Origin of the sequence: Peribacillus sp. NPDC097197 (assembly GCF_050278025.1) — a bacterium.
GTDB lineage: Bacteria > Bacillota > Bacilli > Bacillales > DSM-1321 > Peribacillus.
Genome location: NZ_JBNNST010000019.1, coordinates 1 through 57,671, shown reverse-complemented (window position 1 = coordinate 57,671; position 57,671 = coordinate 1). Strand labels below are relative to the sequence as shown.

Annotated in this window: 59 protein-coding genes and 2 pseudogenes (1 of these 61 running past the window's edge); 55 read left to right on the top strand and 6 right to left on the bottom strand. The window is 34.1% G+C overall.

The window, feature by feature from the left end:
- The 18 genes from ACQKL6_RS18545 to ACQKL6_RS18460 all read left to right on the top strand — a co-directional run.
- Nucleotides 1–554, top strand: partial view of a nitrite/sulfite reductase gene (locus ACQKL6_RS18545; RefSeq protein ID WP_427651725.1) — the final stretch only. Its footprint begins 1,075 nt before the window's first position; 554 of the gene's 1,629 nt are visible here — the last part of the coding sequence; its start codon lies off the left edge, out of view; it ends in the stop codon at nucleotides 552–554.
- A 14-nt stretch (nucleotides 555–568) separates the two neighbouring features.
- A complete protein-coding gene (locus tag ACQKL6_RS18540; protein WP_427591252.1) occupies nucleotides 569–787 on the top strand; it encodes a DUF3906 family protein in 219 nt (72 codons plus the stop codon).
- Nucleotides 788–805: 18 nt separating this feature from the next.
- On the top strand, nucleotides 806–1,582 hold the full coding sequence (gene cobA, locus ACQKL6_RS18535; protein ID WP_402873141.1) for a uroporphyrinogen-III C-methyltransferase: 777 nt from the start codon (nucleotides 806–808) through the stop codon (nucleotides 1,580–1,582).
- Nucleotides 1,582–2,343, top strand: a complete 762-nt coding sequence (locus tag ACQKL6_RS18530) for a sirohydrochlorin chelatase (protein WP_427651724.1) — start codon at nucleotides 1,582–1,584, stop codon at nucleotides 2,341–2,343. The genes cobA and ACQKL6_RS18530 overlap by 1 nt, the downstream gene beginning before the upstream one ends.
- A complete protein-coding gene (locus tag ACQKL6_RS18525) occupies nucleotides 2,324–2,938 on the top strand; it encodes an NAD(P)-binding protein (protein WP_427651723.1) in 615 nt (204 codons plus the stop codon). Before ACQKL6_RS18530 ends, ACQKL6_RS18525 begins: the two co-directional genes overlap by 20 nt.
- Nucleotides 2,939–3,591: 653 nt before the next feature.
- Nucleotides 3,592–3,813 (top strand): hypothetical protein, encoded by a 222-nt coding sequence (locus ACQKL6_RS18520; RefSeq protein ID WP_427591254.1) that lies wholly within the window; start codon nucleotides 3,592–3,594, stop codon nucleotides 3,811–3,813.
- 227 nt (nucleotides 3,814–4,040) lie between these two features.
- Nucleotides 4,041–4,547 (top strand): mismatch-specific DNA-glycosylase, encoded by a 507-nt coding sequence (locus ACQKL6_RS18515; RefSeq protein WP_427591255.1) that lies wholly within the window; start codon nucleotides 4,041–4,043, stop codon nucleotides 4,545–4,547.
- Nucleotides 4,548–4,572: 25 nt separating this feature from the next.
- Complete coding sequence (locus ACQKL6_RS18510) at nucleotides 4,573–5,310, top strand: AzlC family ABC transporter permease (RefSeq protein WP_427651722.1); 738 nt, start codon at nucleotides 4,573–4,575, stop codon at nucleotides 5,308–5,310.
- Nucleotides 5,301–5,627 carry an AzlD domain-containing protein gene (locus ACQKL6_RS18505; protein WP_427591256.1) on the top strand — a complete coding sequence of 109 codons (327 nt, stop codon included), beginning with the start codon at nucleotides 5,301–5,303 and terminating at the stop codon, nucleotides 5,625–5,627. The genes ACQKL6_RS18510 and ACQKL6_RS18505 overlap by 10 nt, the downstream gene beginning before the upstream one ends.
- Before the next feature lie 270 nt (nucleotides 5,628–5,897).
- Nucleotides 5,898–6,911, top strand: coding sequence for a glycoside hydrolase family 15 protein (locus ACQKL6_RS18500; protein WP_402873121.1), 1,014 nt, complete (start codon nucleotides 5,898–5,900; stop codon nucleotides 6,909–6,911).
- 257 nt (nucleotides 6,912–7,168) lie between these two features.
- Complete coding sequence (gene glgB / locus ACQKL6_RS18495) at nucleotides 7,169–9,109, top strand: 1,4-alpha-glucan branching protein GlgB (protein ID WP_427651721.1); 1,941 nt, start codon at nucleotides 7,169–7,171, stop codon at nucleotides 9,107–9,109.
- Entirely contained in the window at nucleotides 9,109–10,275 is a 1,167-nt protein-coding gene (locus ACQKL6_RS18490; protein WP_402873115.1) for a glucose-1-phosphate adenylyltransferase, read from the top strand. The genes glgB and ACQKL6_RS18490 overlap by 1 nt, the downstream gene beginning before the upstream one ends.
- A 16-nt stretch (nucleotides 10,276–10,291) precedes the next feature.
- Complete coding sequence (gene glgD, locus ACQKL6_RS18485; RefSeq protein WP_402873112.1) at nucleotides 10,292–11,398, top strand: glucose-1-phosphate adenylyltransferase subunit GlgD; 1,107 nt, start codon at nucleotides 10,292–10,294, stop codon at nucleotides 11,396–11,398.
- A 13-nt stretch (nucleotides 11,399–11,411) separates the two neighbouring features.
- Nucleotides 11,412–12,848, top strand: coding sequence for a glycogen synthase GlgA (gene glgA, locus ACQKL6_RS18480; RefSeq protein ID WP_427591258.1), 1,437 nt, complete (start codon nucleotides 11,412–11,414; stop codon nucleotides 12,846–12,848).
- Between the two features lie 103 nt (nucleotides 12,849–12,951).
- Nucleotides 12,952–14,457 carry a cardiolipin synthase gene (gene cls, locus ACQKL6_RS18475; RefSeq protein WP_402873106.1) on the top strand — a complete coding sequence of 502 codons (1,506 nt, stop codon included), beginning with the start codon at nucleotides 12,952–12,954 and terminating at the stop codon, nucleotides 14,455–14,457.
- A gap of 77 nt (nucleotides 14,458–14,534) precedes the next feature.
- Nucleotides 14,535–15,290, top strand: a complete 756-nt coding sequence (locus ACQKL6_RS18470) for an exodeoxyribonuclease III (RefSeq protein WP_402873103.1) — start codon at nucleotides 14,535–14,537, stop codon at nucleotides 15,288–15,290.
- Between the two features lie 64 nt (nucleotides 15,291–15,354).
- Nucleotides 15,355–15,558 (top strand): hypothetical protein, encoded by a 204-nt coding sequence (locus tag ACQKL6_RS18465; RefSeq protein WP_427651719.1) that lies wholly within the window; start codon nucleotides 15,355–15,357, stop codon nucleotides 15,556–15,558.
- 189 nt (nucleotides 15,559–15,747) lie between these two features.
- Nucleotides 15,748–16,026, top strand: coding sequence for an HNH endonuclease (locus ACQKL6_RS18460; protein WP_402958839.1), 279 nt, complete (start codon nucleotides 15,748–15,750; stop codon nucleotides 16,024–16,026).
- 40 nt (nucleotides 16,027–16,066) lie between these two features.
- Here the strand turns inward: ACQKL6_RS18460 and ACQKL6_RS18455 are convergent, their stop codons facing one another.
- Entirely contained in the window at nucleotides 16,067–16,597 is a 531-nt protein-coding gene (locus tag ACQKL6_RS18455) for a DUF2179 domain-containing protein (protein WP_402958845.1), read from the bottom strand.
- A gap of 314 nt (nucleotides 16,598–16,911) precedes the next feature.
- Here ACQKL6_RS18455 and ACQKL6_RS18450 point away from each other — a divergent pair, with 314 nt between their 5' ends.
- The 4 genes from ACQKL6_RS18450 (at nucleotide 16,912) to speD (ending at nucleotide 20,863) form a co-directional block, all read left to right on the top strand.
- Nucleotides 16,912–17,490 (top strand): histidine phosphatase family protein, encoded by a 579-nt coding sequence (locus ACQKL6_RS18450; protein ID WP_402958848.1) that lies wholly within the window; start codon nucleotides 16,912–16,914, stop codon nucleotides 17,488–17,490.
- A 60-nt stretch (nucleotides 17,491–17,550) separates the two neighbouring features.
- The gene (locus ACQKL6_RS18445; RefSeq protein WP_427651718.1) at nucleotides 17,551–18,228 is read left to right on the top strand and encodes an oxidoreductase; all 678 of its coding nucleotides are present in this window, start codon (nucleotides 17,551–17,553) and stop codon (nucleotides 18,226–18,228) included.
- A 136-nt stretch (nucleotides 18,229–18,364) separates the two neighbouring features.
- The gene (locus ACQKL6_RS18440) at nucleotides 18,365–19,690 is read left to right on the top strand and encodes a trypsin-like peptidase domain-containing protein (protein WP_427651717.1); all 1,326 of its coding nucleotides are present in this window, start codon (nucleotides 18,365–18,367) and stop codon (nucleotides 19,688–19,690) included.
- Nucleotides 19,691–20,047: 357 nt separating this feature from the next.
- Nucleotides 20,048–20,863 carry an adenosylmethionine decarboxylase gene (speD, locus tag ACQKL6_RS18435; protein ID WP_402959345.1) on the top strand — a complete coding sequence of 272 codons (816 nt, stop codon included), beginning with the start codon at nucleotides 20,048–20,050 and terminating at the stop codon, nucleotides 20,861–20,863.
- A 74-nt stretch (nucleotides 20,864–20,937) separates the two neighbouring features.
- Here the strand turns inward: speD and ACQKL6_RS18430 are convergent, their stop codons facing one another.
- On the bottom strand, nucleotides 20,938–21,606 hold the full coding sequence (locus ACQKL6_RS18430) for a VTT domain-containing protein (RefSeq protein ID WP_427651716.1): 669 nt from the start codon (nucleotides 21,604–21,606) through the stop codon (nucleotides 20,938–20,940).
- 694 nt (nucleotides 21,607–22,300) lie between these two features.
- Between ACQKL6_RS18430 and ACQKL6_RS18425 the strand changes: the two genes are divergently transcribed.
- The 30 genes from ACQKL6_RS18425 to ACQKL6_RS18280 all read left to right on the top strand — a co-directional run bounded on the left by ACQKL6_RS18425 (nucleotide 22,301) and on the right by ACQKL6_RS18280 (nucleotide 53,138).
- Complete coding sequence (locus tag ACQKL6_RS18425; protein ID WP_427651715.1) at nucleotides 22,301–24,259, top strand: lasso peptide isopeptide bond-forming cyclase; 1,959 nt, start codon at nucleotides 22,301–22,303, stop codon at nucleotides 24,257–24,259.
- A gap of 4 nt (nucleotides 24,260–24,263) precedes the next feature.
- Complete coding sequence (locus ACQKL6_RS18420) at nucleotides 24,264–24,395, top strand: paeninodin family lasso peptide (protein ID WP_427591263.1); 132 nt, start codon at nucleotides 24,264–24,266, stop codon at nucleotides 24,393–24,395.
- A gap of 114 nt (nucleotides 24,396–24,509) precedes the next feature.
- Nucleotides 24,510–25,445: an HPr kinase/phosphorylase gene (locus ACQKL6_RS18415; RefSeq protein ID WP_427651714.1), complete on the top strand. Its 936-nt coding sequence runs from the start codon at nucleotides 24,510–24,512 to the stop codon at nucleotides 25,443–25,445.
- Nucleotides 25,438–25,734 carry a lasso peptide biosynthesis PqqD family chaperone gene (locus ACQKL6_RS18410; protein ID WP_427651713.1) on the top strand — a complete coding sequence of 99 codons (297 nt, stop codon included), beginning with the start codon at nucleotides 25,438–25,440 and terminating at the stop codon, nucleotides 25,732–25,734. The genes ACQKL6_RS18415 and ACQKL6_RS18410 overlap by 8 nt, the downstream gene beginning before the upstream one ends.
- Before the next feature lie 30 nt (nucleotides 25,735–25,764).
- Nucleotides 25,765–26,238 carry a lasso peptide biosynthesis B2 protein gene (locus ACQKL6_RS18405; RefSeq protein WP_427651712.1) on the top strand — a complete coding sequence of 158 codons (474 nt, stop codon included), beginning with the start codon at nucleotides 25,765–25,767 and terminating at the stop codon, nucleotides 26,236–26,238.
- 1 nt (nucleotide 26,239) lies between these two features.
- Complete coding sequence (locus ACQKL6_RS18400) at nucleotides 26,240–27,427, top strand: nucleotidyltransferase domain-containing protein (RefSeq protein WP_427651711.1); 1,188 nt, start codon at nucleotides 26,240–26,242, stop codon at nucleotides 27,425–27,427.
- The gene (locus ACQKL6_RS18395; protein WP_427651710.1) at nucleotides 27,424–29,214 is read left to right on the top strand and encodes an ABC transporter ATP-binding protein; all 1,791 of its coding nucleotides are present in this window, start codon (nucleotides 27,424–27,426) and stop codon (nucleotides 29,212–29,214) included. Before ACQKL6_RS18400 ends, ACQKL6_RS18395 begins: the two co-directional genes overlap by 4 nt.
- A gap of 118 nt (nucleotides 29,215–29,332) precedes the next feature.
- Nucleotides 29,333–30,052: a YveK family protein gene (locus tag ACQKL6_RS18390; protein ID WP_427651709.1), complete on the top strand. Its 720-nt coding sequence runs from the start codon at nucleotides 29,333–29,335 to the stop codon at nucleotides 30,050–30,052.
- Between the two features lie 39 nt (nucleotides 30,053–30,091).
- On the top strand, nucleotides 30,092–30,796 hold the full coding sequence (locus ACQKL6_RS18385; protein ID WP_427651708.1) for a CpsD/CapB family tyrosine-protein kinase: 705 nt from the start codon (nucleotides 30,092–30,094) through the stop codon (nucleotides 30,794–30,796).
- A gap of 279 nt (nucleotides 30,797–31,075) precedes the next feature.
- Nucleotides 31,076–32,902, top strand: a complete 1,827-nt coding sequence (locus ACQKL6_RS18380) for a polysaccharide biosynthesis protein (RefSeq protein ID WP_427651707.1) — start codon at nucleotides 31,076–31,078, stop codon at nucleotides 32,900–32,902.
- A 12-nt stretch (nucleotides 32,903–32,914) separates the two neighbouring features.
- Nucleotides 32,915–33,793, top strand: a complete 879-nt coding sequence (gene galU / locus ACQKL6_RS18375; protein WP_402988671.1) for a UTP--glucose-1-phosphate uridylyltransferase GalU — start codon at nucleotides 32,915–32,917, stop codon at nucleotides 33,791–33,793.
- Nucleotides 33,794–33,828: 35 nt separating this feature from the next.
- Entirely contained in the window at nucleotides 33,829–34,983 is a 1,155-nt protein-coding gene (locus tag ACQKL6_RS18370) for a glycosyltransferase family 4 protein (protein WP_427651706.1), read from the top strand.
- Complete coding sequence (locus ACQKL6_RS18365; protein ID WP_402988677.1) at nucleotides 34,968–36,074, top strand: glycosyltransferase family 1 protein; 1,107 nt, start codon at nucleotides 34,968–34,970, stop codon at nucleotides 36,072–36,074. Before ACQKL6_RS18370 ends, ACQKL6_RS18365 begins: the two co-directional genes overlap by 16 nt.
- 7 nt (nucleotides 36,075–36,081) lie before the next feature.
- On the top strand, nucleotides 36,082–36,963 hold the full coding sequence (locus ACQKL6_RS18360) for a glycosyltransferase family 2 protein (RefSeq protein ID WP_427651705.1): 882 nt from the start codon (nucleotides 36,082–36,084) through the stop codon (nucleotides 36,961–36,963).
- Nucleotides 36,964–36,985: 22 nt separating this feature from the next.
- Nucleotides 36,986–38,068: an EpsG family protein gene (locus ACQKL6_RS18355; RefSeq protein ID WP_427651704.1), complete on the top strand. Its 1,083-nt coding sequence runs from the start codon at nucleotides 36,986–36,988 to the stop codon at nucleotides 38,066–38,068.
- Nucleotides 38,069–38,578: 510 nt separating this feature from the next.
- A complete protein-coding gene (locus tag ACQKL6_RS18350; RefSeq protein ID WP_427651702.1) occupies nucleotides 38,579–39,778 on the top strand; it encodes a glycosyltransferase in 1,200 nt (399 codons plus the stop codon).
- Between the two features lie 25 nt (nucleotides 39,779–39,803).
- Nucleotides 39,804–40,877 (top strand): UDP-glucose 4-epimerase GalE, encoded by a 1,074-nt coding sequence (gene galE / locus ACQKL6_RS18345; RefSeq protein ID WP_427651701.1) that lies wholly within the window; start codon nucleotides 39,804–39,806, stop codon nucleotides 40,875–40,877.
- Between the two features lie 14 nt (nucleotides 40,878–40,891).
- Entirely contained in the window at nucleotides 40,892–41,035 is a 144-nt protein-coding gene (locus ACQKL6_RS18340) for a hypothetical protein (RefSeq protein ID WP_427651700.1), read from the top strand.
- 19 nt (nucleotides 41,036–41,054) lie between these two features.
- Entirely contained in the window at nucleotides 41,055–41,669 is a 615-nt protein-coding gene (locus ACQKL6_RS18335) for a sugar transferase (RefSeq protein ID WP_427651699.1), read from the top strand.
- Nucleotides 41,666–42,310, top strand: a complete 645-nt coding sequence (locus ACQKL6_RS18330) for an acetyltransferase (protein ID WP_427651698.1) — start codon at nucleotides 41,666–41,668, stop codon at nucleotides 42,308–42,310. The genes ACQKL6_RS18335 and ACQKL6_RS18330 overlap by 4 nt, the downstream gene beginning before the upstream one ends.
- Before the next feature lie 49 nt (nucleotides 42,311–42,359).
- Nucleotides 42,360–43,466: a DegT/DnrJ/EryC1/StrS family aminotransferase gene (locus ACQKL6_RS18325; protein ID WP_427651727.1), complete on the top strand. Its 1,107-nt coding sequence runs from the start codon at nucleotides 42,360–42,362 to the stop codon at nucleotides 43,464–43,466.
- Nucleotides 43,467–43,535: 69 nt separating this feature from the next.
- The gene (locus tag ACQKL6_RS18320) at nucleotides 43,536–43,874 is read left to right on the top strand and encodes a helix-turn-helix domain-containing protein (RefSeq protein ID WP_402988698.1); all 339 of its coding nucleotides are present in this window, start codon (nucleotides 43,536–43,538) and stop codon (nucleotides 43,872–43,874) included.
- A 3-nt stretch (nucleotides 43,875–43,877) separates the two neighbouring features.
- Nucleotides 43,878–44,618 (top strand): glycosyltransferase family 32 protein, encoded by a 741-nt coding sequence (locus ACQKL6_RS18315; protein WP_427651697.1) that lies wholly within the window; start codon nucleotides 43,878–43,880, stop codon nucleotides 44,616–44,618.
- Nucleotides 44,619–44,630: 12 nt separating this feature from the next.
- A complete protein-coding gene (locus tag ACQKL6_RS18310) occupies nucleotides 44,631–45,668 on the top strand; it encodes a glycosyltransferase family 2 protein (protein WP_427651696.1) in 1,038 nt (345 codons plus the stop codon).
- A complete protein-coding gene (locus tag ACQKL6_RS18305; RefSeq protein ID WP_427651694.1) occupies nucleotides 45,649–46,785 on the top strand; it encodes a polysaccharide pyruvyl transferase family protein in 1,137 nt (378 codons plus the stop codon). Before ACQKL6_RS18310 ends, ACQKL6_RS18305 begins: the two co-directional genes overlap by 20 nt.
- Nucleotides 46,786–46,793: 8 nt before the next feature.
- Nucleotides 46,794–47,984, top strand: a complete 1,191-nt coding sequence (locus tag ACQKL6_RS18300) for a glycosyltransferase (RefSeq protein ID WP_427651693.1) — start codon at nucleotides 46,794–46,796, stop codon at nucleotides 47,982–47,984.
- 27 nt (nucleotides 47,985–48,011) lie between these two features.
- Entirely contained in the window at nucleotides 48,012–49,196 is a 1,185-nt protein-coding gene (locus ACQKL6_RS18295; RefSeq protein WP_427651692.1) for a glycosyltransferase, read from the top strand.
- A 52-nt stretch (nucleotides 49,197–49,248) separates the two neighbouring features.
- Nucleotides 49,249–50,436, top strand: coding sequence for a glycosyltransferase (locus ACQKL6_RS18290; RefSeq protein ID WP_427651691.1), 1,188 nt, complete (start codon nucleotides 49,249–49,251; stop codon nucleotides 50,434–50,436).
- A complete protein-coding gene (locus ACQKL6_RS18285; RefSeq protein ID WP_427651690.1) occupies nucleotides 50,402–51,412 on the top strand; it encodes a glycosyltransferase in 1,011 nt (336 codons plus the stop codon). Before ACQKL6_RS18290 ends, ACQKL6_RS18285 begins: the two co-directional genes overlap by 35 nt.
- Nucleotides 51,413–51,575: 163 nt before the next feature.
- Nucleotides 51,576–53,138: a lipopolysaccharide biosynthesis protein gene (locus ACQKL6_RS18280; protein WP_427651688.1), complete on the top strand. Its 1,563-nt coding sequence runs from the start codon at nucleotides 51,576–51,578 to the stop codon at nucleotides 53,136–53,138.
- On the opposite strand, the pseudogene ACQKL6_RS18275 reads toward ACQKL6_RS18280, so the two are convergent.
- Nucleotides 53,135–54,241: pseudogene (locus ACQKL6_RS18275) on the bottom strand (IS3 family transposase). The gene ACQKL6_RS18280 and the pseudogene ACQKL6_RS18275 overlap by 4 nt on opposite strands.
- A gap of 46 nt (nucleotides 54,242–54,287) precedes the next feature.
- Here ACQKL6_RS18275 and ACQKL6_RS18270 point away from each other — a divergent pair.
- Together ACQKL6_RS18270 and ACQKL6_RS18265 are read left to right on the top strand one after the other, a co-directional pair.
- Nucleotides 54,288–55,190 carry an SP_1767 family glycosyltransferase gene (locus tag ACQKL6_RS18270; protein ID WP_427651687.1) on the top strand — a complete coding sequence of 301 codons (903 nt, stop codon included), beginning with the start codon at nucleotides 54,288–54,290 and terminating at the stop codon, nucleotides 55,188–55,190.
- 151 nt (nucleotides 55,191–55,341) lie between these two features.
- On the top strand, nucleotides 55,342–56,052 hold the full coding sequence (locus ACQKL6_RS18265) for an acyltransferase family protein (RefSeq protein ID WP_427651686.1): 711 nt from the start codon (nucleotides 55,342–55,344) through the stop codon (nucleotides 56,050–56,052).
- Between the two features lie 329 nt (nucleotides 56,053–56,381).
- Here ACQKL6_RS18265 and ACQKL6_RS18260 read toward each other — a convergent pair whose 3' ends face one another.
- A complete protein-coding gene (locus ACQKL6_RS18260) occupies nucleotides 56,382–56,609 on the bottom strand; it encodes a hypothetical protein (RefSeq protein ID WP_427651685.1) in 228 nt (75 codons plus the stop codon).
- Nucleotides 56,610–56,641: 32 nt separating this feature from the next.
- On the opposite strand from ACQKL6_RS18260, the pseudogene ACQKL6_RS18255 reads away from it, so the two are divergent.
- Nucleotides 56,642–56,800 (top strand): annotated as a pseudogene (locus tag ACQKL6_RS18255) (ATP-binding protein); the annotation flags it as partial.
- Nucleotides 56,801–57,006: 206 nt separating this feature from the next.
- Here ACQKL6_RS18255 and ACQKL6_RS18250 read toward each other — a convergent pair.
- Nucleotides 57,007–57,192, bottom strand: coding sequence for a hypothetical protein (locus ACQKL6_RS18250; protein WP_427651683.1), 186 nt, complete (start codon nucleotides 57,190–57,192; stop codon nucleotides 57,007–57,009).
- 285 nt (nucleotides 57,193–57,477) lie between these two features.
- A partial coding sequence (locus ACQKL6_RS18245) for a hypothetical protein (protein WP_427651681.1) occupies nucleotides 57,478–57,671 on the bottom strand: 194 nt, incomplete at its 5' end.

The window sequence follows — 57,671 nt, the reverse complement described above, 5'->3', positions numbered from 1 at the left end:
AAAACCTGATTATTCCGAATGTATCGGATGGAAATCTGGAAGCCTTAAAACAGGAAACAATCTTTGAAAGATTTCCATACGAGCCCAAGAAATTTCTCGGTTACTCCGTTTCCTGTACAGGTATAGAATATTGTAACCTAGCACTTGTTGAAACGAAAAACAGGATGAAAACCATTGCCGAAACATTGGATAAGGAAATTGATCTAGATGTACCGGTAAGGCTGCATATGGTTGGCTGCCCTAATAACTGTGGCCAGCGAGCGATTGCTGATATAGGATTACAAGGGATAAAAATGAAAAACCAAGATAAAAAGATGGTTGAGGCTTTCGAAATATACGTGGGCGGAACATTAAATGCTGGCGGAAAATTCAATGAAAAACTAAAAGGAAAAGTGGAAGCGGGACAACTTTATCATGTCTTGAAAGAGCTAATTCTTTATTTTAAAGACAAAAAACTTCCCTCGGAAAGTTTTCTTGAATTTGTTGAACGGGTTGGAACGTCGGAATTACAGAATAAACTGGATAATGTCTTAGCGAGCATGATTGCTGTTTAAAAAGAGGTAAAAAAATGATGAATCTTTATCGCTTTGAAGTTACAATTAAGAATGAATTATGTCATGTCGTCATTGTTGCAGATTCAGATGAAATGGCTTTCCAGCTTGTCGATATCGAGCTGGAAAAACGGTTTTTGAAAATGCCGATGGTTAATGACGTATCATTATATGAAAAGAAACAAATTAAAAATGGAGCAGGTTTCGTTTTATCGAATTTCGAAACAGTACTCTGAGGAAAGGCGGATTGCAAAATGGGGAAAGTATATCTAGTAGGAGCCGGTCCCGGAGATCCAGATTTAATTACAGTAAAAGGGTTAAGATGTATTCAGGAAGCTGATGTTATTTTATATGACCGCCTTGTAAACAAAGAGTTGTTGACTCATGCCAAAGATGGCGTAGAATTGATTAATTGTGGAAAACTGCCGGATTACCATCTCTTGCAACAAGAAACAATCAATCGTTTTCTCGTCAAATATGCAAAAAAGGGTAAGGTGGTCACCCGATTAAAGGGCGGAGATCCCTTTGTGTTCGGTAGAGGCGGAGAGGAAGCAGAGGCTCTTGTCGAAAATGGAATACGCTTTGAAATAGTACCGGGCATTACAGCTGGCATAGCCGCATCGGCCTATGCAGGTATTCCGGTTACCCATAGAGACCATGCATCATCATTTGCCATTGTAACCGGTCATCGTAAAAAGGGTGAAGACGATAACATCAAATGGGAATCGCTTGCTAAAGGCATCGATACATTGGCGATATACATGGGTATTAAGAACCTTCCGTATATTCAAGGAAAACTCTTGGAACATGGGAAAAGCCCAGACACACCTGTAGCATTAATCCATTGGGGGACATTGGATACACAAAAGACGGCTATCGGTACATTAGGCACTATACTAAAAACTGTCCAAAACGAAGGAATCTCAAATCCCTGTATGATCGTCGTTGGAGAAGTAGTTAACTTAAGTGGGAAAATTAATTGGTTCGAACCAAGGGAAGTCGAAAAGTTATTGGCTAACGAGGCCTTTTAATGGAAGCGATTCTTTACATATGCCATGGTAGTCGCGTTAAAGAGGCTTCCGCGCAAGCTATCGATTTTATTCGAATTTGTATGAAACGACACCCCAATGTTATTCAAGAGTATTGCTTTCTGGAATTGGAAAGCCCGACCATAGAAGAAGCATATGCAGCTTGTGTATACAGGGGAGCAACAAAAATTAAAGCAATCCCGATTCTCTTATTAACTGCTGCGCACGCTAAACATGATATTCCACAGGTTTTACGTAAAATGAAAAACCAATTTCCTGATGTGGAAATGAAATATGGTAGGCCAATAGGGGTCAGTGAGAGAATGGTGGATATCTTAGAGGAACGGTTGGTAGAAACAAAAGAAAAGATAACGGAAAATTCACTTGTTTTATTGGTTGGGCGGGGAAGCAGTGATCCTGATGTAAAAAGAGACTTAGGCCATATAGCCAATTCACTTCAAAACAGGATACCAAACACTAGAGTGAAGGACTGTTATTTGACAGCGGCGTCACCAAGCTTTGGAGAAGCACTGTTAAAAGCGAAGTCGACTCCCGTAAACCAAATTTTCGTAATCCCTTATCTATTGTTTACTGGTCTTTTAATGCAATCGATGGAAAGGGCAATATCGGAAGTCCAGAGAAACAGCGACAAGAAATTTGTCCTTTGTCCTTATCTTGGCTATCATCCTAAGATTGAACAAGCAATATCAGATAGAATTCAGGAATTATCTGGGGAGAGTGCTTATGTATCCGATTACGCTTAATCTCGAAAATAAAAAGTGCGTCATTATCGGCGGCGGTAAAATAGCCTTTTTTAAAGCTAACCCTTTAATAAAGGCAGGAGCTATTGTCACTGTGATAAGTCCTGAGATTTGTGAAGGGTTCCAGCAACTTCAAGAACAAGGAGCCGTTCATGTTGTTCGTAAAGAGGTGGAAGCATCGGATTATCAAGAAGCCTTTTTAATCATTGCCGCAACCAACTCATCCAAGGTTAATGAAGAAATCTACAAAAATGCTCATGAAAATCAACTCGTCAATGTCATCAGTAATCACGAGATGGCAAACTTCCACATTCCGGCAACTTTACATAGAGGAAAGCTTACAATCAGTGTTTCCACAAATGGGGCAAGCCCTCAGCTAGCTAAACAGATCCGTAATGATTTACAGGAAGTATATGATGAATCGTATGAGGATTATCTCGAATTCCTATTCGAAGCAAGACAGCATATAAAAAGCAGTTCATTTTCAAAAACAGAAAAATCCAGGTTGTTAAAAAATTCAATCGACGTGTTGTATAAGCATTCCGTTAAGGAAAGATATCGTTTTTTAGTGAGTCTTATGCCAGTGGAAATTGATTAATAGAATGCGCTCATCAGAGAAAAGGAAGGCACCTTGCAATGATAATTTATCATTGCAAGGTGCCTCTTTTGACTATACATGAATGGTGTATGTAAGGTCAGTGTATTAATCTAGGAAAATGGGGAGGAAGTCATGGGAAAGTTCATCGTGTTAGCTTTCATCAGTTTTTCAAGAATGAATAGATGGTTCACTTGGAACGGTAATGGGAAAGTTCATCTTCACTCCAATTGATGTTTTGAATTACTCCAGCAGTTGCTTCAGTTTAGCATGTTATCCGTCCCTTATCAGAATTGGAACCACCGCTGTTTCAGTGGCCTCGTCTATCAACCTTGGTATTGTAGACAAGAATATGGTCTATTGCATGGTTTCCAGGGGAAATGAAATACATGCCTTTTTAGGCTGGAATCTATCACAAAACTGTCTTTAGCAAAAAAGCTAGGAACTTATTCAGCCTAAGCGAATTGGCTCTTAAACAACCATAGGGTTGTATTTTGCATTCCATGAAAATCTCATTCTAAAATTTAATCAGTTCATTTATACGAGGAATTTAGTTTCTTCCCTTTTAAGAAGTTTTCTTACTATAATAAGTCCAATCGGATGAGACAAGGTATCCATATACTATTGTTGAGGCTAAATAAGAAAGGGGTACATCAATGTCCATTTTTTCAAAAGACTCAACAGGCTCAAGTCTAGGCAAAGTTCTAGCACGGTTTCGGGCTGGCGATTCATTTTCATTAGAGATCATTCCCGGGTATATCTTCACAGTCAATAACAAGTTCAACGCTACACTCAAGAAAAAAAAGGAGAAAGAGTGTAAGCAAGATGAGACGTGTCAGGAACGAAAAAACAAACACGACAATAAAGAAAATGATTAAACCATTCCATGATTTATGTGTCAAGATTGACCAGTAATCTTCTTAAAGAATCAGTCATCTGAATGGATGGCTGTTTTTTTATAGGTCGATCTATAAAGAGTTTTGCCTTTTTAAGTCATCATGGATTTATTATCGAGATAAAAACATCTGAAAAGGTAGTTAAATATTTTACAGTTTTGTACAATAATATAAAAGAGATAACTTAACGTTATAAAAGGAGTTTTAAAATGTACAGCATACCCGATCACCTAGCGGAAAATTTGGATATCCTGTTTGTTGGCTTCAATCCTAGTATCCGTTCAGGACAGACAGGACATCATTATGCCAATCCAAATAATCGCTTCTGGAAGATTCTCTTCGAAGCTGGATTAACCGAAAGAAAATACGATCCTTCTGAAGACTTCGCTTTATTAGGGTTGGGTTTTGGATTTACTAATATTGTTTCTAGACCGACAAAAGGGGCTGCCGATATCACTAAAGAAGAATACAAAGAGGGAAGAAAACAACTACTTGCAAAGATAAAGCTTTTCAAGCCTAGGCTTGTTTGTTTCGTCGGTAAGGGAGTATATCAAGAGTATCGGCAGAAACGAGACGTACCATGGGGCTTACAGAAAGATCCTTTGTCGAAGGAAACGATGGAATTTGTAGCCCCATCTTCAAGCGGTTTGGTTAGGATGAGGATAGAGGATATTATTGAAATCTATCGAGAATTGCCGGAGCTTTTGAAGAAGTGAAAATACATAATAAGGGCGGAGACTTATGAGGCAGGATAGTTTGGGAGAAGAGCGTATCTATACAGATGTCAATGAAGGGCAAAGTTTCTGGGAAGGGGTGAAGGACTGTATCCCTACTTTACTGGGATATCTAAGTATCGGCTTTGCGGCTGGGGTAGTCGAAAAAACATCGGGCTTAAGCATGGTGGAAATTGCCCTTATTTCCCTCTTATTATATGCAGGATCCGGTCAATTTATAGCGTCAGGCATGATTGCGGCAAGTCATCCGATTTCTGCCATTGTTTTTACGATCTTTTTCATCAACAGCCGCCATCTTTTACTAAGTGCGGCATTGGCACCATATTTCCGTCATCAAACAACGAAGCAAAATATACTAACAGGTGCCTTGTTAACAGATGAGACTTTTGGCGTTGCCATTAATCATGCACAGCTAAATAGAGCCATCAATTTTAAATGGATGTTAGGTCTGAATGTTGCCGCCTACTTTAATTGGTTCGTGGCAAACATGGCAGGGGGCTTTTTAGGGCAATGGATTCCCAATCCCGAGAAATATGGCATGGACTTTGCATTGCCTGCAATGTTTATTGGGCTTCTTGTTTTGCAGATTTTAAGCCATAAAAAGTATTTTCTTGCCTGTTTGGTAGCTCTCAGTGCCATCATAATTGTAGTGGCTTCAAGCTTTGTTTTTTCTGGAAGCACAGGTGTCATCGTTGCAACAATATTAGCATCAACCATAGGGGTGGTGATTGAAAGGTGGAAATAAACGCATATATTTTCTATGTGATCTTAGGGGCCGCCATCGTTACTGTCATCCCTAGAGTCTTACCATTAGTGTTACTTAGCAAAATGCATATTCCTGAGTGGGGCATCAATTGGCTGAAACATGTTCCTGTTGCTGTCATGGCTGCCCTACTTGCTCAGGAACTTTTTTTAGTGGACCAATCGTTTTCTATAAGGGAAAATTTATTGAGCCTAGCTGCTGCACTGCCTACATTTGCAATAGCCATTTTCACACGAAGCTTACTAATTACCGTACTTGGAGGAGTTCTTTCATTAATGGCATTAAGAATATTCTTTTAAAAAAGTTTTAAAAAGTACTAACTTTTTAGTGAATGAGTCGATATAACTAGTGAGGTTCGCCTCACTGGTTTTTTTGGTGCGTGATAATTGGGTGGGGATTTATCTTAACTTATAAGGTTTAGGAAGCTTGATTATCAAAAACGCGCGGGCTTACATATTCTATAATAAAAGAATTCGTATTGTAAGCGCTTTAAAGATTGGATGAATGTTTAATAATTGAATGGCTGTTAATAATGGAAATAAGCAAATTGCTACGGAGGTGTTTAAGTAATGAATATAAATGGAGCCTTAGAAGTCCTTGATCGTATGCGTCTTTCTAATGGGGCATATACAGCAAGTCTTTCTGAAGATTATAATTATGTATGGGTTAGGGATGTAGTTTACACAGTGTTACCTTTTTTAACTGATTCATCCGATCGATATATGAATGCCTATCATGCATTATTTGATATATTTCGTATGTATGAATGGAAAATAGACATTCATACCGAAAAAAAACCTCAATATCTTTTTGAATATATTCATGCTCGGTACTCCACTGATTTAAAAGAACTTCCAGTTGAATGGGGCCATGCCCAGAATGATTCAATTGGTGCTTTTTTATGGGGGGTTGGCGAAGGTTACCGGAATGGACAAAAGGTCATACGAGATGAACATGACTTGGAAATTGTGCAAAAGTTAGTCGATTATCTTGAGTGTCTTCAATATTGGCAGGCCGGAGATAATGGGATGTGGGAAGAGAATATTGAAATACATGCTTCAAGTATTGGAGCTTGTGTAGCCGGTTTAACTTCCGTAAAAATGCTTGTGACAGTTAAGGAAGAATTAATTAAGAAGGGAGAGGAAGCTCTTCGTTTCCTGCTTCCACGAGAAAGCTATACGAAGGAAACCGATCTTGCCCTTTTATCATTAATTTATCCATACCGTCTAGTTGATCGCAATACTGCCCTGAAAATTTTAGAGAATGTTACGAATCGTCTTGAAAGGACTTACGGTTGTATACGTTATGAGAAGGATCTTTATTATAATGAAGGGCAAGAAGCCGAATGGTGCTTCGGGCTCCCTTGGATTGGACTTTGCTACCTTGAACTAGGTATGGTGAACAAGGCGATGGATTATATTGATAAAACAAAAAAAATCATTCCGTTAAATTGGGAGGTGCCCGAATTATATATTGGAGGAAGAGACGTCCCTAACGGAAATACCCCGTTAGCTTGGTCAGTTTCTTTATCATATTTATTTTTGGAGAAAACAAATATGATGCAGAATGAAAAAATCAAATAAGTCATTTAGAGCATGAAAATAAGCTCTTCCCATCAAGGGAAGGGCTTACATTTATTTTGGGGGAAGTATTTTATTACATTTATTGGGTATTCTTCCATTAAAATGTTTAAAGGTAGTGCGAAAAGGGCATTTATTACAATATATCGCCTCTGTTTGAAGGATAAATGCCATTTTTAACGAATATATATATTAACTGGTACTTATTGATACGAATATGCTATCGAGTTTATATTGTTCATGTTGATGGAGGCGGATAAATGAAGACAATGATTGGCCAACTAGAAGATAGTTATCCAAGTGACTTTGATTTATATTTATTTCATGAAGGTACGCTTTATGAAAGTTATAAAATGCTTGGGGCGCATATTCTAACATCATCAGGTATAGAAGGTGTAAGATTTGCGGTTTGGGCACCTCATGCCAAGAAAGTTTCAGTAGTGGGAAACTTTAATAATTGGGACGGTACAGATCATTTTATGGAACGTATCGATAATTCCGGTATCTGGGTATTATTTATACCTGGATTAAAAGAAGGTGATTTGTATAAATACGAAATACATTCACCGGGAAATAAGCAATTTCTAAAGGCAGATCCTTATGCTTTTTATTCTGAAAAGAGACCAGATACAGCCTCCATTGTCCATGGTTTGAATAGCTTCGATTGGGCTGACTCGAAATGGCTGAGTGATAGGAAAAAGGGAAATGTTTATCAAAAACCCATGTCCATTTATGAAGTGCACCCTGGTACATGGAGACAGACAGCGATGTCCGAGTTTTATACCTATCGAGAGTTGGCTGATAGCTTAGTAGAGTATGTGGTTGATAATGGATTTACCCATATTGAACTGATGGCCATAATGGAACACCCTTTCGATAAATCATGGGGATATCAGGTGACCGGTTATTATTCAGTAAATAGCCGCTTTGGATCTCCAAATGATTTTAAATACTTGGTGAACCTTTGCCACCAAAAAGGGATAGGTGTCATATTAGACTGGGTTCCTGCACACTTTTGTAAGGATTCCCATGGTCTTAGCTGTTTTGATGGTACTCCACTCTATGAACCAATTGAATTTGATCGAGCTAATCGACCAATATGGGGAACATTTAATTTTGATTTTACGAAACCAGAGGTTATTAGTTTTCTCATATCTAATGTGATGTACTGGATGGATGTATACCATATTGATGGTGTACGTGTGGATGCCGTTTCTTCCATGATTTATTTGAATCATGATAATCCCTTGCCAGTAAAACTTAAAAACCAATATGGCGGGGAAGAGAACCTAGAAGCGATTCGGTTCTTACAAAAATTGAATGAAGTGATTTTTGATAAGTATCCTAATGCCTTAATGATGGCTGAAGAAGCAACAGATAGACCCCTTATTACTTCTCCAACTGATATAGGAGGTCTAGGCTTTAATTATAAATGGAATATGGGATGGTCAAATGATATCCTCCGATATATGCAATTGGAAACAAGTGATAGACCCAGTCATCATAACCTCTTAACCTTCTCATTTCATTATGCATTTTCAGAAAATTTCGTCTTGCCTTTCTCTCATGATGATGTGGTTCATGGAAAGAAGTCTTTATTGAATAAGATGCCGGGAGACTATTGGCAGAAGTTTGCTAATTTGCGCTTGCTCCTCGGGTATTTCATGACGCACCCAGGAAAGAAGCTCCTCTTTATGGGCGGGGAATTTGGACAGTTTATTGAATGGAAAGATGATGAACAGTTGGATTGGTTTCTTTTGGAATATGAGTCCCATACAAAGTTAGCTCTTTATTTTCGAACCCTGCAACAATTTTATCGAGAACATTCATCATTATGGCGACAGGACCACGTACAGGATGGTTTCGAATGGATAGATCCCAATAATCGTTCCCAGAGCATTCTTACATTTATGAGAAAAGGTAAGCGAAAAGGAGATTATTGTATCGTGGTTTGTAATTTTTCAGAACAGACACACTATCAGCATAAAATTGGTGTCCCATCTCTAGGGAAGTATATGGAGGTATTTAACAGTGATGACCTTACCTTTGGAGGGTCTGGACAAATCAATCAAGAACCTCTTCATGTTAAAAAAGAACCTTATCATAACCAAAGATACAGTATGAATATTACAGTTCCTCCATTAGGGGTTTCAATTTTTATGAAGCAAACAAAAAAAAGGGCTGGGAGAGTGAACGAATAATGGGAGCAAAAAAGTGGATTGCGATGTTATTGGCAGGAGGTCAAGGCTCAAGGTTAGGTGAATTAACTATTGGATTGGCAAAACCTGCAGTTCCTTTCGGTGGTAAATATAGAATCATAGATTTTCCATTAAGTAACTGCACTCATTCCGGTATCGATACGGTTGGGGTCCTGACTCAATATCAGCCATTGATACTTAATGATTATGTCGGAAACGGAAAAGCATGGGACTTGGATTTAGATGTGGGTGGCGTTTCTGTCCTTCCCCCTTATCAAGGAAAAGAGGGTGGGGAATGGTATAAGGGTACAGCTAATGCTGTTTATCAAAATATTCAGTATATCGATAACTATGATCCTGAGCATGTGTTAATCCTCTCAGGCGACCATATTTATAAAATGGACTATAGCAAAATGCTGGACTATCATATCGAAAAATCTGCTGAGGCAACTATAGCAGTGATTCAAGTACCTTGGCAGGAAGCAAGCCGCTTCGGCATTATGAATACGAATGAAGGTGATAGGGTCACTCAATTTGATGAAAAGCCAAAATACCCGAAGAGTAATCTGGCGTCAATGGGTGTATACCTTTTCAACTGGAAAACATTAAGAAAATATCTTATAAATGATGAAAAAGATGTGAATTCTTCCAATGATTTTGGCAGCAATATCATTCCAAAGATGCTGGAAGATAGAAAGAAATTGTATGCTTATCGATTTAATGAATATTGGAAGGATGTTGGAACGGTTGAGAGCCTATGGCAAGCCCATATGGACTTATTGGAAGAAAACCCTAATTTCCAGTTAGATGACCCGCAATGGAAAATTTTCGCCCGAAATGCTAATCATCCGCCACAATATATTTCGAGAGAAGCGGAAGTCACACAATCGCTCGTGAATGAAGGCTGCATGATTTATGGGAACATTGACCATTCCGTCTTATCCTATAATGTCAAGGTTGGATTTGGCTCAACCATAAAAGACTCAGTCATAATGCCGAATGTCACCATTGGCAATAATGTCCACATTGAAAGAAGTATCATAGCAAGTAATTGCGTGATTGAAGACGGAGCAGTGGTAGGTAATTCAACCGTGACTTCTGACATTACCTTAATTGGAGAAAATCAGACCATTACTGATTCAAATAAAAAAAAGATAACTCTTAATTGATCAAGGGGGAGCTGCAATGGAAAATGTGTTAGGAATCATCAATTTAATTAATGAAAAACAACATTTAAAAGAATTGACTGCTCACCGTAATGTGGCATCTGTGCCATTTGGCGGACGATACCGTCTAATCGACTTCACAATGTCGAACTTTATCCATGCGGATGTTTCAAAGGTCGCTGTCTTTCCAAAGGAAAAATACCTCTCTGTTATGGACCACTTAGGATCAGGGAAAGAATGGAACTTAGACCGGCGTTCAGGTGGATTATTCATTTTGCCACCTATACATCCTGATGAAACGGTCACTGGAGACATGAAACAATTTTATGACCATCTCAGCTTTTTTGAACGGGCAGATGCCGACACCGTCATCATATCTCCTGGATGCCATGTTTGTAAATTGGACTTTAACGAAGTGCTTGCTTACCATAAAAAAGAGAAAGCGGATATCACTGTCGTCTATAAAGATTATGTGGGAGAGTCCATTGAAAAACCCATCTACCACAAATGTTCAGTGAATTCGGATGGCGCCATCACCGACATTAGCTTTTTTACCATACCTCAACCGGGAGACCATGTTTGTCTAGAAACCTTCATTATCAGTAAAAGCCTTTTGGTCAATTTGATTAAGAGCTGTGTTGCCAATGGGGAATACGATTTCTTGAAAGATGCGGTTAAAGCCAATCTTCATCGTTTTACGGTTAAAGGCTATCATTTCACTGGAGAAATGCCGTTCATACATTCTATTGAAAGTTTTCATTCGAGTAATATGGATTTCTTGAATCCTGCCGTCATTCGGACTTTCTTTGGGGATACATGGGATGTCTATACAAAAATTAAAAACGAGGCTCCGGCTAAATACACACAATCCTCCAAGGTTACTAATTCATTGATTGCCAATGGGTGTAATATTGAAGGTACAGTTGAAAACAGTATTCTATTCAGAGGAGTCAAGGTGAAAAAAGGGGCAGTCGTAAAGAACAGCATCATCATGCAAAAAGGTGAGATAGAAGAAGGGGCAGTCGTAGAAAATATTATAACGGATAAAGAAGTTAGAATTACACGGGATAAAGAAGTAATTGGCCTACAACAACCAACTGTAATAAAGAAAGCAGAAGTTATTTAATGGAGGTACAGCTATGAATGTTCTATTTGCCGCTTCAGAATGCGCTCCTTTCATAAAAACCGGAGGACTTGGAGACGTGATAGGCGCACTTCCAAAAGCACTTAAAAAACAGGGAATCAATGTAAGTGTAATTCTTCCAAAGTTTAAAGACCTTCCTTTTCAAATTAAACAGGAAATGACACACGTGACCAGTATCGAGGTCCCTGTAGGCTGGCGCCAACAATTCTGTGGAATTGAAAAGTTGGTTGCCAATGGGATTACATATTATTTTCTTGATAATGAATATTATTTTAAAAGACACGGAAGTTATGGATATTTTGATGACGGTGAAAGGTTTGCATTTTTTTCCCGTGCCATATTAGAATCCATACCTTTTTTAGACGATCACCCAGAAATCATCCACTGTCATGATTGGCAAACAGGTCTTGTGAGTGTCTTGTTGAAAGCACATTATCAAAAACATCCATTATATGAAAATATTAAAACGGTATTCACCATACATAATTTACTCTATCAAGGTGTCTACCCTAAAACTGTCCTAGCGGAATTGTTGGATTTAAGTGAATTGTATTTCAATATGGATGGTCTTGAATTTCACGGTAATGTGAGTTATCTTAAAGCGGGTCTGGCCTTCTCTAACTATATTACAACCGTAAGTCCAAGTTATGCAGAAGAGATACAGACTCCCTATTATGGAGAGCAACTGGATGGCTATCTGCGTAAACGGAACGGGGATCTTAAAGGCATCATAAATGGGATCGATAATGAATCCTATAATCCTGCTTCAGATGAATATCTACCCGTGCCTTTTTCCACATATGAAGGGAAAATGAAAAACAAGCGCGAATTACAGGAAATATTGAATTTGCCAGTCAATGATGAGGTTCCAGTTATATCAATGGTGACACGATTGGTTGACCAAAAAGGGATAGACCTTATCCTGCATGTCTTCCATGAAATGATGGGTCAAGGCATTCAATTCGTATTACTTGGAACGGGCGAAGAAAAATATGAATGGGCTTTCCGTAATTTGGCTGAGCAATATCCTAATCAAGTATCAACCAACACATATTTTGATGAAGGAATGGCCAGGAGGATTTATGCGGGCTCTGATATTTTCTTGATGCCGTCACAATTCGAACCATGTGGAATCGGTCAGCTCATAGCAATGCGCTATGGTGCTTTGCCGATGGTGAGAGAGACTGGTGGCCTTCGTGATACGGTCATCCCTTACAATCAATTTACAGGCGAAGGTAATGGTTTTAGTTTTACGAACTATAATGCTCATGATATGCTTCATACTATTGAACAAGCGGTAGGAATGTATAAATTCCAACCAAAAAGATGGAAGCAGTTGACTGAAAATGCCATGAATGAAGATTTCAGTTGGGATTCCTCATCTTCCGAATATATAGATTTATATGAAAGCTTATTAACAATCAAAAAATAAGACAGTATAAAACACTTACGATTAATTTTCGTAAGTGTTTTTGTTTCTTTTATCATACTTCATGGGTATGTATAGATATAAATTATTTATAGGAGAATGAAAAATGAAAAGTAGAAGAAGAATGGAAATTGTGTTTTTATTTATTTTAATCGCATCTGTTTATATGGTTTTATTTAGCTATGCTAGCTTCAATGTGAAGCTATTTTTTATGGGATTATATATCTTGGTTATGCTTATTACGATGATCTCACTTATGCTAGAAAATAGATTTGCCCATGATACACTTTTATGGATGTATGTTCTTTTTTGTTTTCCTGTTTTCGGATTTATTTTCTATTTGTTTTCAGGTCAACTTTATCTAAAAGGATATTTATTTCAATCTAAAAGAAGAAAAGATAGAGAAGAATGGAAGAACCTTGTCAATGACATATCAGCTCCTGATTTATCGTTTCTGAATAATCATCAGCAATCTTTTGCGGATTTTGCAAAGAATGCTTCAGAAACAACCATCAGTACATCTTCAGAAACGAAAGTATTGAAAAATGGGAATGAAACATTTACAGAAATCATTCAACAGTTAAAAAAGGCGGAAAAGTTTATACATATAGAATATTATATTTTTCGTTCTGACAGGCTTGGTAAGGAAATCATCGATATCCTCATTGAAAAAGCAAAGGAAGGGGTAGAGGTATTATTTATCTTTGATGCAGCAGGAAGCTTAAGTCTAGCAAATAAAGAAATCAATAGAATGAAAGAGGCAGGTGTGAAGATATTTCCATTTTCACCGTTAAAGCACGGATTTTTTAATCAAAAATTCAATTTTAGAAATCACCGGAAAATAATCATCATAGATGGAGAGATTGGTTTTGTTGGCGGACTGAATGTAGGGGAAGAATATCTTGGAAAAAATAAAAACATTGGATTTTGGCGTGATACACACATGGTTCTTAAAGGGGAAGCTGTTTATATGCTCCATACCGTATTCCTGATGGATTGGGAATATGTAAGTGGAGAAGATGTCTTAGAAGAACGACCAAAAATGAATAAATTTGAAAAGGGAGATGGAGCTGTCCAAGTTGTTGCGAGTGGACCCGATACCCAGCAGGGAATCATGAGCGATTATTATTTTTCCCTCATAACGACTGCAACCAAATCAGTTTGGATAGCAAGTCCATACTTTGTCCCCAATCAAGCAATTAAAGCTGCGATGAAGAATGCTGCTTTAAAAGGGATACAAGTTCGTCTTATGGTTCCTGCTGTAAATGACGGGTTCTTAACCCAGTATGGGAGCCGCTCCTATTTTGGTGAGCTTCTACAATTTGGCGTAGAAATATACTCCTATAAAAAAGGTTTCCTACACCAAAAAATAATCATTGTGGATGGAGACATGGCTTCGATAGGTACGGCAAATATGGACATGCGAAGCTTTCATTTAAACTTTGAGGTAAATGTCTTCTTGATGGGTAATAGTTCCATTGCTGATTTAGCCACTCATTTTCAAGAAGATATAAAAGATTGTGAAAGGATTGATCCATTAACCTATAAAAATAGGACACTATTGGAACGTTCAAAAGAATCATTTGCCCGACTATTTTCCAATATTCTATGATGGGCATGCATTAAGAAATCATAGTATAGTAGGATTGGAAGTCAAAACAGATAGATATAAGGAGAATAGAATAAAAAATGAAATTGGTATCTTGGAACGTAAATGGCATAAGAGCGTGTGTAAAAAAGGGATTTTTAGATTACTTTAAAGATGTGGATGCCGATATTTTTTGTCTGCAGGAAACAAAGCTTCAAGAAGGGCAAATCACACTTGATTTAGAAGGCTATTATCAATATTGGAATTATGCTTTGAAAAAAGGGTATTCAGGAACGGCGATATTCACGAAGGAAAAACCTATTTCGGTTAAATATGGAGTTGGTGACCGAGATGAAGAGCCTGAAGGAAGAATAATAACTCTTGAATTTGAAAAATTTTATATGGTAAACGTGTATACGCCTAATGCCAAACGAGATTTAACGAGACTGGACTATCGTTTGGAATGGGAAGATGAAATGATCGAATATCTAAAAGCCTTGGATATGAATAAACCAGTCATTTATTGTGGGGACCTTAATGTAGCATACTCCGAGATAGACTTAAGAAACCCCAAAACGAATGTTGGAAACTCCGGCTTCACCCTGGAGGAAAGAGGTAAAATGACTAACTTGTTAGAATCGGGTTTCATTGATACTTTTCGTCATTTTTATCCAAACAAAGAAGGTTCATACTCTTGGTGGTCTTATATGAGCAAGGTAAGAGAAAGAAATATTGGCTGGCGGATTGATTATTTTATTGTTTCGGAGCGGTTGGCTGTAGATTTAAAAGATGCTAGCATTCATTCAAATATAATGGGTAGCGATCATTGTCCAATTGTCTTGGAAACGGCCTTTTAAGTAGGATAAATCTGATGGTATGGGAATATACTATCTGTTATCCAGTTTAACGGGGGGGGACGTGATGAGAACGTTTATTGCAAGCTTCCATCAAGAAAATCATATAGATAGCATGCAAGTACAAAAGCTTACAGCCAGTGAATTTATTGAATCAGGGGCAAGTGGTTTCCGAAGGTTATTCGAACTTGAAAAAAATGTAGGTAGCTTTGTCTTTTTTGACCAAAAATGGAGACGGACTCCTTTCCCATCTCATCCTGCTATATCCTGAAGAAAACAATGATCCTAGTGATTGTTATTCATTTTCAAGAAATGATTGTTATGAATTCATGTTTCTTTATTTGCAAGGGATGGAGGAAAGAAGAGCAAGAGTGTGGTCCAATTCATCACATGGAACATTTGAGGTTTCATATTGTGGAAGAGGGTAAAATATTGAACCATTAATGGATGAGGTGGAACCATGCAAGGGACGTGTGAGCTTTGTTCTCGAAGTGAGATAGAACTGACTGTGCACCATCTAACGCCCAGGGAGGAAGGAGGCAGTCAGTTACCAACCGCTTTTCTTTGTAAATCGTGCCACAAGCAAATTCATGCCTTATATTCAAACCGGGAGTTAGCCATAAGATTATATACCGTTATTTTGTTAAAAGATGATGAAGCTTTGAAAAAATATATAAAATGGATCAAGAAGCAACCTGCTAGCAAATCTGTAAAAACAAGAAAGTCCAAAATTAAATAATACGAAGGCCCATCTTGAATTAGATGGGCCTTCGTATTATTTATCTATTCATGCTTCCCCTATTCTTTAAACGATCCAGTAAAAATCCACCTTTAAAATACCTCGGTTCATAAGAAATGATGAAAGCTTTAGGTTCGAATTTTTCAATTGTAGCAATTAATTCTTGTTCTCGGTTACGTTTTGTTAATATTTCCATCCGATAACGGTTACTATCCCTTCCTTCGCCTGTATAGAGAGTAACACCAAAGCCGTTGTTCCTTAATGTGTCCATCAATTGGGTGTTTTTCGTCTGTGTATTAACGGTAACATTGATAAAACCAATAGCAAGTTTTTGCTCAATTTTCGTCCCGAATATGATACCTATTCCAAAACCAACTGCATATACAACCATGGCCAATATGCTTTGGTCTCCACCAAATACAAGGGATAGTCCAAATACATAAACTAACATCTCGGCTATGCCTAAAATAGAGGCCAAAGAGGTTAAGTTTTTGACTAAGAATATGGTACGTAATGTATAGATGGGAACATAAATAAGTTGTAATAATAAGATTAATAATATTTCCTTCAATTGGGCACCTCTCCATTTTAATTAAGTCCATAAACTATTTTATATGAAACATCTTCCATAATCTAAACATATGGGATCCAATAAAGCTATGGAAATATTATGCATGAACATGGGCATGCACATCCTATCACTTTTTTAGGTAGTAGTTCTAGGTACTAAATCGATCTTAAATTTGGTATTATTGTTCTAACTATTTATCACATGTGAAGAAGAGGTGTCTCGCTTTCACTTGTTGTTCGAATTCATGTTCACTTGCAAAAGCATGCAAAGGAAATTTAAAACTGTGAAAAGTTCACCACTCTAAAACGAAAGGGTTGAAGGTTATTACAACGATTTGTATAGTACGCCATGGAGAAACAGATTGGAATGTAGAAGGACGGTTACAGGGACAAACAGACATACCACTTAATGAAAATGGAAAGAGGCAGGCCAGGAAGTGTGGAGAGTTTTTATTCAAAGACAAGTGGGATGTAATTTTTACTAGTCCTCTAAAAAGAGCAAGGGCTACAGCCAATATTATAGGTGAAATAATTGATTCCCCAATTATTATTAAAGAGGAATTCATTGAAAAGAATTTTGGGGACGCTGAAGGAATGACAGCTGATGAGAGGGAATCCACATTTTTTAATAAAGAATACCCTAATCAGGAAGACCAGGAAAGTTTACGAGAACGCCTTATGAAAGGCCTACAGGATATTGAAGCAGAATATCCTGATAAGAAAGTAATTTTAGTTGCACATGGGGCGGTCATTCATATGATTTTACGTATGATGTCGAATGAAAAGATTGTATCAACTGAAACCAGATTATCAAATGCTTGCCTGAGTACAATCAAGTTTGAACTGAATTCATGGGTTATAGCCGATTATAATCAAGTGAATCACTTGTCCTAATCCTTTCTAATTTAACAGTTCGGTTGCTATTGAGCAGCCTATACGAGAAAGAAGGAAATCATGACTAAAAAAACTGCGTTAGTTTTAGGTGCAACTGGGGTTGTAGGCACCCAACTATTGAAAAGGTTATGTACTAGTAAGGATTATCAAACCATACATCTATTTACGAGAAGAGAACTAGAATATAAAGATTCCGTCTGTAAAGTGCATATTGTCGATTTTGATAATATGAAAGATTTTGCAGATTTGTTTCATGTCAATGATGTGTTCATATGTTTAGGCACTACCATTAAAAAAGCGAAATCTAAAGAAGCTTTTCGGAAAGTTGATTATGATTACGTTGTAGAGGCGGGAAAATTGGCAAAAGCGGCAAATGTAGAGAATGTGTTAGTTATAAGTGCTATCGGTGCTGACTCTAAATCAAGTTTCTTTTACAGTCGAGTAAAGGGAGATATGGAAGAAATACTAAAACAATTAAAATTGAATTCTTTACATATTTTCAGACCTTCGTTACTAATCGGAGAACGAAAAGAACTCCGTATCGGTGAAAAGATATCCGGTAAACTGAGTTCGATTTTTAAATTTTTGTTAGTGGGACCTCTTCGCCCATATCGCGCCATACATGTAGAAACGGTGGCTACTGCCATGAGTATTGCGGCAAAATCCTTTACTTCAGGAAACCATGTGTACCAGTCCAATGAAATAGAGGAACTTGCTAATGAGAGAGAACTATATTAGGAGTTTGATTGATAAGATAAAAAAACGAAAGCGGGCCAATTATATGAGGCCCGTTTTTATTTTTATGAATTTTGATATACAAGTTCCTTATTTTTCAATATAATAGGTATAAAGTCTTAGAGAAATAGGTGATATTTTGTTTTGTTCAACATGTGGTAAGAAACTATCAAGCGATGGTCGCTATTGTCCTAGTTGTGGGAATAAGAAAAAGAAATCTAAATTAATACCATTCTTAGTTATATTAAGTATTTTAAGCACATTAACTTTTGTGTTTACCATCAAATATTATTGGGATGAAGCGGACAATAAAAAAACAGCCACTATACCTACTGTAGTAGAAACCAAAAAAGATAAAAATGAAACGGGGAAAAAGAAAGAAGTAACAAGGGTGGTTGCATCAAAGCCAGTTGAGAAGATGAAAGAAGATACAAAACAAAGTGTCACGCAGATCATCGAGGAATCTCAGAAAAAAGTGTATACCATTTTTGCCGGGGACAGCCAAGGTTCTGGATTTTTAATTAATGACAAAGGTGATGTCTTGACAAATGCACATGTTGTGGAAGGGTATCTTGAAGCAAGTATTAAAGATAAAGGTGGCACAGAGTATAATGGAAAGGTTATCGGTTATTCCACCGATACAGATGTAGCCATTATTAGAGTTCCCAAATTAGCCGGGATAAAGCCAATTGATGTTGAAAAAACAGGAGTGGCCAAGATTGGTCAGGAAGTAGTCGCACTTGGCAGTCCATTGGGCCTTGAGAATACAGCAACGCTTGGGACCATAACTGGAGTGGATCGCAGTTTCTTTATTGGAGAGCGTTCATATGATAATATTTATCAAATGTCAGCTCATATTGCTCCAGGTAGTAGCGGTGGACCTCTTGTTTCCATGGAAACAGGAAAGGCTGTGGCCATTAATTCAGCAAGGTTAATAACGGATGAATCCGTAGGGTTCAGCATACCAATAAAGGATATATTCCTGTTAATCGAAGGCTGGATCGCTCAACCACTCTCAGAACAGGAAATTAGCGATTTGTTTTACAATGAATCCGGCAGTTATTATTACGAAGACGAATCAGATGGTGAGTGGTATTTCGAGGGGGGCGATTATAATGATGAAGAAGACAGTTATTATGATATCCCAGATGAATGGTCAGAATCAGAGGAAGACTTTGAAGACTACGATGAGTACGAAGACTTTGAAGAGGAAATTATAGACGAAGAAGATAGTGAAGATAGTGAAGATATGGATGAAGATTATTATTCGGACTATGAAGACGAAGACTTTGCTGAGGATGGCGAAGATTATTCCGACGAAGATGGTTATGAAGACGAAGATGAAGAATATGACTATGAAGACGAAGATGAAGAATATGACTATGAAGATGAGGATGAAGACTACGAGAATTATGAGGATAACGAAGGTAATGAAGATGGCAATGAAGATGATAGTGACTATTAAATGACGGGCTTTGAAACTTATAACTGTAAAGAATCCATTCCGATTAAACAGGGATGGATTTTTTCCTGAAAAAACTATTTTCCAGAAAAAAATTAATAAAACTACCTTTTTTATAGAATATTAAAATATCTTAAATATGTATTCCAAAAACAACCTCGCTAGAATATATCAATTTAAAATCTAAATAGTGGTTAAGATATAAACAACAATCGAAAATACATTTAATTCCAATTACCTATTTTAGTTTAATTTAGAAGTTATATATAGGTAAACTCCTCTACGATAATTAAAAGTTTCTATTCTCAAATAATGGGTAACTATAAATATGGTTGGTAAAAAAATTAAGGGGAATCGTTCATGAAAATTACACCTGAGCAAAGAATTGAACTTCATGGCTTCAACAATCTTACTAAATCATTAAGTTTTAATATGTATGATATTTGTTATACGAAAACAAAAGAGGAACGTGAAGCATACTTAGAATATATTGATGAACAATACAATGCGGAAAGACTCTCTAGCATATTGAAGAATGTATCGGATTTAATTGGAGCTCATGTTTTGAATACAGCCAAACAGGATTACATACCACAGGGAGCAAGCGTGACGATGCTTATTTCTGAGGGGCCCGTCGTAGAAGTACCCACCGATACCTATAAGGAAACGCCTGGACCTTTGCCGAACAATGTTGTCATGCAATTGGATAAGAGCCACATTACGGTTCATACATACCCTGAGTTTCATCCCAATGAGGGAATCAGCACATTCAGGGCTGATATTGACGTATCTACGTGTGGGGAAATTTCTCCATTAAAAGCACTTAATTACCTGATTCATTCTTTTGACACCGATATCATCACGATAGATTATCGGGTTCGAGGATTTACCAGAGATACAAATGGTCGCAAATTGTTCATCGATCATGATATAAATTCCATTCAAAATTATATCCCTGATGAAGTAAAGGGATTATACGATATGATTGATGTGAATGTGTACCAAGAAAATATCTTTCATACTAAATGTAAACTGAAAAGATTCGAACTAAATAATTATCTATTTGGTTATTCAGAAGAAAAACTAAAACCAGCTGAACGTGATGAAATTATCGAAAGGCTTCAAACGGAAATGGATGAAATTTTTTACGGGGCAAATGTTCCGGTACCCAAGTAAGACTAGCACCTTGGGTAAGAATAACTTGTTAACTCTAAATTAGTAATTGAAGCCAAAACGGCTGCAGGCAAAAGTCAGATTTCAAGGACTTTTGCGGCAGCCGTTTTCTTTTTCGCATATTCAATAGCAAACGCGATGAATGGAGGGATAAAACTGATAAGAGTAATGCCGAGCAATGAGAGGAATAAATGACTACCTACCCATGTAAGGTTGCCGAGTAGATAACCTGCACATACCCAAGTGATCGTCCAGACCATCGCTCCGACCATATTGTGCCCGATGAATCGTTTGAACGAATAACGTGTGAACCCACTAATGAAAGGTAAGGTTGTGCTAAGTAAAGGAACGAATCGGGAGAACATAATCGCGTATTTTCCATAACTGGTTAAAAATCGATGGGTCTTTTCAATAGATTTATTTGGGATGTACTTAAATACTGAGTATTTCTTTTCTTTCTTCGTGGATTTCCCAATCAGGTTCCCGATAAAATAATTCTGGGCGTCCCCCGCAACAGTTGCAAGGAAGAAAAGGAACAAAAGTGTAGGGAAACTCAAGTGTCCAATCGCAGCAATGGTACCGCTGGCAAACAAAGTCGCATCCCCAGGCAAGAAAGTCAGAACAATATAAGCCGTCTTCGCGAAAATGATGATGAATAAAATGACATAAATTTGTTTACCGTAAACAGTGATATATTGAGTCATATCCGTATCGATCGATTGAGTAAAATGTAAAAGGTTATGCAAATAAATGCACCCTCCTTTATGAGAATAAAAAATTCTAGAATACAGTTTGATAAAAATAAGTCTAGAGACGGATGAAAGGAAAAAGCCATATTTACACCCTTAGTAATATTACATATTATATTATGCCAAGTAAATGGTTTATAACTGGGAATATGGGGATGAATTGAGTATTAAAATGTAATGGGGGGCGAAAAATGTTTGTATTGGAGTATAGGACTTCAAGGATGGGTCCCACCTTGTTGAGAAGAGTGCGGTAAGACTGCTATTCTGTGATTGTTAGCAAAATCTCAGGTGTGAAGATAACCAAATTAAATATAAATTGTTCAAGTTCAAGAGGAATTCATAAGATGGCCTTTTTCTTTATTCAATGAAAGTAAAGAGAATTTGTAAAAAAATTTAATGTTTTAATTCTTATTATCTCTTGGTGAATTATCTCTGTAAGACTACATATTAAATAATTTTATACCCAAATATATACATGATAAATAAAGTAAATGTCGAAATAGAAGGAAAAATTTAATTATTGTACAAATCAATTTACAAGTTATTGACATTTAATAGAGAGAGATGTTACTTTGTACATATAGAAGTTCTTTATAAAGAACGAAAAAGTAATCTTACATCTTTTTTTATGATAGGTAGTTAATAAAGGACTTTAATAAGCTTTTTTAATCATCGCTGGGAGGAAGAGAACATGAGTGCAATCGCGGGACTCTATCATTTAAATCAAGAACCAATCGATCTCCAGCATGGAGAGCTATTAATGAATTCATTTCGTAAGTTCCCGGCCGATAGCATTCAAGTTTGGAATGATGAAAAAATCTTCCTTGGTTGCCACAATCAGTGGATCACTCCTGAATCGGTGAATGAAACTCTGCCATTCTATGATTATGCTAGACAACTTGCGATAACAGCTGATGCGATCATTGATAATCGAGATGAATTGTTCAATCGCTTACAGGTAGAGAAATCGGATCGACCATATATGACCGATAGCCAGTTAATCCTGCTAGCCTACCATAAATGGGGAGATGAAACACCAAAGTATTTAGTGGGTGATTTCGCTTTTATGATTTGGGATCAAAAACAACGCAAGCTTTTCGGGGCAAGAGACTTTTCAGGAAGTCGGACTCTATATTATTTCAAGAATGAAGATAAATTAGCATTTTCAACGACGATAGAACCGCTGCTTGCATTACCTTATGTCGAGAAGAGGTTGAATGAGGAATGGTTGGCTGAGTATTTGGTAATATCAGGTATGATTGATGCGGTGGATTCTTCCATTACCCCTTATTTAACTATTAACCAAGTACCTCCTTCTCATAGCATTTCAATAGAAAACAATAAAATAACTTTTAAAAGGTATTCGTATTTAACAGAAGTTGAAACTCTTAAACTAAAATCAAATGAAGAGTATATCGAGGCATTTCAAAGTATCTTTCAAGAGGCCGTTACATCACGGTTAAGAACACATAAGAAAGTAGGTTCTCAATTAAGTGGTGGTCTGGATTCAGGAGCCGTTGTTAGTTTTGCTGCTCAACCATTAAGAAAACAGAATAAAGAATTACATACCTTTAGTTACATTCCTCCAGATGATTTTGAAGATTTTACTCCAAGATATTACATGGCAGATGAGAGGCCTTATATTAAATCAACCGTAGAGTTTGTAGGAGGAATTAAAGATCATTATTATAACTTTCAAGGGAAAGATTCATTTTCTGAAATTGATGATTTTCTTGAAATAATGGAAATGCCTTATAAATTTTTCGAAAATTCCTTTTGGTTAAAAGGCATATTTGAAAAAGCCAATGAGGAAGGAGTGGGTGTATTACTAAATGGTGATCGAGGGAATTTTACAATTTCCTGGGGTTCAGCTTTAGATTATTATTCCATTCTATTAAAAAAGGTAAAATGGGTTCGGCTTTTTCAAGAACTAAACCAATATAGCAAAAAAGCAGGTGGAGCTAGATTAAGAAATTTACCTCTAATCGCAAGAATAGGTTTTCCTATGATTGATCGTATATTTCCAGATAAAAGCTCGAATAGTTTTAGTTACCCTCAACTTATTAATCCTGAATTTGCGGAGAATACTGGAATTTATAAAAAATTCGGTGAACAAGGGATCAATCAAAGAGGACAAATGTCTTCCTCAGATAATATATATCAGATGAGAAAAAGACATTTTGATGATGTCTTTAACTGGAATGCTGGAAATACACTTTCTACGAAACTTTCATTACGTTATTCATTATGGAAGAGGGATCCCTCTAATGATATACGTGTAGTTCGGTTTTGTTTGTCTCTACCAGAGCATCAATATGTTCAAAATGGATTAGATAGGGCTCTAATTCGGAGATCAACTGTAAACTACTTACCAGATAATGTGAGACTAAACCAAACTATTCGCGGTGTACAAGGGGTAGATTGGATGCATCGAATGATTCCTCAGTGGGAAACGTATAAAACTGAACTGGAACAATTGAATACAGATAAAAACCTTTTAAAATATGTCGATGCTCAAGTGATTCAAGATGGATTATCAAAGGTTAAGTCAGGGGTTAAACCTGAACAAGCTATTGACCCAAATCTCAAGCTTTTAATGCGTAGTCTAATTATTAATCGATTTCTAAAAAAAATACCCGAGGGGGGGTGAAAATATGAAAAAAGAATGGAAAAAACCAAAACTAGAACTACTTGATGTCAATATGACTATGTTAGGAAAAGATGGGGACTTTACAGACGCAACTTTTCCTTCGGACACACCAAGAGGCAAACTAACATTTAGTTAATGAAGAAGTAAAAGTTAAATTATCATGATATATCGTTATCCCCTATATGTATGATTATATAGGGGTCTCCTTATATCATAATAAAGTTACTTTAACTAATGGGGGAACATTTACATGCAAGATATGAATATATATGAGGCATTCGGATTTACTTTTTCTAGTGAGATTTCATTTCCAGAATTAAATAAAAGTGAACAATTGAATCCGAAAATTGATATTGTAATTGAAAAAGATGAGTTATATAGTCTTTGGTCTGAACAAGAAGATTTAATTAACGACGGATTTATCATTCAAAGAAATTCAGTCATGTTTTTTGTTCCCGGTACGGCAATCTTTTTAATTCAAGGTGGAAATAAGATTATTATTTCACCTCTAGATCCTATTAAAGAAGATGAAATTCGATTATATACACTTGGTACTTGTATGGGTGCAATATTATTGCAAAGGAAAATTCTCCCTTTGCATGGGAGTGCTGTTGTAATAGATGGAAAAGCTTATGCGATTATAGGTGATTCTGGAGCAGGAAAGTCAACCCTTGCATCTGCCTTTATAAGAAGGGGATATCAACTGCTTACTGATGATGTGGTTCCAGTCAGCTTAAATAGTGAAAATGTTCCTGTTGTAACACCAGCTTATCCTCAACAGAAATTATGGCAAGAAAGCTTAGATTATTTTGGAATGGAATCGGATAATTTTCAGCCAATTATTGAAAGGGAAACAAAATTCACTGTTCCTGTCAAATCTCATTTCGCTTCGGAATCTATTCCACTTGCAGGAGTCATTGAATTGGTCAAAATAGAAACTGATGAAATAAATTTACATTCATTACAAGGAAATTTACAGAAACTCAATACATTGTTAACACATACATATCGTAACTTTTTTCTTGCAGATTTGGATTTAATAGAATGGCATTTTAGTATTACGGCCAAAATTATCGATAAGATACAGTTGTATCAATTAGGTAGACCAACTTCTCATTTTACTGTAGAGGATATAACAGATTTACTATTAGAAACATTGAATAGGGAGGAAAAAGTATATGATTAATAGTGCGGCTATTAAGGAAGAATATGTAATACAACAGGTCCCTGGGAATCTAGTGAGTGACATGGCTGGAGAAAAGGTAATGCTGAGTATTAAAAATGGAAAGTATTATAATCTAGGAGAAACTGGAGGAGAAATTTGGGAATTATTGAGCAAACCTATTTCCATTCAAAAACTAATTTTAACCCTTCAATCTCAATATGAAATAGATAAATCTGAATGTGAGCAACAAGTAACCATTTTTTTAAATCAATTATTAAAAGAAGGATTAGTTCAAGTGGAAGCTCCATAGATTTATGATGTAGAGTCATAGGAGGGAAATATGATTTTATTCAATAAATTCAGAACGTTCTTTAAGTTAGGTGGTCAAATGCAAGTTATGCTTATAGAGGCTTACTGTTACTTAGCGTGGGGAAGATATTTAAAAATGTTGAATTTTTCAAGAGTTGCTCCTACTCTAGGAAAAAGTATGTCTGAAACATCGTGTTCGACTAAGACATCTGATAAACAAACTTTACAAAATGTATCAGCAGCGATTCATCTTATGAGTAGGTATACATTTTGGGAAAGTGAATGTCTTGTAAAAGCAATTGCTGGAATGAAAATGCTTGAAAAAAGAAGGATTGAAAGTACTCTGTATTTAGGGACAGCTAAAGAAAAAACAGGGAATTTAGTTGCTCATGCATGGTTGCGTAGTGGTCCATATTATATATCAGGATCGGAAACGATGAATAAATTTACGGTTGTAGCTTCTTTTGCAAAGGAAAACAGGAATAAAAAGGCTGAAGGTGAATAAAATGGGTAATGCTCTTAATGTAGCCAATATACCTGAAGAATTAAGCTTGTTACTGGAACTTGTGAAAATAGAAAATAATAAAGACATTTTAAAAAGGTTTAATAAAAAAGAGATTGATTGGGATCTTTTTTTAGATCTTACATGGCATCATCGCCTTTTTCCTGTACTATATCCTAAGTTGAAAAAGATAGAAGAACAAGTTCCACCATTCGTTTTAAAAACCTTACAGGCAAAATATCAAGAAAATACTATTCATATGTTGCAATTAACTGCCACCATGATAAATATAAGTCATGCTTTAAGGAACAATCAGATTCGCACCCTCTTTTTAAAGGGACCACTGTTAGGTTTAGAGCTATATGGTGATATTTCGCTTCGGACATCAAGTGATTTAGATTTTCTAGTTCCGCTTGAAGACCTTGGTAAAGTAGAGAATTTACTTATTAGCATGGGATATGTAAAAGATGACTATTTTCAATCTGTATTAGGTGACTGGAAATGGAGACATCATCATATAGCCTTTTTTCATCAAGAAACTAATACGAAAATTGAAGTACATTGGAGATTAAATCCAGGACCAGGAATGGAACCATGTTTTAATGAATTATGGGAAAGGAAAAGGACTAACCTAATCACAAATTCTCCAATTAATTTGTTAGGGAAAGAGGACTTATGCTTTTTTTTGATAACACATGGAGCACGTCATGGTTGGTCACGACTTCGTTGGTTATTAGACATTAAACACTTGTTAGACCAAGAATTAAACTGGTCGGTTTTATCAAAATTACTTAAAAAATATCATTGCCTACACTTAGGTGGTCAAGCAATCATTCTATCCTCTCAACTGTTGGGTGTATCAGTAAAAAAAGAAATGGAATCTATGATAAGAGGGACGCGGGCACAAACATTAGCTCAAGAATCTATATTCTATCTGGAAAGAATGGTAAACCTACATACAGAACCCTTACCTGATGATATTGCACGTTTCCATAAAAAACACTTATATTCTCTGCAGTCCTTTCAACAAAAAACATTGTATATCTTAAGTATAATGTATCCTTACCCGACTGATTTAGAGACATTGCCATTGCCAAAGAACCTTCATTTTTTATATTTTCCTTTACGTCCTTTCTTAACAGTATGGAGGATAACAAAGAAAAGTGCCTATTCTAGGAGGGCAAAGGAATGAAAGAACTCCTATATTTCGCAAAACAAATACATTCATATGCAGGTAAAATCTTATATGTCAATATGATAGCCATGCTTTTAATTAGTGTTTTTGAAGGGATTGGCATTTTTTTATTAGTACCTTTACTTGGTCTCATTGGTGTTGTAGAACTAGGAGAAAATTCAAGATTATCATGGGCTTCTAATTTATTCGATGGTATTCCTGAAATGATAAGCTTACTTATTATCTTAAGTGTTTTTATCGTTTTAATAATTGGCCAAGGTTACTTTCAACGCCAACAATTAATTTTAAATGTTAGGATTCAACAGAGTTTTACAAGGTATTTAAGAGAGGAAACTTATAGGAACCTAATTCAGGCCAATTGGTTTTTCTATCTAAATAAGCGAAAATCGGATCTTATCAATTTAATGACTACTGAAGTGTTTCGTGTGAGTGGAGGAATTAGCTTATTTTTTCAATTTATTTCTTCGTTAATATTTACGATGATTCAAATTGGTTTAGCCTTTTGGTTATCCTATCAAATGACTAGTTTAATTCTCCTATTTGGGTTAGTACTGATGGTTTTCTCAAGAACCTTTTTGAAGAAGTCCCAAACCTTAGGAGAAGAGACCCTTCAAATTTCTCAAAATTACTTAGGGACAATAACTGATCATTTTAATGGGATCAAAGATATAAAAAGCAATACAATGGAACAATCTCAATTAACTAGTTTTCTTAATTTAAGTGAAAAAATGGAGAAGAATTATGTCAATTTCACAAAACTAAACACTCTATCAAGTTTGGTTTATAAATTAGTATCAGCTTTCCTCATAGCATTTTTAGTTTTCTTTTCTTTTAGTTACTTCGAATCACAACCTGCACAAATGCTAATGATTTTAGTTATTTTTTCAAGATTATGGCCTAGAATCACTGGTATTCAATCTAATATGGAGTATTTAGTAAGTGTTATTCCTTCATTTAAGGCGCTAATAAAGCTCAAAAATCAAAGTTCAGAGGCCAAAGAAATCAATACGAGTAATTATCAAAGTATAAAACCATTAAAAATCGAAAAGGGTTTGGAATTTTCTCATGTATCATATCGTTATAATTCAAAAGAAGATTTATATGCGCTCAAAGATATTAATCTATTTATTCCCTCTAATCAAATGACCGCTGTTGTAGGTAGGTCTGGTGCGGGGAAAAGTACATTGATTGATATGATATTGGGTTTAAACCGTCCTGAAAAAGGAGAAATCCTTATAGATCATGCAGCTCTTACTTCCGACAATTTATTATCCTTAAGAAAATCTATTAGTTATATTTCGCAAGATCCGTTTTTGTTTAATGCTACTATTAGGGAAAATCTATTATTAATGAAACCTGATGCAAGTGAAGAACAAATCTGGGAGGCATTACACTTTTCCGCAGCTGCGGATTTTGTAAAACAACTTCCGTATGGTATGGATACCGAAATTGGAGATAGAGGAGTACGGCTATCAGGTGGTGAACGCCAAAGAATTGTCCTTGCTAGGGCCATTTTACGTAAACCAGCAATTCTTATATTAGATGAAGCTACAAGTGCATTGGATACCCAGAATGAAACTAAAATTCAAAAAGCACTAGAGAGCTTAAAAGGTCATATGACTATAGTCGTGATTGCACATCGTCTATCAACCATTTCAAATGCTGATCAAGTACTTGTTTTAGATCAAGGTGAAATCATTCAACAAGGAGGATTCCATGAACTTGCCCAAAATAGAGGATTATTTAACCAACTATTAGGATATCAATTAGAAGTTATTTCTTGAAAAAAATTAGAATAATATGTTAAAACTTTAATATCTTTGTAACGTTTTGTTGACTTGTTCTTTATAACGAACTAAAATAGCAGTATAGTCCTTACAAAATATTGAAAAAGGTGGTTCTATGTCAAACAAATACAATACAATCTATGAAGATCAAAAATCAGCAAAAGAGATAAATGTAAAACAATTATTTGAAATCATTGGTAGGAGATTATGGATTGTTATTATCGTAGCACTATTATTCACTCTCGCAGGCTATCTTAAAACCTTATCAACTACACCTCTATATCAGTCATCCACTAGAATTATCATAGAAGCTAATCAAGATAAAATGAAAACACTTCAAGTAATCATAAAAGATACAACCGTTTTACAAAAGGTTGTTAACGAAATGGAATTACCAATGTCTCCAGAGGCTTTAGCTGGAGCAATAACCGTTACAAGTGTAGAAGATTCTGAAGTTGTAAGTATAAGCGTAATATCATCTGATCCTTATATGGCTGCCGAGATAGCCAATAAGACGGCTCAAGTATTTAAAGAGGAAGCGCCTAATATCGTGAACTTTAAAAAAATAAGAGATTTGTCACCAGCTAAAGTAAACTTCTCGCAAATTAATGGGGACAGGAATGGGACAATTATTAAGAGTAGCATTGTTGGATTAGTTATTGGCATTGGTTTAACATTCCTATTTAATTCTCTGGATTATACGGTCCGTAGTGAGCAAGAAATCGAGGAAACTATAGGGTTCCCAGTTATAGGATGCGTTTCCAAAATGAATAAAAAGAATTCGAATATTAATAAAAAGAATATACAGAAATTCGAGAAGAACTCAGCAAGCTAAACTTACAAAACGCTAGGGTAGAATTGTGAGGCGGAATAAATGTCGATAATTCAACAAAAATCAGGTCATAAACTTAATAAAAGAAATTTGATAGCTTATTCAAGTCCAGATTCACTAATCTCTGAACAATTTAGAACGATTCGAACAAACATCAAATTTTCAGCAATATCGAAAAAAAGGAATATTATCATGATTACCTCACCAACAGCTGGAGAAGGAAAATCAACTACTGCAGCAAACCTTGCAGTTTCGATGGCCCAAAATAAAGAAAAGGTTCTGTTAATAGATGCTAATTTTAGAAATCCTACTATTCACTCGATTTTTAAGATTCCAAATAAAGTCGGATTGACTAATATTTTATCTGATTCAATTCACTCATCACTTGAGAAGACGGTGTACAAAACAGGAATGGGAAATTTAGATGTGTTAACTAGCGGTCCTATTCCCTTCAATCCGGGTGAAATTATAGGTATGACAGTTATGCAAAATTTTTTAACACATTGTGAAGAGCTTTATGATGTGATTCTTATAGACTCTCCATCCATACTGGAATTTACGGACACGAAAATATTGGCGAATTATTGCAATGGAATAGTCCTCGTATTTAATAATGGAAAAACGCAGTTGAAAAATGCTTTAGCAACAAAGAGAATTCTTGAATTTGTTGAAGATAAAATGGTTGGGGTCATTTTAAATTCAAATCCACAAAATTGGCTTACTAAATTATTCAATAGAATCATTTAACTAACCAAATTTTTTTCACTTAGATGTTCTTTATTAAGAACTAATGAACCTTTACATGTAAATAGTATTTGGTGATGTCTCCTTGCCATTATAAATGGAGGCACTCGTTCATGCTGTGGGTTGTAAAACCTTAGACGCCAGTCGTCAAGAGTGTGGGGTGAGGAGGGGTTAAATGCCCTATATTCTATTAAAGTACTAATGCATACAGTTTTACTTAAAACTGTATGCATTAGTACTTTATCGACAAAAAGATAAAAAGAAAAAGTGAGGTGAATTGGTTTGACGTATAAGCAAAGACTATCACTATTTATATTAATAGACTCGTGTATTGTCATATCAGCTATTTTCTTAGGTCGTTTTTTAGTAAATGCTAGTATTTATGTTTTTACGATTCCAATAGTGCTCAGCTCTATTACACTCCTACTCAGCCATCATTTATTTGCCATTTCTTTTCACTTATACAAAAAGGCTTGGGAGTATGCAAGTATAGGGGAATTAGTCATTATTTTCAAGACGGTTACGGCATCAATTTTTATAACAGGACTTGTGCAGGCACTTCTTTTTCAAGACGTTTTTTACCGTTTATTAGCAGTAACTTGGCTACTTCATATGTTGTTGATTGGTGGTTCTAGATTTTTCTGGAGAATGTATAGAGATCAATATTTACTAAAAGATGAAAATAAAAAAAGAACGTTAATCGTAGGAGCAGGATCAGCTGGCACGATGGTTGCAAGGCAATTACTAAAAAATAATGATGTAGATTTATTACCTGTAGCATTTATTGATGATAACTATCGTAAACAAAAGCTCGATATTTTAGGAATTCCAGTAGTTGGAGGAGTAAGCAAAATTGCAAAAAAAGTTGAAGCCTTACATATTGAACATATTGTTATTGCCATTCCCTCGTTAAATAAACAGGAAATGAATCGAATATTTCAAGAATGTGCAAAAACCAATGCGAAAACTCAAATCCTACCTATGTTAGAAGACTTGCTGACAGGAAAAGTATCTGTAAACAAATTTAGAGATGTACAGGTACAGGATCTTCTTGGAAGAGAGCCGGTGGAGCTGGATATCGACGGAATTTCAGAATATGTAACCGAAAAGGTCATCTTAGTCACTGGGGCTGGCGGTTCTATTGGTTCAGAAATCTGTCGCCAAATTGCAAAGTTTAACCCTTCAAAATTAATTCTCCTTGGGCATGGAGAAAACAGTATTTATACAATAGAAATGGAATTAAAAGAGACCTATCAAAACTCTAAAATAGAGTTTATAACAGAAATTGCTGATCTTCAGGATTATAAAAAAATGCTATCAGTCATGGCTACATATCAACCAGATGTCGTCTATCATGCAGCTGCACATAAACATGTACCACTAATGGAACGAAATCCGGAAGAAGCAGTCAAAAATAATCTGATTGGGACGATGAATGCAGCCAATGCAGCCAGTTGGAGTGGAGTAAAAACCTTTGTGATGATCTCAAGTGATAAAGCCGTTAATCCTACAAGTGTAATGGGCTCAACTAAAAGACTCGCGGAAATGACGATTCAGCAAATGAATAAGGACAGTGAAACTAAATTTGTTGCAGTTCGTTTTGGGAATGTATTGGGCAGTCGTGGAAGTGTCATCCCCTTATTCACCAAGCAAATCGAAAAGGGTGGACCCATTACTGTTACACATCCTGATATGATTCGTTATTTCATGACCATTCCAGAAGCTTCTAGGCTTGTCATCCAAGCGGGGGCCCTTGCTAAAGGGGGCGAAATTTTCGTGCTAGATATGGGACATCCTGTGAAAATTGTAGACCTGGCTAGAAACTTGATCAAGCTTTCCGGGCATTCGGAAGAAGATATATCCATAGAATTTACTGGAATGCGACCGGGAGAGAAGCTATTTGAAGAATTGTTAAATAAAGAAGAAATTCATGAACAGCAAATCTACCCCAATATATATGTAGGCAAGACAGGCAAACTTTATTCTAAAGAAATTGAGGATATCATAAATAGTTATTCAGATATGGATAAAGAAGCATTACGAAAAATACTTGTTGATTTGGCCAATGAGCGTATCACCACACCTTCGCTGGTGCCACTCTCAAACTAAGGAGGAATCACCTTGAAAATTAGAAAAGCCATCATACCGGCTGCAGGATTAGGAACTAGATTTCTTCCGGCAACAAAGGCTATGCCGAAGGAAATGTTACCAATTGTTGATAAACCTACCATTCAATATATCGTAGAAGAAGCAATTGAATCAGGCATTGAAGATATTATTATTGTGACTGGGAAGGGGAAACGAGCAATAGAAGATCATTTCGATCATTCCTTTGAATTGGAACAAAACCTTTTCGAAAAGGGAAAGTTTGAATTATTAAAGGAAGTTCAGAAATCTTCTAAGTTAGTTGATATACATTATATTAGACAAAAAGAACCTAAAGGATTAGGACATGCAGTATGGTGTGCGCGTAAGTTTATAGGTGACGAACCATTTGCCGTCTTGCTGGGTGACGATATTGTAGATGCAAAAAAACCTTGTCTACAACAGATGATTGAACAGTATGAAATGTCTAAAGCATCAATTCTTGGAGTACAAAAAGTTTCTAATGAGGAAGTATCCAGATATGGAATTATTGAAGCCAATGAGATTGGAAACCGTTTATACAATGTTACAAGTCTAGTTGAAAAGCCAAAACAAGAAGATGCACCTTCAAACTTAGCTATTATGGGAAGATATATTTTAAATCCTGGAATTTTCAAAATTCTTGGAGACCAACCTCCTGGTGCAGGTGATGAAATTCAATTAACAGACGCAATCAGCCGCTTGAATGAATATGAAAGTGTTTATGCGTATGATTTTGAAGGCATCAGGTATGATGTAGGTGAAAAGATGGGCTTTATTCAAACAACTATTGAAATGGCTCTACAACGTGGGGACTTAAGAGAAAATATATTAAATTACTTAACAACAGTATTGAATCGAGAATTAATTAAATGAAAAACTTGAAATGGATACGGAAAGGACGGTGACTCATGGAGAAGAAAGTCCTATTTTGTGCAACAAAGGATTATCATTTTGAAGCGTTTCACCTACCTTACTTTAAATGGTTTAAAGAGCAAGGATATGAAGTTCATACAGCTGCACATGGTGATTTAGTTCTTCCTTTTGTTGATAAAAAGCATATTATACCCATTCAAAGGTCTCCGATTAAAATTGAAAACCTTAAAGCCTACAAAGATCTAGAAAAGCTCATTGAAAGTAACAACTTTCAACTTGTTCATTGTCACACTCCTATGGGAGGAGTTCTTGCTAGGCTCGCTGGACGGAAAGCAAGAGAAAAAGGAACAAAGATGATCTATACGGCACACGGATTCCATTTTTGTAAAGGTTCTCCTTTAATAAACTGGCTGCTCTACTATCCTATTGAAAAATACTTGGCAAAACTAACAGATTGTTTGATTACAATCAATGAAGAGGATTTTCAACTTGCAAGGAAAAGAAACTTCAAAGCACAAGAGATTAAACATGTTCATGGTGTTGGAGTTGATACAGAACGTTTTCATCCAGTTTCTCCTTTTTACAAATCTGTACTTAGATTAGAGAAAGGGTATCGTGATGATGATTTTCTTATGTTCTACGCGGCTGAATTTAATAAAAATAAAAACCAACAATTATTATTGCGATCTTTTTCCTTAATTAAGGATGAGATACCAAATGCTCGGCTACTATTGGCTGGAGAAGGTCCTTTATTAGATGACTGCCGGAAACTGGCAGAGACTCTAGGTATAAGTGAAAATGTTGACTTTCTAGGTTTTCGGAATGATATTGATGTGTTACTGAAGATAAGTGATCTTGCTGTAGCATCTAGTTTAAGAGAAGGATTACCGGTTAATATTATGGAAGCAATGGCATGTGGGCTACCTGTTGTTGCGGTTAAAAATAGAGGTCACTCTGAATTAGTAAAGAATAACCAAAACGGGTGGCTAATTGATAGAAATGACGAACGTAATTTTACAGAAAAAATCTTAAAGGTTTTTGGCGATAGTGAACTGAGAATAAAATACGGGAAAAACGGTCGGAAAATGATTGAAAATAAATATAGTACAAAAAAAATTCTAGAAGCAAAAAGCGAAATTTATAAATTATATATGATAGATAAGGAGGATATTATGTGGGCAGTCCACTAAGAATCTTACATGTTGTCGTTAATATGAATAGGGGAGGAGCGGAAACCCTTATCATGAACTTATATCGTAATATTGACCGCTCGAAAATTCAATTTGATTTTCTTACATCCAAAGAGGGTGTATTTGATACTGAAATCTTAAATCTTGGTGGTAAAATTCATAGAATTCCATATCTTACCGATGTCGGACATTTTAAATATAAAAAACAATTAGACGAATTTTTCAAGGAGAATCATACCTATAAAGTTGTTCATGCCCACATGGATAAAATGAGCGGGCTCGTTCTTCAATCAGCTAAAAAAGCTGGAATACCAAAAAGAATTTCACATAGTCATAATACACAAAGTGAAGGAAGCTTGGCTGTAAGAATTTACAAATGGTATGCAGGAACATTAATCATGCCCAATGCAACTAATTTTTTAGCTTGTTCGAGACAGGCAGCAAAATGGTTATTTAAAGAAAAAAACAATGCCAATATTTTAAAAAATGGGATTGATTACAATCTTTTTTCTTTCTCATCTGAAATAAGATATAAAGTGAGAAAAGAATTAAATATTGCAAATGATGCATTTGTTTTAGGTCATGTCGGAAGATTTGCTCATCAAAAAAATCATACTTATTTGATTGATATCTTTGCAAATTTTAATAAACAAAAAGAGAATTCCATCTTAATCTTAGTAGGAGATGGTCCTTTACAACCAGAAATCTTAGCTAAAGTTAAGTCTCTTAAGCTAGAAAGTAAAATTAAATTTATAGGGGTCCGTAGTGACATTAATCGAATACTTCAAGCATTCGATGTATTTGTCTTTCCTTCTCTACATGAAGGTTTGCCAGTTTCACTTATAGAAGCTCAAGCAGCGGGGCTGCCATGTCTGATATCCGATCGAATTTCAAAAGAGGTAGATTTGGGTATCAATCTTATTGAATTTCTCCCTATTGATAATTGTTTAGCATGGGTAGCTAATTTATTAGAAATAACATGTCGCAACACGACAAGAACTATTAAATCGGATTCCTTATCTAAACAAGGGTATTCCATATATGAAACAGCCGATAAAATAAAAGATTACTATTTATCAATGACAGGGTGAATCAAAAATGAAAACTTTAACAGTGTTTACACCAACCTATAATAGAGCTTATTGTCTCGGGAAATGTTATGAAAGCTTAGTTCGTCAAAATAATAAAAATTTTATTTGGTTAATCATTGATGATGGATCAACAGATCATACAAAAGAGTTAGTAGCTAGTTGGATAAATGAAAATAAAATTGATATTAAGTATTGTTGGCAAGAAAATCAAGGAATGCATGGAGCGCATAACACAGCCTACAACCAAATAGAAACTGAATTAAATGTATGTATAGATTCTGATGACTATATGGCAGATGGGGCAATTGAAAACATCCTATCATTTTGGCGAAAGCATGGCAGTGCAAAGGTCAGTGGAATCGCAGCTCTAGACGCAACAAGTAATCATCAAATCATCGGTTCAAAGTTACCTGAGAACCTTTTTTCTGCTACTTTATTTGATCTTTACAACAAATATGGTGTTACAGGAGATAAAAAACTTGTTTACCGTACTGATTTAACAAAGCTATATCCTTATCCCATTTTTAAAAACGAGAAATATGTAGGTTTAGCTTATAAATACTATATGCTGGATAAGCAATATGAATTGTTACTTATGAATGAAGTGGTTTGCCATGTTGAATACCTTCCTGATGGATCTTCTCTTAATATGTATAACCAATACCTCAAAAATCCAATGGGCTTTTCATTTTATCGGAAAGAACTAATGAAGTTACCCTTTGGAGGTAATCTTTTTAAATATAAACAAGCGATTCATTATGTTTCTAGCAATCTTCTTATGAAAAACCGGAAACTATTCCTAGAAACACCTAAGAAAGTTTCAACTATATTTGCCTTTCCTTTTGGCTTCTTATTATATGTACTCATTATAAGTAAAACTAGGTCTTAAGTTATTGAAGGGAATTATTTAAATGACCATACTTTGGATGAATCTCGCCATTGTATTAATTTTTTCATACCTAGCAAGGTACTTTTCTACTTATTCATTTATTACACCAACTGGCTTTCAAATTTACAAGCCTAATAAGATATGGGTTTTTGGAGTTGTTTTGTGTCTGGTCTTTATTTCAGGCTTAAGAACAAATATTGGTGATACCTTCAACTACAAAAATATTTATAGAGAAAATGACTTTACATGGGAGTATATCACTTCACAAAAAGATATGGGCTTTGGAATCTTACAGATGATATTAAAGTATTTTTCGGAAGATCCACAGATCATGATCTTTACTACAGCTTTAATAACAAATGTTTTAATAATTGTAGTTCTATATAAATACTCACGTTTTTTCGAGATGAGTACATTTGTATATATTACAGGTGGGTTGCATTTAGTATCGATGAATGGAATACGTCAAGTACTAGCAGCAGCCATTTTTTTCACTGCAACCAAATATTTAATTAATGGGAATTTTATAAAGTATGCTGTAATAGTTCTTATTGCATCGACCTTTCATCAAAGTGCACTTATACTACTCCCTATTTATTTTTTAGTAAGAACAAAAGCTTGGACTAAATCAACTCTAGCTTGGTTAACTTTTTCAGTAATTATCGTCCTGGGTTTTGGTCGATTTACATCTCTATTATTTACAGCTTTAGAAGATACTCAATATAGCGATTATTCAAATTTCAATGAAGGTGGCGCCAGTGTAATAAGAGTAGCAGTAAGTGCTGCACCATTATTAATTGCATACTTAGGCAAAGATAAACTTCGAGATATATTTCCGAAAAGTGACTATATAGTAAATATGGCTTTATTAGGCTTGGTCTTTATGATCATTTCAACACAACAATGGATATTTGCAAGGGTCTCTATTTACTTTAATTTATACCAACTGATTCTAATATCGTGGCTTATTGAGCTTTTTAGTAAAAAGGATCAAAAACTAATATATTATTTAATTCTTGTCTTGTTTTTTATTTTTTATTTTTATGAAAATGTCATCAGTTTAAATATTTTATATAAAAGTGATGTTATAGAAAATTTATTTTGAGGGAGGAGGTGAAAATATTGGATGGGTTAAATTCTCCAAAGAGGATATTACATATTGTAAGTGCAATGGATCGTGGCGGTGCCGAAACGATTATTATGAATATATATAGACATGTAGATAGATAGAAAGAAAATTCAATTTGATTTTATTACCCATTCAAATAATAAACAAGATTTTGAAGATGAAATTATCAGTTTAGGCGGAAAATTATTCAAAACTCCAAGTTTAGGTAAATCCGGACCTATAGAATATCTTAAAAGGTTAGCTAAAATTATGTCCTCTTATCCATACCAAGCCCTTCATGCTCATTCTGAATATCAAGCTGGCTTTTAAGCTTTAGCAGCAATGATGGTTGGAATTAAAATAAGGATTTGTCATTCCCACAGTAATAATTGGTTTAAAGGGAACCATATCAAGAGAAAATTAACTCATAAAGCTCTGATGATATTAAAAGTAATGTTAAAGAATGGCTAAAACTATATGAAGTATTCTGAAAAAGAGGTTTTAAGAATGAAGAAAAAGATCTTGATTACTTCTTTTGATTTGGCAATAGGCGGAGTTGAAAGAAGTCTCATAGGGTTGTTAAATCAAATCGATTATAATAAGTACGACGTCGATTTATTATTATTTAAACATGAAGGAGAATTTCTTTCTTTTATTCCAGACGGACCCATTTTATTGCCGGAAGAACCATCTTATACAACATTTAGAAAATCTATTCATCAAATAATGAAAGACGGTTTTTATCCAATTGCTATTTCTAGAATTATTGCAAAATATACAGGTCTTTTTCATGGAAAAGTAAAAAAGGTTGAAGAGCCAGGTTATTTATCCATTCAATATGGCTGGGAGTTCTCTAATCGTTTGCTGCCAAAACAAAATAAAGAATATGATGTGGCCATAGGTTTTCTATGGCCACATCATTTTATCGGAGATAAGGTACAAGCCAAGAAAAAAATTGGTTGGATTCATACCGATTATTCAAATATTTATGTGAATAAGAAAATAGAGAAGAAAATGTGGGGGAAGATTGATGAAATCGTAGTGGTTTCAGAAGAATGTTCCCAAACATTTTTAAATAATTTTCCTGATTTCAAAGAAAAAACAACAGTAATTGAAAATATTCTTTCTCCAGATTTTGTTAGAGAACAAGCGATGGTAGAGATTCCAAAAGAAATCATTAAACTACCTGGTAAAACGATATTAGTAACAGTGGGCCGTTTAACACATGCAAAGGGTTTAGATGAAGCAGTAAGGGCATGTAAAGAATTGTTGATGGAGGGATTTGATATTGAGTGGTATGTAATTGGTTATGGACCTCTTGAAAATGAATTAAAAAATTTGATCAAAGAGTTGGGTGTAGATAAACATTTTATTTTATTAGGAAAGAAAACTAATCCATATCCGTATATTGAAGCTTGTGATATTTACGTTCAACCTTCACGTTATGAAGGTAAAGCGGTAACAATTCGTGAAGCACAAGTGCTGGGTAAACCAGTAGTGATAACTAATTTTCCTACCGCTAAAAGTCAGGCGATAAGTGGTGTTGATGCTTTAATTACAGAGTGCGGTAAAGATGGAATTGTTAGAGGGCTTCGGAAGATAATTAAGAATGAAGAATTGCAAAGGACATTGATATCGAATGTTCTTTCTAGAGATTACGGAAACGAAAATGAAATAAATAAAATCTATCGTTTATTTGAAGTGTAATAATAAATGAGGGGGATAAATTCTAATGGCAATACTAATAACCGGCGGAGCTGGATTCATAGGAAGCCATACATGTGTTGAGCTCTTGAATAAGGGCTATGATATTATTGTGGTTGATAATTTTTCTAATAGTAAACCGGAATCCTTAAAGCGTGTTTGTGAAATAACAGGGAAAATAATTAAGATCTATCAGGTCGACCTTTTAAATCGAGATCTTTTCGAGAAGGTGTTTATAGAAAATAAAATAGATGCCGTTATCCACTTTGCTGGACTTAAAGCAGTAGGAGAATCAGTCGATTATCCTCTCAAATATTTTAAAAACAATATTGCGTCAACCATTATTCTTTGTGAACTCATGCAAAAATACAAAGTAAAAAAACTTGTATTTAGTTCTTCTGCTACTGTTTATGGGATGCCAGAGAGTGTACCCATTTCAGAAGATTTTCCTTTACAAGCATTGAATCCATATGGAAGAACCAAGTTAATGATTGAAGCAATACTTCAGGATTTATATATATCAGATAATGAATGGAGCATTTCAATTCTAAGGTACTTCAATCCGATTGGTGCTCATGAAAGTGGAGAGATAGGTGAAGATCCTTGTGGAATTCCTAATAATCTGTTGCCATATATCACTAAAGTAGCCGTAGGAGAATTAAAAGAACTTCAAGTTTTTGGGAAAGATTATCCAACTATCGATGGTACAGGTGTCAGAGACTATATTCATGTAGTCGATCTTGCACACGGTCATGTATTAGCACTTGATAAAACTCTAAAAGCATCTGGAGTAAATATCTATAACCTTGGTACTGGAAAAGGTTACAGCGTCTTAGAAGTCTTATCAGCATTTGAATCAACAACAGGTGTTAACATTCCATTTAAAATTACACAACCTAGACCAGGAGATGCTGCAGTCTGCTATGCTGATCCTTCGAAAGCCGAAAATGAATTGAACTGGACTGCAAAGAGAAGCATCAATGATATGTGTCGAGATTCTTGGAGATGGCAATCTCAAAATCCTAATGGATACAAAAAGAAACAAGAAATAGAAAATCCTCACTTGGAACAAAGTGAGGATTTTTTAATACAAAATAAATAGAAATGGTGAAAAGAATGGAACAAGAAGAACTAAATAAGGAAAAGTTCAAAAATCTATTATTACATGCATACAAATTGGGTACGGAATCAGAAAACATGAATGTTTCTAATTTAATAGAAGAAATCAAACAACAATTAGTTGTTTCAAACCGTAAATAAATCCGCTGGAAGTGAAAATATGAAGAGAATGTTTGATTTATTCATATCAATCATTTTATTACTATGCTTAAGCCCACTAATCTTATTTATTGGTGTCTTAATAAAGATTAGACTTGGATCACCTATTCTTTTTAAACAGATGAGACCAGGTCTAAACGGAACTCCGTTTTATCTTTACAAGTTTCGTTCCATGAATAATCAAAAGGATGATAAAGGGAAACTTCTTCCAGATCATTTGAGATTAACTCCATTTGGTAACTTACTTAGAAAGTTCAGCCTAGATGAATTGCCTCAGCTAGTTAATGTTGTTAAAGGAGATTTAAGTTTAGTAGGGCCACGTCCGCTTTTAATGGAATACCTTCCGTTATATACAGAAGATCAAGCTAAACGTCATCATGTTCGCCCTGGTATTACTGGATGGGCACAGATAAATGGACGAAATGCAATAACATGGGAAGAAAAATTCAATTTGGATGTTTGGTATGTAAATCATCGTACATTCCTACTAGATATTAAAATTTTATTATTCACGGTATACAAAGTGATTCAATCTGAAGGGATAAATTCAGCAACACATGTAACCATGAGTCCTTTTAAGGGCTCAGCTAGTAACGAAAGAGAGGAGCAGAGATGAGAATTGTAATAATTGGAGAAGGCGGTCACAGTAAAGTTATAAAAGACATAATAGATTCAATTAAGGGCTATGAGATTATTGGATTTTTAGACGACAAATTTGAACAAACACTCGTTAAAGAACATCTTTTTTTCGCACCGCTTTCAACGGTATCTAATTTACTAGATCATTTCACGGATATAAAGTTCATTATCGCAATAGGTGACAACCATGTTCGGAAAAAGATTGTTCATGAAATGAATATACCTGACTCTTTTTATGTAACGTTACAGCACCCTTCTTCAATTATTAGCTCTAGTACACAAATAGGTGTAGGTACAGTAATCATGCCATTTTCAGTCATTAATGCAGACGCTAAAATTGGTCGTCATTCAATTATCAATACTGGTGCTGTGATTGAACACGATAACAACATTGGAGACTTTGTACATATATCACCTCATGCTACATTAACTGGTTCTGTCAAGGTAGAAGAAGGAGTCCATATTGGTGCCGGCTCTACACTAATACCGAATGTGGAAATTGGAGAATGGTCCGTAATCGGAGCTGGAGCTACAGCTATTAATAACATTCCACCTTATAGTTTAGCTGTCGGTACTCCAGCCAGGTTGAAAAATGAAATAGGATTAGGAGGTGTGTAAAGTGTTAAATGCTACTATTAAAAAGCGGATTTTCCTTTCATCACCACATATGAGCGGAAATGAACAGAAGTATATTAAAGAAGCTTTTGAAACAAATTGGGTTGCACCAACAGGACCAAATATTGATGCTTTTGAAAAAGAATTAGCAGAAAATGTAGGAGTGAAAGAAGCCGTTGCAGTCAGTTCTGGAACTGCAGCGATTCATTTGGCTCTTTCTTTATTGAATGTGAAGAAAGGAGATTCAGTTTTTTGCTCAAGTCTTACATTCGTTGCAACTGCAAATCCAATTCTGTATCAGAATGCTGAACCTATTTTCATTGATTCAGAGCCGGAAACTTGGAATATGTCACCACTTGCCTTAGAAAAAGCATTTACAGAAGCTGCTAATTCAGGAAAGCTTCCAAAGGCTGTAATCATTGTGAATCTATATGGTCAACCCGCTAAAATGGATGAACTGCTAACAATCTGTAATCAGTATGAAGTTCCAATAATTGAAGATGCAGCAGAGTCACTTGGAGCCACTTATAAAGGAAAAGCCAGTGGTACATTTGGAGACTTAGGTATTTATTCATTTAACGGAAATAAAATCATTACAACCTCTGGCGGGGGAATGATTGTTTCTAATAATACTTCAGCAATGGAACGAGCTCGGTTTTTAGCCACTCAAGCAAGAGATACAGCCCCTCATTATCAGCATAGTGAATTGGGTTACAATTATCGAATGAGCAACATTCTTGCAGGAATTGGGAGAAGTCAACTAGAGGTGTTAACGGATAGAGTAAAAGCCAGAAGAGAAATTTACAATCTATATTATCAAGAAATGGCTTATCTACCTGGAATTACATTTATGCCCGAATTAGAAAATACCCAATCTAATCGGTGGCTGACAGCATTGACAATGAATGAAAAAGAAATAAAGATTCCTATACCTGAACTACTAAATTTTCTTGAAGGAGAAAATATTGAGGCACGACATGTCTGGAAACCACTTCACTTGCAACCTCTTTTTAAGAATTACAATTACTATCCTCATACTAAAGAAACTGATGTTTCTCAACATCTTTTCAAGACGGGTATCTGTCTGCCATCTGGGTCCAATATGACCCATGACGATCAACTGAGAGTAATTCATTCAATAAAAAAAGCATTAACATAAAGAATGGTTACACTCCATTAATCCATTACTCTAATTGGTAAATGGAAAAAACATTGAAGAGGTAAACATATGATTGGAAAAAATATTTCAGAGTTAAGAAAGAGAAGAGGTTATACCTTATCTGAACTTGCTCAACAGGCAAAAATTTCGAAGTCTTATCTAAGTAATATAGAACGTAACCTTAATAAAAATCCCTCATTGCAAGTTATGGAGAAAATTGCGAACGTATTAAATGTTGACTTCGTAACACTACTAAAACAAGAAACTACCAAGGTTAATCCATGCTACTTAGAAAAAGAATGGATAGATTTTGTGGAGGAACTAAAAAAAAATGGTCTTAAAAAAGACCAAATAAAAGAGTACAAACCGTTAATTGAGTTCATTAAATGGCAAAATAAGAGGGATTAATTTATGAATCTAAATAATAAAATTCCGAAAGTTATACACTACTGTTGGTTCGGAGGAAAAGAAAAGCCTGAAATTGTAAAGAAATGTATGGATAGTTGGAGTAAACACCTTTCTGAATATGAAATCATTGAATGGAATGAAGATAATTTTAACCTTAATATAAATACCTATGTACAAGAAGCATACACAACACAGAAATTTGCTTTTGTCAGCGACTATGTTCGTGTTCATACCTTATATCATATGGGGGGTATTTACTTAGACACTGACGTGGAAATCTTTAAACCTTTCGATGATTTGCTTCACCATGATTCGTTTTGGGGATTTGAACAGGAAAATTACATTGCAACAAGTACGATTGGAGCAGCTAAAGAGAATGAGTTAATAAAAATGTTTCTTGATTCATACGAGAAGAAAAGTTTCATAAAAGAAGATGGTAGCTTAGATCAGTTAACAAATGTAGCGATTGTAACCAAAATACTAGAAGAATCAGGTGTGAAAAAAAATGGAAAGTACCAAGAACTTAAAGATACTGGTACCTTTTATCCACAAACTTACTTTTCGCCCTATGACTATATAAATTGTCGTAAGTATATAACCGATGAGACTTATGCTATGCATCATTTTTATAAAAGTTGGCTTCCTGCAAAAGTAAGACTTAAAAGTAATATGAAGAAATTTTTATCTTATGTGATAGGTGGTGAAAATTTAGTTAAACTTAGAGAGTTATCAAAAAAGTCATAGGTGGAGGTTGTAATGATACCTAAAGTCAGTGTGATTGTTCCTGTTTTTAATAGTGAAAAATATATATCTAGATGTATAGAAAGTATACTTGCTCAAAGTTTTAGTAATATCGAGTTAATTATTGTTAACGATGGTTCAACCGATAAAAGTGAAATTATTATTAAAAACTTTAAAGATAAAGATGAACGAATTATCTATTTTCCACAAATTAACAGTGGTCCTTCTGAAGCACGAAATAAAGGAATAATAAATTCATCAGGGGAATATATAGTCTTTATTGATTCGGATGATACTGTTGATAAATATTATATAGAAGTTTTATTAGATACCATAGTTAATTCAAAAGTTGACTTAGTATGTTGTGGGTATAAAGATTATTCTAAATATGGAGTAATAAATCATACGGATTTTAATTTGGAAGGTAATATTCCCCGTAATGACCTGCTGGGGATGATTTGTTTAGGAACCGGAGGTGTACTTTGGAGTAAGATATTTAAGAAAGAGATTATAAATAAAAATAATCTTAGGCTTAAGAAAAATATATTTATGTCAGAAGATCTCATATTCACACTCGAATATGTGACCTACTCTAAATCATTCATTACTGTTAAAGAGTATTTATATCATTACAATAGATTAAACGAAAAAAGTATAAGTGCAAATATCTCCCTTGCATATCTTCATAACAGTATTTCTGTTTGCAAGTATATAGAAAAAACTCTTCAAAATGTAAGATTCGATGAAATGAAAATGAACGATATCATAATTGGAAAAACCCAGAATTCAGTATTAGCGATAGCTGATTATATAATGTTAAATAAAAATGAAAAAAAGAAAATTTCCGAAATGAAGAAAGTATTATCTGTTCCATATATTCAAAAATATAAAAAACAATTCTCAACTAAAAAAATTATATATAAACCATATATTTTCTTTTTAAGAAACAATTTTTTAATGTTTTTTTTTATTTATGGGCAATTATTGAATAAATTAAAATACTTTAAATATAAAATAATTGGTGGAGATACTATTGAAAAAAGTTTTAGTTGATGTTTATTTGCAATTTAATCTAGGAGATGATTTATTCTTAGATATACTTGCAAATAAATACCCTAATACAGAGTTTACTATTAATTATATCGGGAGAAATTACGACCAATTTATCGCTAAGTATCCCAACGTAAAAAGAAGGCAATATAACTTTTTTACCAAAGTTGGACAACATTTAAAGTTTTTTGATTATATAAATAACTATAAAAAATTAGCTGACGATTTTGATGCTCTAATATTTATTGGCGGATCAATATTTAGAGAAGAAGATTATCATGATACTTTATATAGAGACAGAATGCAAATGGTCAATGAATTTAAACGAAAAAAAAGAAGTGTATTTATAATAGGAGCAAACTTCGGACCATATAACACAAATAAATTTTTAAATGATTATACAAATTTTTTCAAACTATGTGATGATGTTTGTTTTAGAGACATGTACTCTTATAATTTGTTTAAGACTCTACCACAGGTTAGATATGCACCTGATATTGTTTTTCAAATGAATTTATCTACATTCAAAAAAAAACAAAGTGTGAATAGAGTGGGTTTTTCTGTTATTGATGTTAGACATAAACAAGGATTGTCTAATTATTACAATGATTATATAAATAGTACAGTAAAATCGATAGAAATGTTTCTGGAAAATGGATATCAGTGTACTTTAATATCTTTTTGTGAACATGAAGGAGATTTAAGAGTTATTAATACAATAAAATCAAAATTATCTACGGATTTAAGAAAAAATGTATCTGTATATAGTTATAAGGGAAATATCGGAGAATCACTTCAGTTAATTAGTACCTTTAAATTATTTATTGCTGCTAGGTTTCACGCAAACATTCTGGGTTTGTTAACTAAGACAGGCTTACTCCCCATAATATATAGTCAAAAAACTGAAAATATGCTTAAGGATATTAATCTTGATAAAATTTTAGTAAATATGAATGAACTTCATTTACAATATAGTGAAAATATACTACGAGAAGCTTTTAAAAACAAAACTGATCTAAGTCTTATTTCACAAGAGTCAGAGAAACATTTTAAAATTTTAAATGAATTTTTAGAATCTCCAAAGCAATTGCATAGATCCAAATATCAAATTATAAAGTGAGTGAAATTATGAAAAAAAAAGTTTTATTTGTCATAGATTCATTAGATTGTGCTGGAGCTGAAAAGAGTTTAATTTCCTTGTTATCTAGTTTAGATTATTGTAATTACTCCGTAGATTTAATGCTTTTCGCACATGGTCATATGCTTGAAGAATTAGTTCCAAAGGAAGTAACTATATTAAAACCTCTAAAATATACTGATTTTTCTAAAATGAATTTAAGGAATACAATTATACATTCAATTAAGAACTGCAATCTGAATTTGTTAATTTCTAGACTTAAATACTCATTTTATATCAGGTTAAGGAAATATAATCATACTCAGAAGGCCAGAATTTTTTGGCAAACTATTTCGAAAGTTATTGAAACAAATCCAACCATCTATGATATAGCCATAAGTTATGCTCAAGGAATTCCAACTTTTTACGTAGCAGAGAAAATAAGTGCTAATAAAAAATTCGCGTGGGTTAATGTCAGTAACCGTTTAAATGAAGTAGAGAAGAACTTTCAACAGCAATATTATGATCAATTTAACAAAATAATTGCTGTATCTGAATCAGCAAAAGAATTATTTGTTGAAACCTTTCCCCAATACTTTTCCAATACTGAAGTTATATATGATATAAATAATGCAAATTCCATTATAAAAATGGCCGGTATAGGGAAAAGTTATAACGATAACTTTAAGGGCTTACGAATACTTACTATCGGAAGACTTGATAAAAATAAGGGATACGATATTGCACTAAATGCTTGCAAAAAGCTAAAAGAAAGTGGGATAAACTTTAAATGGTATGTTTTGGGTAAAGGACCTCTAAAAGAAAAAATAGAAGAACAGATTCAAATGGATGGTTTAAAGAATCATTTTATTTTATTAGGTGTAGAAGCAAATCCCTATCGATTCATTAAAGAGTCCGATATTTATGTTCAAACATCAAGGTTTGAAGGATTTGGATTAGCAATTGCTGAAGCAAGAATGCTAAATGTTCCTGTAGTTACAACACGATTTGATGCAGTTTACAATCAAATGATAGATAAGAAAAATGGATTAGTGGTAGATATGGATGCAGAGGCTGTATGTAAAGGGATATTAACTTTAATAAACGATTTAGAATTGAAAGAGAAAATAGTAAACTATTTAAAATCAGAAAAAAAGGGCAATGTTGAGGAAATAGAAAAGTTTTATCGTTTAATAGGATAATACTCATCAATAAAGGGAGTCCATCCAATGAATAAAAAGATATTGTTTATGTTAATTAATATGAATGTTGGGGGAACTGAAAAAGCTTTACTAAACATGATATCAGAACTTTCTAAGGAAAATTATGATGTTACTATTTTAATGTTAGAGAAATATGGTGGATTTATAAATTATATTCCTAATGGAGTTCATATTGAATATGTAAAAGATTATAAAGACATAAAGGATTTAGTAAACAATCCTCTTCATATGTCTGCAATAACTCAATTTAAAAAAGGACATTTCATTCAATCTTTTATTTTAGTGTATTTTTACTTATTAACAAAGATGATGAAAGAAAGAAGTCTATTTTATAAATATATTTTAAGAGAATTCCCTATTTTCCAACAAGAATATGATATAGCGGTAGCTTATGCAGGTCCTATGGATTTCATAAGCTATTTTGTTATAAATAAAATAAAAGCAACTAAAAAAATTCAATGGATCCATTTTGATATTAATCATATTGGTTTTAATACGTTCTTTGCCTCTAAGATTTATAAAAAATTCGATAAAATTTTCGTTGTGTCTAAGGAAGGAAGAAAACACTTAGTAAGAAAACTACCTTTCTTAAAAGAAAAAACAGAAGTTTTTTCAAATTTGATTTCACCTGAATTAATTGAATCTCAATCAGAAACTGGATTTGGATTTCATGATGAATTTGATGGGGTAAGAATTTTAACAGTAGGAAGGCTTTCTTATGAAAAGGGTCAAGACATAGCGATTCAAGCTCTAACTAGGTTAATTCACAGCGGATATAAAGTAAAGTGGTACTGTGTTGGAGAAGGAAGTTCAAGAGTACATTATGAAAAACTAATACAAAAAAATAACGTTTCAGAACATTTTATTCTTTTAGGTTCCGATCCAAATCCATACCCATATATAAAAGATTGTGATATTTACGTTCAACCATCTAGACATGAAGGTTATTGTATTACCTTAGCTGAAGCAAGATGCTTGAATAAGCCTATCATAACCTCAAGTTTTACTGGAGCAAAAGAACAAATAAAAAATGGAGAAACAGGTTTAATCGTTAATTGTGATGAAGATGAAATATATCAAGCAATTGTAACGTTGTTAAATGATTCGGCATTATGTAAAAAAATCACTGTTAATTTGGCAGCAGAAAACGTTGATACGAAAAGTGAGCTAAAGAAAATAGTGAATATTTAATATAAAAAATCTAGTGTGAAAAATATATATTTCAGAATAACGGGGAGAGAAAATGAAAAAGGTCTTAATTATGTTAAGTAGTATGAATATAGGTGGAGTCGAAAAATCCCTACTATCTCTCTTGTCAGTTTTTCCAAAGGAACATTATGAAATTACAATTTTACTTTTAGAGAAAAAAGGGGGGTTTTTGAATCATCTCCCTAACTGGGTAAAAGTAGAGGAAGTGGATTGGTATACATCTATCAAGCCCATTATTATGGAACCTCCTCAAGTGACAGTAAAAGCTTACTATCATAACAGAAATTATCTTAAACTTTTGTTTTTCTTAAGTTCGTATTTTATTGATAAAAAATTCAATCAAAGATATCTCTACTACAAAAACACTTTTCGAAATGTTCCCAATCATAAAGACTACTATGATATAGCAATATCTTATCAAGGTCCAACGGATATAATTGACTTTTACATTACGAATAAAGTGAAAGCAGAAAAGAAAATATCATGGGTTCACTTTGATATTTCAAAACATCAGATTAATGGTAAATTATATAAAAAACTATTTAAAGAGTTCAATAAGATTTATGTCGTATCCAAAGAGGCTAAGAATCAATTGACTAAAAAATTCCCTAGTTATAAATCTAAAACAAGTACATTCCTGAATATAACTTCAACTCAACTAATTAGAGAAATGTCGAAAAAAACTGGATATTTAGATGAATCATTTTCTGGGATAAAAATTGTAACCGTTGGAAGACTTTCAAAAGAAAAAGGCCAAGATATTGCTATTCCTGTTTTAGCTCGATTAAGAAAAAATGGATATAATGTTAGGTGGTATTGCATTGGGGAAGGGAATAATCGAAAAGAACTTGAAGAGTTAATCAACCAATATAAAGTAAAACATGATTTCATTCTTTGTGGTTCTACAACTAATCCTTATCCTCAGATATCAAAAGCAGATATTTATGTACAGCCTTCCCGACATGATGGGTACTGTCTAGCTTTAACAGAAGCAAAAATTTTAAATAAACCAATTGTTGCTACAAATTTTGTGGGTGCCATTGAACAAATTGTTAATGGGGAGACTGGGGAATTAGCAGAATGTAATGAAGAAGAAATATATGCCAAAATAAAATATCTAATAGATCACCAGAATATAAGGGAAAAGTTAAGCGATAATTTATCAAAACAACATGTGGATACTGAAAATGAAGTTGAAAAACTTATTGCATATTTTAATTAGGGAAGGATTTGGGGAATTGACACCAAAAATCAGTATTATAGTACCTGTTTATAAGGTAGAAGCTTATCTCCATAAATGTGTAGATTCTATATTAGCCCAAACATTCAAGGAGTTTGAATTGATTTTAATAGATGATGGATCACCCGACCGTTGCGCGGAAATTTGTGATCAATATGCTAGTAAGGACCATAGAGTGAAAGTGATTCATAAGGATAACGGGGGTTTGGCATCGGCAAGAAATTCAGGGTTAGATCTTGCCATTGGAGAGTATATAGGTTTTGTTGATAGTGATGATTGGATAGAACCTGATATGTTCGAGATGCTTTTTAATATATGTGTAGAAAATAATTGTGATATCGCAAATTGCTCTAGTGAAATTCATTACAAGGATAAAACTGTTAAAAACGGTGGACATCCACTTACCATACATACTCGGGCAGAAGCCATGAGAGTTATGTTAGAAGGTAAACTTTATGATGAAGTAGTATGGACAAAGCTTTTTAAACGAACTTTAATAAAAGATATACGCTTTACCACCGGGATTGTCTATGAAGATACAGCTTTTACTTACAAAGTCCTTCATCAATGCGAAAGGGTGGGTTGTGTCGGTAAAGCAAAATATCATTATATTAAACGCGATAATAGTACGATGGACAAAGCTGTTAAAAATATAAGAATTGATGCTGTAATGATTTATAAAGATATGCTCTCATTTATGAATCAACACTATAAAGAGTTAAGTCCAATGGTTGTATACAAACTTGGTAATAGCGCAATGGCAGTTTTAAATTTAATTTCCAGCAATGGAATGTATAAAGAACATAAAGAATCTTATTACAAAGTCGCTCAAATATTAAACAGTTATTTTAAACAAACTATTTCTCAAAAAAAATATCCTAATACAGTAAAGCTATTATTAACTTGTACAAAAATACATCCATTATTTTATAAATGGATTATAAATTCTAGAACCTAACAATTAATCGGATTTTAGACCATCCTATAAGACTCTATATTTAATACATGATAATTTGGTTTACCTAAGTAATAAAATTATCGCAATTTTCAATTAAGTTTTAGCAGAAAAAGATAGAATGTTTTTGTCTATCTTTTATCTTGAAAATAAAAGAGGAAAATAGATGAGAACCATACTTTCAATGAGAAATATAGTAATTGGAATTTTTTCTCAAGTTATAATCATTTTGCTTGGCTTTATATCAAGAAAAGTTTTTCTAGATAGTTTAGGAATTGATTATTTAGGAATTGATGGGTTATTAACTAATGTTTTATCAGTAATAGCACTAATTGAAAGTGGTATAGGAATCAGTATTGTTTATTATTTATACAAGCCTCTTTCAGAAAATGATAAAAATAAGATTATATCGCTTATTCAATTATATAAAAAAGCCTATAGAGTATTAGCACTAATAGTTTTGATAATGGGTCTATCCTTATATCCATTTATGGATAACTTTATAAAGGATGGAGAATCCATATCTAATTTCACTATAATTTACTTTATTTTTATTGCTAAAAATATGGTTTCCTTTTTAAATGCATACAAATTAGCTTTAATAAATGCAGATCAAAGGGGTTATGTAGTTGCAAAAACTAACCTGATTTTTCAGATTATCACGACTATTGTTAAAATAATAGTTTTAGTTTTAACAAATAACTATATTCTTTATTTAGCTTTAGAACTAATTCTATTCACAATTCAAAATATAGTGAATGGTAATATTGTGAATAGAAGGTACTCATATATTAAAACTAAAAAGAAGTATCCAATTGATATTGAAACCAAAGGAAATTTGATTACAAATGTAAAAGCAATGTTTTTACATAATATCGGAGGTTTTTTAGTTTTTGGCACAGATAATATTCTGATTTCTTCAATGGTTAGTATAGCAACGGTTGGAATCTATTCTAATTATTTAATGATTACACAACAATTAGCAGCTTTAGTAAACCCAATTTTAGGTGGGATAGGAGCTAGTGTAGGTAACTTAATAGCAACAGAAAGTAAAGAGAAAAATTACTCTATTTTCAAAGTTTCCTATTTAGTTAATTTTTGGATTTATTCATTGTGTGTTATTTTTTTATATAATCTCTTGGAACCATTTATTTCTTGGTGGCTAGGCAGTCAATACCTATTTGATAATTTTATTTTTATATTGATTTTAATTAACTTTTATTTGAATGGAATGCGAACAACAATTTCCACTTTTAAAACTAAGGCAGGTTTATTTGTTCAAGATAAATATATTCCGTTATTAGAGGGTGTTATTAATTTATTCGCTTCAATAATTTTAGGAAATTATTTTGGATTAGCAGGAATTTTTATGGGAACAACGATAAGTACTATTTTAACTATTTTTTGGACTCAGCCCATAATTGTATATAAACATCTTTTCAAGAAACCCGTTATCTCATATTTTTTGATTTATAACTATTACGCAATTATAACAGTAGTAACGTGTGGGATTACCGTTGTTATTTGCAATATATTGATAGAGGGAAATGGTATTTTACTTTTAATATATAAAGGAATAATTTGTTTGCTAATTCCAAATATAATTTATTTAATATTATTTTATAGAAACACAGAGTTTCAATATACTTACAATTTACTTAAATCAACATTAAATAGAAAATTGGTGGATTTGAGTCAATATTTTGGTCACACAAAAGTTAAATCTTAAGCTGTATTCCTAATTTGATTTTCAATCGCTTGGGGGGTTTGGTACCCCAAACTACTATGAATCCTTTTTCTGTTATACCATCCCTCAATAAATTGGAACATCGCTAATTTTGCGGTTTGGTAGTCTTGATATTGTACGTGGTTCACTTCTTCTTTTTTTAATATGGCATGAAAAGATTCGATACAGGCATTATCATAGGGACACCCTTTTTGACTAAAGGATTGCTTAATTTGATGATTTTGGATATGTTGAGTAAACTCACCACTTGTATATAGTGAGCCAAGGTCCGTATGAAGAACTAAGCCCTCCGCGGGCTTTTGTGAAGTGTGAGTGTGATTAAAAGCTTTTATAACCAGTTCAGTCGTCATAGAACGCGCGAAAATGAATAGCCTACTTTTTCTTAGAATGAAGACCCAATACAGAAGCTAAATAACATCATCCGTCGTTTAACGTATGAATATACGTAATATCAGTTGCCCATTTTTCATTAATGGTCTGGATAGTAAAATCTCTTTAGAGCAAATTCTCTAATTGTATAACCTTTTCTTTAGATGGATAAGGACGGTATTTTTTCTTAGTGATAGACATCTTACTCATTAAGCGCTGAACACGCTTTAGACTTAGGCTAAACCCTTTGGTTAATAAGGTTTCATGTATCTTAGAATCACCATAGCGACCCTTGCTTTCTAGGTGAGTGAGATGAATTTATTTCGTTAGTTCTTTGTATTTCTGTTCGCGATTTGATACGACAAGTTGAAGAGACTGATAATGGCTGCTTCTTGGGATTTCTAGTACTTCACACATTTTCTTTACGGGATATTCGTTCTTGTGTTCTTCGATAAATTCGGTTAGATCTGTCTCGGCTACTTTTTGGTGAATATGGCCATAGCCTTTTTAGATTTCAATTTCCTGCTTTAACCGTAGGTTTTCCTTTTGTATGGCAGCTAATTCCATCGGAGTCATGGACTCTTCCCCTATACAATAGGAGTAAATTCTTTAATCCACTTATAAATCGTTACATCAGATACGCCATATTCGCCACTAAATTCTTTTACTGAACTACCCGAGTGATAAAGATCTAAAGCATTATTGTGCCTGTATATAAGGCTGTAAAACTTTAAATCCCTAAAATGTAAGGAGAAGGCTGATTTGAAAAAAATATTATTAAGAGGATATTATATGTATTTAGATATGAAAAAGAGAATCTCTATCCTGTACAATTGGGCATACTCCTTGGTTGTAGAACCTCCAATCATCCACAACACAGATGAAACTATAAATAAAATGGTTGCAACAAAATGTTCTGTAAGCAGATATGGGGATGGAGAATTCTCATTAATGAATGGAAAAGGATTATTATTTCAACCATATTCCCATGAATTAAGTAAAAGACTAAAGGAAGTTATCAACAGTGAAGTGAAAAATCATATTGTTTGCATACCCTATGCTATTAAAAGTACAGAGTGGTGTACAGATATAGCAAAAAAATATTGGCGAGAATATTTTGGTATAAATAGAAGTAAAGTCTATAAAACAATTAATTTTAATAAAAAATATTTTGATGCTCAAGTTACACGGTTATATATTGATCATAAGGACAAACGTAATGTTGCAATACGATTTAGACAATTAAAAGAATTATGGGATGACAGGGAAGTTATTATAATAGAAGGTGTAAAGAGTAGGTTAGGGTTAGGTAATAATTTATTTGACAACGTTCGTAGTCTAAATCGAATAATTTGTCCGGCAGTAGACGCATTTGGAAAATATAATGAGATATTAACAGAAGCAAGTAAACAAAATCCTAATAAGTTATTTTTGATAGCACTCGGCCCCACTGCTACGGTGCTGGCATACGATTTATCTAATCTAGGATATCAGGCCATCGATATCGGCCATATTGATATTGAGTACGAATGGTTTCTGAGTAAAGCTGTAGAGAAAGTTCCGGTAACAAATAAGTATATTGGTGAAATGGTTGGCGGAACGAATGTTTCAGAAGAATTAATAGATGTTGTTTATGGAAAAGAAATTATTTCGAAAATTGGATAATACCTTGGATTAGGGAGGTCATTATGAATAAGCCTATTTATCAAGAAATTCACTTTATAAGAGCTACTGCCTGTTTAATGGTTGTGATGGTACATATTACTGGAGTTATTCATAATGAAGTAAACGCATACCTGTTTCATCTAATTTAATATTGAACCAATTTACAAGACTAGGAACTCCTGTATTTGCTGTGCTTAGTGCCTTTTTGCTTTTTAGTTCAGTTAAAAATAGAGGGTTTAATTTAAAAAAATTCATGTTATCTAGAACTACTAAAATTGTATTTCCTTTTATTATTTGGACTACAGCATATCTAATATATTTGAGTTACACTGGATGGGAATTTCATGAAAATAAACTGATTTTTATTTTCTCTAACTATGTATTAGGTGAGGGCTTTTATCATCTTTATTTTATAGTAACCATCATACAATTTTATTGTATTTTTCCCTTACTACAGTTAGTGAGAAATAAGTCGACTCTTCTATTACTGTTTTTTATAAGTTTGCCATTGAATTATTTATCCTTACTAATATTCGATAATAAATTATTTCTAGGTAATCTGGGTGGCATTGAACATATAATTATACACAGTTCTTTTGTAATGAATTGGATATCATATTTTTTACTTGGGGCAGTCATTGCTTATTACTATCCTAATATCAAAGATTTTTGTAATAAAAATGTAAAACTCTTGACGTTCTTATTTTTCACAGTAATTTTAGCAATAAGTTTTGAGATTAACCCTGATTCTTTGTTTGTTTCTGCTAGGCCAATAAATTTAGTCTATATACCTGTATTTGTATTATTTTTACTTTCTATTTATCAGTTTATCGCAAAGAACGAACCTGACTTAATCTTGTAAATTTGATAGGTAAATATTCAATGGGTATTTATTTAGTTCATCCTTTTATAATTATCATTGTAGAAAAAGTCTTACCAGTAAATTTATGGATAACACAGTTAATAATAATTCCTTATGCGCTAACTATTATTGGTAGAATTATTCTGGTTAAACTTATCTTATTATTGCCGTTGTCTAATTATATAATTTCAGTACCAGCATTAAATAATCAAATAACTAAAAATGATGTAGATATTCATAAGAGAGTACATCAGGCGAAATAATATACTCTCTTATGAAATTGTTAGGGTATTTCCATACAAATGCAATTTAAGGATGAATAATACTCATCATGTTATCTCAAAATTCGTAAAGGTGTTGCCTATGGATATATCTATAGATGTAGCGGAACCAGTCAGTACATGCGAAGCCTTGGCACCAACTGCACTAATATTGGAATTTTTGATTTTTACAGCACTTTTGATATTTCCAAAGTTGTCATGTAATGCCTTGGTGTAAGGAGTTGTTAGATTGAATATAACTTCCGAATTATCTATTGTAAAATCGCCCCAATCCATAGCGTCAATAATTGGGTTCTTACCTAGGGTACATCCTAACATCTAATAAATCCTTTATGGGGTGGGGGAAAGTATTTGGTGATGATGTATTGGCTACAGCCATTCTAGATCGTCTTCTTCATCACTCCGTTACCTTCAATATTAAAGGTGAGTCTTATCGGCTTAAAAAAAAGAAAAAAGCTGGCTCATAAATAGTCTTTATAAAAGGAAGCTTGGCACTCTTCATTCTTTTAGATAAAAGATTCGTCTGTCTAGCTTCAGTTTCTTTCAAAACAACGGTGTGTAAAAAAATCAAAATATGATACATTATTTTTAGAAGCGTTCTCTAAATGATCATCTAGTTGGTTGGCAATTGCCTGTCACCCAAGATCTTCTAACTGCTTTTCGAGTTGAGTGTTCATACCGAATCACCTTCTTCTAGAGCTACGTAAGAAGCTAGCGAACGTTCTTCGACAAGAGGAGCAGGGTTATGTATAGAATCTTTGGCCGCGAAACCAGAGGGATTCTTACGTTCCTGCTCTTTATCTATTTTGTGTAACCCTTCATAATGCTTAAGGTTTATATGAACAATTGTTTTCCCCATGGCCTGAATTTCTTCAAACAGGACCATACAATTTGTTGTTCCCTCTTGAGTTCTTTGAAGAAGATAAGGCTTAAAGCTTTCCAATTTACTTTCCTTATCCTTACGTTATCCTTACGTTTAGGTGATCGAGGGATTTGATCATTATTGATGTTTTTCTCACTGTTTTTCGATCAAATCCCCTTTCTTCCGCAATAGCTGTTTTAGTCCAACCTTTTTGGTGTAATTCTCTAATCAAAAAAATTTCCCAATCTTCAGCAATAGAATGTGGATATATCATAGGAGATTTTATATGAATTCTAAAAGAAAAGGGGCTGTCTTATAAGTCCCTAAAAGAAAAACGGGGCTGTCTAATAAGTCCCTAAAATAAAACAGGTGGAGAAAAATGAGTTGTTTTTCTCCACCTGTTTTTCTATTTCTATAATAATTTACTGAAAGTAGCTGACGTAACCCAGCTATCTTCAGTAAATTATGTGCCATGG

Coding starts and splice junctions, on each gene's coding strand:
- ACQKL6_RS18540 (WP_427591252.1), top strand. CDS start 569: ATGATGAATCTTTATCGCTTTGAAGTTACAATTAAGAATGAATTATGT.
- cobA (WP_402873141.1), top strand. CDS start 806: ATGGGGAAAGTATATCTAGTAGGAGCCGGTCCCGGAGATCCAGATTTA.
- ACQKL6_RS18530 (WP_427651724.1), top strand. CDS start 1,582: ATGGAAGCGATTCTTTACATATGCCATGGTAGTCGCGTTAAAGAGGCT.
- ACQKL6_RS18525 (WP_427651723.1), top strand. CDS start 2,324: ATGTATCCGATTACGCTTAATCTCGAAAATAAAAAGTGCGTCATTATC.
- ACQKL6_RS18520 (WP_427591254.1), top strand. CDS start 3,592: ATGTCCATTTTTTCAAAAGACTCAACAGGCTCAAGTCTAGGCAAAGTT.
- ACQKL6_RS18515 (WP_427591255.1), top strand. CDS start 4,041: ATGTACAGCATACCCGATCACCTAGCGGAAAATTTGGATATCCTGTTT.
- ACQKL6_RS18510 (WP_427651722.1), top strand. CDS start 4,573: ATGAGGCAGGATAGTTTGGGAGAAGAGCGTATCTATACAGATGTCAAT.
- ACQKL6_RS18500 (WP_402873121.1), top strand. CDS start 5,898: ATGAATATAAATGGAGCCTTAGAAGTCCTTGATCGTATGCGTCTTTCT.
- glgB (WP_427651721.1), top strand. CDS start 7,169: ATGAAGACAATGATTGGCCAACTAGAAGATAGTTATCCAAGTGACTTT.
- ACQKL6_RS18490 (WP_402873115.1), top strand. CDS start 9,109: ATGGGAGCAAAAAAGTGGATTGCGATGTTATTGGCAGGAGGTCAAGGC.
- glgD (WP_402873112.1), top strand. CDS start 10,292: ATGGAAAATGTGTTAGGAATCATCAATTTAATTAATGAAAAACAACAT.
- glgA (WP_427591258.1), top strand. CDS start 11,412: ATGAATGTTCTATTTGCCGCTTCAGAATGCGCTCCTTTCATAAAAACC.
- cls (WP_402873106.1), top strand. CDS start 12,952: ATGAAAAGTAGAAGAAGAATGGAAATTGTGTTTTTATTTATTTTAATC.
- ACQKL6_RS18470 (WP_402873103.1), top strand. CDS start 14,535: ATGAAATTGGTATCTTGGAACGTAAATGGCATAAGAGCGTGTGTAAAA.
- ACQKL6_RS18465 (WP_427651719.1), top strand. CDS start 15,355: ATGAGAACGTTTATTGCAAGCTTCCATCAAGAAAATCATATAGATAGC.
- ACQKL6_RS18460 (WP_402958839.1), top strand. CDS start 15,748: ATGCAAGGGACGTGTGAGCTTTGTTCTCGAAGTGAGATAGAACTGACT.
- ACQKL6_RS18445 (WP_427651718.1), top strand. CDS start 17,551: ATGACTAAAAAAACTGCGTTAGTTTTAGGTGCAACTGGGGTTGTAGGC.
- speD (WP_402959345.1), top strand. CDS start 20,048: ATGAAAATTACACCTGAGCAAAGAATTGAACTTCATGGCTTCAACAAT.
- ACQKL6_RS18425 (WP_427651715.1), top strand. CDS start 22,301: ATGAGTGCAATCGCGGGACTCTATCATTTAAATCAAGAACCAATCGAT.
- ACQKL6_RS18420 (WP_427591263.1), top strand. CDS start 24,264: ATGAAAAAAGAATGGAAAAAACCAAAACTAGAACTACTTGATGTCAAT.
- ACQKL6_RS18415 (WP_427651714.1), top strand. CDS start 24,510: ATGCAAGATATGAATATATATGAGGCATTCGGATTTACTTTTTCTAGT.
- ACQKL6_RS18410 (WP_427651713.1), top strand. CDS start 25,438: ATGATTAATAGTGCGGCTATTAAGGAAGAATATGTAATACAACAGGTC.
- ACQKL6_RS18405 (WP_427651712.1), top strand. CDS start 25,765: ATGATTTTATTCAATAAATTCAGAACGTTCTTTAAGTTAGGTGGTCAA.
- ACQKL6_RS18400 (WP_427651711.1), top strand. CDS start 26,240: ATGGGTAATGCTCTTAATGTAGCCAATATACCTGAAGAATTAAGCTTG.
- ACQKL6_RS18395 (WP_427651710.1), top strand. CDS start 27,424: ATGAAAGAACTCCTATATTTCGCAAAACAAATACATTCATATGCAGGT.
- ACQKL6_RS18390 (WP_427651709.1), top strand. CDS start 29,333: ATGTCAAACAAATACAATACAATCTATGAAGATCAAAAATCAGCAAAA.
- ACQKL6_RS18385 (WP_427651708.1), top strand. CDS start 30,092: ATGTCGATAATTCAACAAAAATCAGGTCATAAACTTAATAAAAGAAAT.
- ACQKL6_RS18370 (WP_427651706.1), top strand. CDS start 33,829: ATGGAGAAGAAAGTCCTATTTTGTGCAACAAAGGATTATCATTTTGAA.
- ACQKL6_RS18360 (WP_427651705.1), top strand. CDS start 36,082: ATGAAAACTTTAACAGTGTTTACACCAACCTATAATAGAGCTTATTGT.
- ACQKL6_RS18355 (WP_427651704.1), top strand. CDS start 36,986: ATGACCATACTTTGGATGAATCTCGCCATTGTATTAATTTTTTCATAC.
- ACQKL6_RS18350 (WP_427651702.1), top strand. CDS start 38,579: ATGAAGAAAAAGATCTTGATTACTTCTTTTGATTTGGCAATAGGCGGA.
- galE (WP_427651701.1), top strand. CDS start 39,804: ATGGCAATACTAATAACCGGCGGAGCTGGATTCATAGGAAGCCATACA.
- ACQKL6_RS18340 (WP_427651700.1), top strand. CDS start 40,892: ATGGAACAAGAAGAACTAAATAAGGAAAAGTTCAAAAATCTATTATTA.
- ACQKL6_RS18335 (WP_427651699.1), top strand. CDS start 41,055: ATGAAGAGAATGTTTGATTTATTCATATCAATCATTTTATTACTATGC.
- ACQKL6_RS18330 (WP_427651698.1), top strand. CDS start 41,666: ATGAGAATTGTAATAATTGGAGAAGGCGGTCACAGTAAAGTTATAAAA.
- ACQKL6_RS18325 (WP_427651727.1), top strand. CDS start 42,360: ATGAGCGGAAATGAACAGAAGTATATTAAAGAAGCTTTTGAAACAAAT.
- ACQKL6_RS18320 (WP_402988698.1), top strand. CDS start 43,536: ATGATTGGAAAAAATATTTCAGAGTTAAGAAAGAGAAGAGGTTATACC.
- ACQKL6_RS18315 (WP_427651697.1), top strand. CDS start 43,878: ATGAATCTAAATAATAAAATTCCGAAAGTTATACACTACTGTTGGTTC.
- ACQKL6_RS18310 (WP_427651696.1), top strand. CDS start 44,631: ATGATACCTAAAGTCAGTGTGATTGTTCCTGTTTTTAATAGTGAAAAA.
- ACQKL6_RS18300 (WP_427651693.1), top strand. CDS start 46,794: ATGAAAAAAAAAGTTTTATTTGTCATAGATTCATTAGATTGTGCTGGA.
- ACQKL6_RS18295 (WP_427651692.1), top strand. CDS start 48,012: ATGAATAAAAAGATATTGTTTATGTTAATTAATATGAATGTTGGGGGA.
- ACQKL6_RS18290 (WP_427651691.1), top strand. CDS start 49,249: ATGAAAAAGGTCTTAATTATGTTAAGTAGTATGAATATAGGTGGAGTC.
- ACQKL6_RS18285 (WP_427651690.1), top strand. CDS start 50,402: ATGAAGTTGAAAAACTTATTGCATATTTTAATTAGGGAAGGATTTGGG.
- ACQKL6_RS18280 (WP_427651688.1), top strand. CDS start 51,576: ATGAGAACCATACTTTCAATGAGAAATATAGTAATTGGAATTTTTTCT.
- ACQKL6_RS18260 (WP_427651685.1), bottom strand. CDS start 56,609: ATGGATTGGGGCGATTTTACAATAGATAATTCGGAAGTTATATTCAAT.
- ACQKL6_RS18250 (WP_427651683.1), bottom strand. CDS start 57,192: ATGGGGAAAACAATTGTTCATATAAACCTTAAGCATTATGAAGGGTTA.